Source organism: Yinghuangia sp. YIM S09857 (assembly GCF_051388915.1).
Classification (GTDB): Bacteria; Actinomycetota; Actinomycetes; order Streptomycetales; family Streptomycetaceae; genus Yinghuangia.
Genome location: NZ_JBPKBH010000003.1, coordinates 463679 through 507457, shown reverse-complemented (window position 1 = coordinate 507457; position 43779 = coordinate 463679). Strand labels below are relative to the sequence as shown.

Annotated in this window: 37 protein-coding genes and 1 pseudogene; 20 read left to right on the top strand and 18 right to left on the bottom strand. The window is 70.4% G+C overall.

Features of this window, described 5'->3' with window-relative positions; genetic code table 11:
• Positions 1-47 precede the first annotated feature (47 nt).
• The 4 genes from rplI to rpsF form a co-directional block, all read right to left on the bottom strand.
• On the bottom strand, positions 48-494 hold the full coding sequence (rplI, locus tag ACRX5S_RS08320; RefSeq protein ID WP_436772131.1) for a 50S ribosomal protein L9: 447 nt from the start codon (positions 492-494) through the stop codon (positions 48-50).
• A gap of 17 nt (positions 495-511) precedes the next feature.
• On the bottom strand, positions 512-748 hold the full coding sequence (gene rpsR, locus ACRX5S_RS08315; RefSeq protein WP_003978893.1) for a 30S ribosomal protein S18: 237 nt from the start codon (positions 746-748) through the stop codon (positions 512-514).
• A gap of 63 nt (positions 749-811) precedes the next feature.
• Positions 812-1390, bottom strand: coding sequence for a single-stranded DNA-binding protein (locus ACRX5S_RS08310; RefSeq protein ID WP_436772130.1), 579 nt, complete (start codon positions 1388-1390; stop codon positions 812-814).
• 68 nt (positions 1391-1458) lie between these two features.
• Entirely contained in the window at positions 1459-1749 is a 291-nt protein-coding gene (rpsF, locus tag ACRX5S_RS08305) for a 30S ribosomal protein S6 (protein WP_436772129.1), read from the bottom strand.
• 241 nt (positions 1750-1990) lie between these two features.
• On the opposite strand from rpsF, the gene ACRX5S_RS08300 reads away from it, so the two are divergent.
• Positions 1991-2308, top strand: a complete 318-nt coding sequence (locus tag ACRX5S_RS08300; RefSeq protein ID WP_436772128.1) for a hypothetical protein — start codon at positions 1991-1993, stop codon at positions 2306-2308.
• Positions 2309-2547: 239 nt separating this feature from the next.
• On the opposite strand, the gene urtE is transcribed toward ACRX5S_RS08300, so the two are convergent.
• The 5 genes from urtE to urtA form a co-directional block, all read right to left on the bottom strand.
• Positions 2548-3243 carry an urea ABC transporter ATP-binding subunit UrtE gene (gene urtE, locus ACRX5S_RS08295; protein ID WP_436772127.1) on the bottom strand — a complete coding sequence of 232 codons (696 nt, stop codon included), beginning with the start codon at positions 3241-3243 and terminating at the stop codon, positions 2548-2550.
• On the bottom strand, positions 3243-4058 hold the full coding sequence (gene urtD / locus ACRX5S_RS08290) for an urea ABC transporter ATP-binding protein UrtD (RefSeq protein WP_436772126.1): 816 nt from the start codon (positions 4056-4058) through the stop codon (positions 3243-3245). The genes urtE and urtD overlap by 1 nt, the downstream gene beginning before the upstream one ends.
• Entirely contained in the window at positions 4055-5338 is a 1284-nt protein-coding gene (urtC, locus tag ACRX5S_RS08285) for an urea ABC transporter permease subunit UrtC (protein WP_436772125.1), read from the bottom strand. Before urtC ends, urtD begins: the two co-directional genes overlap by 4 nt.
• Positions 5335-6213, bottom strand: a complete 879-nt coding sequence (gene urtB / locus ACRX5S_RS08280) for an urea ABC transporter permease subunit UrtB (RefSeq protein ID WP_436772124.1) — start codon at positions 6211-6213, stop codon at positions 5335-5337. Before urtB ends, urtC begins: the two co-directional genes overlap by 4 nt.
• Before the next feature lie 138 nt (positions 6214-6351).
• On the bottom strand, positions 6352-7596 hold the full coding sequence (urtA, locus tag ACRX5S_RS08275) for an urea ABC transporter substrate-binding protein (RefSeq protein WP_436772123.1): 1245 nt from the start codon (positions 7594-7596) through the stop codon (positions 6352-6354).
• A 205-nt stretch (positions 7597-7801) separates the two neighbouring features.
• Here urtA and ACRX5S_RS08270 point away from each other — a divergent pair, with 205 nt between their 5' ends.
• The 3 genes from ACRX5S_RS08270 to ACRX5S_RS08260 all read left to right on the top strand — a co-directional run bounded on the left by ACRX5S_RS08270 (position 7802) and on the right by ACRX5S_RS08260 (position 10588).
• The gene (locus ACRX5S_RS08270; protein WP_436772122.1) at positions 7802-8920 is read left to right on the top strand and encodes a lipid II:glycine glycyltransferase FemX; all 1119 of its coding nucleotides are present in this window, start codon (positions 7802-7804) and stop codon (positions 8918-8920) included.
• 85 nt (positions 8921-9005) lie between these two features.
• Positions 9006-10037, top strand: coding sequence for an alanine racemase (locus ACRX5S_RS08265; protein WP_436772121.1), 1032 nt, complete (start codon positions 9006-9008; stop codon positions 10035-10037).
• 47 nt (positions 10038-10084) lie between these two features.
• The gene (locus ACRX5S_RS08260; protein ID WP_436772120.1) at positions 10085-10588 is read left to right on the top strand and encodes a nitroreductase/quinone reductase family protein; all 504 of its coding nucleotides are present in this window, start codon (positions 10085-10087) and stop codon (positions 10586-10588) included.
• Here ACRX5S_RS08260 and ACRX5S_RS08255 read toward each other — a convergent pair.
• The 4 genes from ACRX5S_RS08255 to ACRX5S_RS08240 all read right to left on the bottom strand — a co-directional run bounded on the left by ACRX5S_RS08255 (position 10581) and on the right by ACRX5S_RS08240 (position 16660).
• Positions 10581-11213 carry an LppU/SCO3897 family protein gene (locus tag ACRX5S_RS08255; protein WP_436772119.1) on the bottom strand — a complete coding sequence of 211 codons (633 nt, stop codon included), beginning with the start codon at positions 11211-11213 and terminating at the stop codon, positions 10581-10583. The two genes, ACRX5S_RS08260 and ACRX5S_RS08255, sit on opposite strands and share 8 nt — an antisense overlap.
• A 78-nt stretch (positions 11214-11291) precedes the next feature.
• Positions 11292-12509 carry a glycosyltransferase family 39 protein gene (locus ACRX5S_RS08250; protein ID WP_436772118.1) on the bottom strand — a complete coding sequence of 406 codons (1218 nt, stop codon included), beginning with the start codon at positions 12507-12509 and terminating at the stop codon, positions 11292-11294.
• A gap of 47 nt (positions 12510-12556) precedes the next feature.
• Positions 12557-14104 carry a glycosyltransferase family 87 protein gene (locus ACRX5S_RS08245; RefSeq protein WP_436772117.1) on the bottom strand — a complete coding sequence of 516 codons (1548 nt, stop codon included), beginning with the start codon at positions 14102-14104 and terminating at the stop codon, positions 12557-12559.
• Between the two features lie 114 nt (positions 14105-14218).
• On the bottom strand, positions 14219-16660 hold the full coding sequence (locus ACRX5S_RS08240) for a transglycosylase domain-containing protein (RefSeq protein WP_436772116.1): 2442 nt from the start codon (positions 16658-16660) through the stop codon (positions 14219-14221).
• Between the two features lie 756 nt (positions 16661-17416).
• On the opposite strand from ACRX5S_RS08240, the gene ACRX5S_RS08235 reads away from it, so the two are divergent.
• The 5 genes from ACRX5S_RS08235 to ACRX5S_RS08215 all read left to right on the top strand — a co-directional run bounded on the left by ACRX5S_RS08235 (position 17417) and on the right by ACRX5S_RS08215 (position 22050).
• Positions 17417-18070, top strand: coding sequence for a PadR family transcriptional regulator (locus ACRX5S_RS08235; protein WP_436772115.1), 654 nt, complete (start codon positions 17417-17419; stop codon positions 18068-18070).
• Positions 18071-18117: 47 nt separating this feature from the next.
• Entirely contained in the window at positions 18118-19197 is a 1080-nt protein-coding gene (locus tag ACRX5S_RS08230; RefSeq protein WP_436772114.1) for an inositol-3-phosphate synthase, read from the top strand.
• A 200-nt stretch (positions 19198-19397) separates the two neighbouring features.
• A complete protein-coding gene (locus tag ACRX5S_RS08225) occupies positions 19398-20720 on the top strand; it encodes an MFS transporter (RefSeq protein WP_436772113.1) in 1323 nt (440 codons plus the stop codon).
• Between the two features lie 155 nt (positions 20721-20875).
• Complete coding sequence (locus tag ACRX5S_RS08220) at positions 20876-21364, top strand: LppU/SCO3897 family protein (protein ID WP_436772112.1); 489 nt, start codon at positions 20876-20878, stop codon at positions 21362-21364.
• A 98-nt stretch (positions 21365-21462) separates the two neighbouring features.
• Positions 21463-22050, top strand: a complete 588-nt coding sequence (locus ACRX5S_RS08215) for an LppU/SCO3897 family protein (protein ID WP_436772111.1) — start codon at positions 21463-21465, stop codon at positions 22048-22050.
• Positions 22051-22129: 79 nt separating this feature from the next.
• On the opposite strand, the gene ACRX5S_RS08210 is transcribed toward ACRX5S_RS08215, so the two are convergent.
• A complete protein-coding gene (locus ACRX5S_RS08210; RefSeq protein ID WP_436772241.1) occupies positions 22130-23578 on the bottom strand; it encodes a CCA tRNA nucleotidyltransferase in 1449 nt (482 codons plus the stop codon).
• A 178-nt stretch (positions 23579-23756) separates the two neighbouring features.
• Between ACRX5S_RS08210 and ACRX5S_RS08205 the strand changes: the two genes are divergently transcribed.
• The 9 genes from ACRX5S_RS08205 to ACRX5S_RS08165 all read left to right on the top strand — a co-directional run bounded on the left by ACRX5S_RS08205 (position 23757) and on the right by ACRX5S_RS08165 (position 36811).
• Positions 23757-24218, top strand: a complete 462-nt coding sequence (locus tag ACRX5S_RS08205; protein WP_436772110.1) for an NUDIX hydrolase — start codon at positions 23757-23759, stop codon at positions 24216-24218.
• The gene (locus ACRX5S_RS08200; RefSeq protein ID WP_436772109.1) at positions 24215-26575 is read left to right on the top strand and encodes a DUF6049 family protein; all 2361 of its coding nucleotides are present in this window, start codon (positions 24215-24217) and stop codon (positions 26573-26575) included. The genes ACRX5S_RS08205 and ACRX5S_RS08200 overlap by 4 nt, the downstream gene beginning before the upstream one ends.
• A gap of 136 nt (positions 26576-26711) precedes the next feature.
• Entirely contained in the window at positions 26712-29456 is a 2745-nt protein-coding gene (murJ, locus tag ACRX5S_RS08195) for a murein biosynthesis integral membrane protein MurJ (protein WP_436772108.1), read from the top strand.
• Positions 29457-29764: 308 nt separating this feature from the next.
• Entirely contained in the window at positions 29765-31891 is a 2127-nt protein-coding gene (locus tag ACRX5S_RS08190) for a protein kinase family protein (RefSeq protein WP_436772107.1), read from the top strand.
• A 155-nt stretch (positions 31892-32046) separates the two neighbouring features.
• Entirely contained in the window at positions 32047-32733 is a 687-nt protein-coding gene (sigM, locus tag ACRX5S_RS08185) for an RNA polymerase sigma factor SigM (RefSeq protein WP_436772106.1), read from the top strand.
• Positions 32730-33866, top strand: coding sequence for a zf-HC2 domain-containing protein (locus tag ACRX5S_RS08180; RefSeq protein WP_436772105.1), 1137 nt, complete (start codon positions 32730-32732; stop codon positions 33864-33866). The genes sigM and ACRX5S_RS08180 overlap by 4 nt, the downstream gene beginning before the upstream one ends.
• 168 nt (positions 33867-34034) lie before the next feature.
• On the top strand, positions 34035-34985 hold the full coding sequence (gene trxB, locus ACRX5S_RS08175; RefSeq protein WP_436772104.1) for a thioredoxin-disulfide reductase: 951 nt from the start codon (positions 34035-34037) through the stop codon (positions 34983-34985).
• 165 nt (positions 34986-35150) lie between these two features.
• Positions 35151-35477 carry a thioredoxin gene (gene trxA, locus ACRX5S_RS08170; RefSeq protein ID WP_436772103.1) on the top strand — a complete coding sequence of 109 codons (327 nt, stop codon included), beginning with the start codon at positions 35151-35153 and terminating at the stop codon, positions 35475-35477.
• 215 nt (positions 35478-35692) lie between these two features.
• Positions 35693-36811, top strand: a complete 1119-nt coding sequence (locus ACRX5S_RS08165; protein ID WP_436772102.1) for an N-acetylmuramoyl-L-alanine amidase — start codon at positions 35693-35695, stop codon at positions 36809-36811.
• 194 nt (positions 36812-37005) lie between these two features.
• Here ACRX5S_RS08165 and ACRX5S_RS08160 read toward each other — a convergent pair whose 3' ends face one another.
• Positions 37006-37230, bottom strand: coding sequence for a hypothetical protein (locus ACRX5S_RS08160; RefSeq protein WP_436772101.1), 225 nt, complete (start codon positions 37228-37230; stop codon positions 37006-37008).
• Positions 37231-37438: 208 nt separating this feature from the next.
• Between ACRX5S_RS08160 and ACRX5S_RS08155 the strand changes: the two genes are divergently transcribed.
• Complete coding sequence (locus tag ACRX5S_RS08155; RefSeq protein ID WP_436772100.1) at positions 37439-38764, top strand: PLP-dependent aminotransferase family protein; 1326 nt, start codon at positions 37439-37441, stop codon at positions 38762-38764.
• A gap of 230 nt (positions 38765-38994) precedes the next feature.
• On the top strand, positions 38995-39948 hold the full coding sequence (locus tag ACRX5S_RS08150; protein ID WP_436772099.1) for a D-alanine--D-alanine ligase family protein: 954 nt from the start codon (positions 38995-38997) through the stop codon (positions 39946-39948).
• A 287-nt stretch (positions 39949-40235) separates the two neighbouring features.
• On the opposite strand, the gene ACRX5S_RS08145 is transcribed toward ACRX5S_RS08150, so the two are convergent.
• The 3 genes and pseudogenes from ACRX5S_RS08145 to rsmG all read right to left on the bottom strand — a co-directional run.
• Entirely contained in the window at positions 40236-41387 is a 1152-nt protein-coding gene (locus ACRX5S_RS08145) for a ParB/RepB/Spo0J family partition protein (RefSeq protein WP_436772098.1), read from the bottom strand.
• Positions 41384-42391, bottom strand: coding sequence for a ParA family protein (locus ACRX5S_RS08140; protein WP_436772240.1), 1008 nt, complete (start codon positions 42389-42391; stop codon positions 41384-41386). Before ACRX5S_RS08140 ends, ACRX5S_RS08145 begins: the two co-directional genes overlap by 4 nt.
• Before the next feature lie 365 nt (positions 42392-42756).
• Positions 42757-43494: pseudogene (gene rsmG, locus ACRX5S_RS08135) on the bottom strand (16S rRNA (guanine(527)-N(7))-methyltransferase RsmG); the annotation flags it as partial.
• Between the last annotated feature and the right edge of the window lie 285 nt (positions 43495-43779).

The following is a 43779-nucleotide window of genomic DNA, read 5'->3' as shown; positions in this document are numbered from 1 at the left end:
CCCGCGGCTCCTGTAGGAGCCGCGCCCCTTCAGGGGGTGCGGTCAGGTCAGGCCGAAACGACGTCGAGGTCGAGAGCGGCGGAGACCTCCGGGTGGAGGCGGACCGTGACCCGGTGCGTGCCGAGGGTCTTGATCGGCGCACCGAGCTCGACGCGGCGCTTGTCCAGCTCCGGACCACCGGCCGCCTTGATCGCGGACGCGACGTCGGCGACGGTGACGGATCCGAACAGACGCCCGCTTTCGCCGGCACGGGTCGCGAGCTTCACCTTGAGACCGGTGAGCTGCGCCTTGACCTCGTTCGCCTGGTCCAGGTTCTTGATCTCGCGGACCTTGCGGGCACGGCGGATGGAGGCGACCTCCTTCTCACCACCCTTGGACCAGCGGATCGCGAAACCGCGCGGGATGAGGTAGTTGCGGCCGTAGCCGTCCTTGACCTCGATGATGTCGCCGGGCTCGCCGAGCCCGGTGACCTCGTGGGTGAGGATGAGCTTCATATCAAGTCCACCCTCTCTCAGCGCGCCGTGCTGGTGTACGGCAGCAGCGCCATCTCACGGCTGTTCTTGACGGCCGTGGCGACGTCACGCTGGTGCTGCGTGCAGTTGCCGGTCACGCGACGGGCACGGATCTTGCCGCGGTCGGAAATGAACTTCCGCAGCAGGTTCGTGTCCTTGTAGTCGACGTAGGAGATCTTCTCCTTGCAGAACACGCAAACCTTCTTCTTCGGCTTGCGCGCAGGCGGCTTCGCCATGCTCTTTCTCCAGATCAAGAAGTATTCGTCCGGACGCGCGCGACGCGGAGTCGCGCGGGCGTCCTAGAACGGGGGTTCGTCCGTGTATCCGCCGGGCTGGGATCCCCAGCCGCCGCCCCCGCCGCCGGTGTTGCCACCGCCGGGGGACGACCACGGGTCGTCGGCCGGACCGGAGTTGCCCGACGGAGGACCGCCGTAGCCACCCTGCTGGCCGCCGCCCTGCGGACCGCCGTAACCACCGCCGCGGTTGTACTGACCACCACCGCCGCCGCCACCCCGGCCGGCCTTCGTGACCTTCGCGGTCGCGAACTTGAGCGAGGGGCCGATCTCGTCGACCTCCAGCTCGTAGACCGTCCGGTTCTCGCCTTCCTTGGTCTGGTACGACCGCTGCTTCAGGCGCCCCTGGACGATGACCTGCATGCCCTTCTGGAGGGACTCGGCCACGTTCTCGGCCGCCTGCCGCCAAACCGAGCAGCGGAGGAACAGCGCTTCGCCGTCCTTCCACTCGTTGGTCTGCCGGTCGAACGTCCGCGGCGTGGAGGCCACGGTGAAGTTCGCGACGGCCGCACCGCTGGGGGTGAAGCGCAGTTCAGGGTCGGCGGTCAGATTCCCGACCACGGTGATGACGGTGTCGCCTGCCATGCCTTGCCTTCCCCTGCGCGTTGGTGACGGTGTCGGATGACGGTGTCGTCGGTATCCGGTGCGACTGGTTACCGCTGGTCGGGACGCAGCACCTTGGTGCGCATGACCGACTCGTTGAGGTTCATCTGGCGGTCGAGTTCCTTGATGACCGCGGGCTCCGCGGCCAGGTCCACGACGGCGTAGATGCCCTCGGACTTCTTCTTGATCTCGTACGAGAGCCGGCGACGGCCCCACGTGTCGACCTTCTCGACCTTGCCGCCGCCGTTGCGGACGACGTTCAGGAACTGCTCGATCAGCGGCGAGACGGCACGCTCTTCGAGGTCCGGGTCGAGGATGACCATGAGCTCGTAGTTACGCATGAGAACACCCACCTCCTATGGACTGATACGGCCACGGAATCTCCGTGACAGGAGGGCTTTGCGTAGACCGCGGCAGCCCGGCACACCGCCCGACGAGGGCGGCGACCATGGCGCTGCGGACGGTACAGCGTACCTGGCGGCGCGCTATCTGTTGAAATCCGCCGCGCGCCGGATGCACCCTGTGGTAGGGAGATCACGGACAAATCGTCCGTACCCCCGTGTCCACCCCCGGAGGTGCGAGATGGGTCAGACCATGCGCCGCGGCCCGATGGCCGTGCTCAACCTCAGCTCGATCAACCGCGTCCACGACGACAAGCCGCACACCAAGGAGAACGCCCTCGCGGCGGCGACCGTGGTGTTCGGAATCGTGGCCATCGTGTGCGCGTTTTTCCCCAGCCTGCACATCCTCGGGGCCTGGAGCGGCCTCGCGGGCGTGATCGTGGGCCTCGGCGGCCAGATGATCTCGGCGACGACGCTGGAGCGGTTCGTGCTGGTCATCGGGCTCGGCGGGGCGGCCGTCGGCCTCTTCATCAACATGGCCAACGGCGGCTTGTACTGACGCTCCGCAACTCCACGCAACCCCCTGTGAGCACTTGAGGTGGCCGCGCCCGGACATCCGGGCGCGGCCACCACGCGCTGAAACGGTCGCCACCCGCTGAACTGCCGGCACCCGCTAGACGGCCAGCAGCCGCTGCACCTGCTCGTCCTCCANGCTTGCTGGTCCCCCCCCCCCCCCCCCCCCCCCCCCCCCCCACCACGCGCTGAAACGGTCGCCACCCGCTGAACTGCCGGCACCCGCTAGACGGCCAGCAGCCGCTGCACCTGCTCGTCCTCCAGCTCGGCCCCCGCCCCCTCGTGCACCACGACCCCCGCGTCCAGCACGGTGAAGCGGTCCGCGAGCCGCATCGCGAAGTCGAGGTACTGCTCGACGAGCAGCACCGCGAGCCCGCGCTCCTTGTGCAGCTGCTCGATCACGTCCTCGATCTCGGCGACGATCGACGGCTGGATGCCCTCGGTCGGCTCGTCGAGGATCAGCATGCGCGGCCGTGTCACCAGCGCCCGCGCGATCGCGAGTTGCTGCTGCTGCCCGCCGGACAGGAATCCGGCCCGCCGCTTGAGCAGCGGGCGCAGCCGCGGGAAGACGTCCAGCGCCTCGTCGATGACGCCGCGGTCGTTGGCACCACTCGCCTCCCACGTCACACGGAGGTTCTCCGCCACCGTGAGTTGCGCGAACGTCTCGTGCCCCTGCGGCACATAGCCCATGCCCAGGCGTACGCGCTGGTGTGTGGACAACTTGGTGATGTCACGGCCGTCGAACACGACCGTGCCGCCGCGCGTGGGGAGTACGCCCATCACCGCGTTCAGCAGCGTCGTCTTGCCCACTCCGTTGCGGCCCATCACACACGTCAGCGATCCGGCGGCCACCGCGAGGTCGACGCCGAAGAGCACCTGCGCGCGCCCGTACGCCACTTCGAGCCCGGTCACCTCCAGCATCAGGCCACCCCCTCCCGTACGCCGCCCTCGGCATCCCCCGCGCCCACCGGCACCGGCTCGGCCGCCCTGGTGTCGCGGGAGCGGCCCAAGTAGACCTCCTGCACCTTGGGGTCGGCCTGCACCTGCGCCATGTCGCCCTCGGTGAGGACGCGGCCCTCGTGCAGCACGGTCACCGCGGACGCGTACGTCCGCACGAACTCCATGTCGTGCTCGATCACCACGACCGTCCGGTCGCGTGCGATCTCGGCGAGCAATTCGCCGGTACGCTCCCGCTCCTCGCGCGACATCCCGGCCACCGGCTCGTCGAGCAGCAGCAGGCGCGGCTCCTGGGCCAGCAGCATGGCGATCTCCAGCCACTGGCGCTGTCCGTGGGACAGCACCGCGGCCGGGCGTTCGGCGAGGTCGAGGAGCCCCGCCCGGTCGAGCACCGAGGCCACCGCGTCGGTACGCCCCTTGCGCCGCCGCAGCAGCGCCGGGAAGCGCATGCGGAAGCCGGCCGCCAGGTCCACGTTCTCCTCGACGGTCAACTCCTCGAACACCACGGCGGTTTGGAACGTACGCCCGACACCGAGCCGGACCACCTGGTGCTCGCGCTTGCCGACGAGTTCCTTCCCGGCGAACACGACGCTGCCCTCGGTGGGTCTGGTCAGCCCGGTGACGACGTCGATCAGCGTGGTCTTCCCGGCACCGTTGGGGCCGATCAGGAAACGCAGTTCGCCCTCGGCCACCGACAGGTCGATGCCGTCGATGGCACGGAACCCGTCGAACACCACGGACAATCCGCTGATTCTCAGCAGCGGTTCGGTGCCGGTCATGCCACCACCTCCGACGTCTCTCCCGACCCCTTTGACACCTGGGGCACCTCCGCCACCTCGCGCGCCGGAGGGACGCGGCGTCCCGGTCCCGGCCTCCGCGGATCGTCCGAGCGGCCTCGGCCCAGGCGCCGGGCCTGCTCGGCGGTGAAGTCGCGTATCTGGCCCGCGACCCCGACGACTCCCTTGGGCGCGTACGCCATCACCGCGATGAACAGCGCGCCCTGGAGATAGAGCCAGCCGCCCGCCCAGTTCTCCGAGAACGTGGTCTTGGCGTAGTTGAGCAGCACCGCGCCGAGGACCGCCCCGGCCAGCACGTACCGCCCGCCGACCGCGACCGCGAAGACCAGTTCGAGGGACGGCACGACACCCAGCAGCGCCGGCGAGATGATGCCGACGACCGGGACGAACAGCGCCCCGGCGATGCCCGCCGAGATCGCGGACAGCGTGAACGCGACCGTCTTGACCACCGCCGGGTCGTAGCCGAGGAACCGCACCCGGTCCTCGCCGTCCCGCACCGCGATCAGCAGCCGTCCGAAGCGGCTGGCGACCAACTGCCGGAATCCCAGGTAGAGAAGCCCCAGCACGGTCGCGACCGCGAAGTACAGCACGCGCTTGTCCGCGTCGCTCGCGAGGTCGAGTCCGAAGAAGGAGGTGAAGTTGGTGAGCCCGTTCGTGCCGCCGGTCAGGCCCTGCTCGCCGACCAGCCAGATGACGAAGGCCGCGGCGAGCGCCTGCGTGAGGATCGCGAAGTACGCGCCGCGCACCCGCCGTCCGAACACCAGCATGCCCAGCAGCGCCGCGACCGTCCCCGGCAGCAGCACCACCATGAGGATCGCGAACCACGGCTGCCGGAACGGCTCCCACAGCATGGGCAGTTCCTCGACGCCGCTCCACACCATGAAGTCGGGCAGCTCGCCCGGCCCGGCCTCGGCGAGCTTGAGGTGCATGGCCATCGCGTAGCCGCCCAGGCCGAAGAACACGCCCTGGCCGAGGGTGAGCATGCCGCCCTTGCCCCACGCGAGGCCGATGCCCAACGCGGCGATGGCGAAGCACAGGTATTTTGCGAGGAGTTCGAGGCGGAACGGCGAGAGGGTCGCCGGCGCGACGGCGAAGACCAGCAGCGCGACGGCGAGGAACCCGATGGGCCCGTGCCACTTCGCGGTGCCGGAACGCAGCCGCCGCAGGAACGGCTCGCGTGGACCCGAACCGCCGCCTCCCGTCCCGTTCTTGGCCGTGGTGTCGTCGGGACCGCCGACCGCGGGCCGCGTGCCGCCCGTCATGTCAGCTTCCTGGAGCGCAGCACGAACAGCCCCTGAGGCCGCAGTTGCAGGAACGCGATGATCACGGCGAAGACCACCACCTTGGCGAGTGAGGCGTCGGACCAGAACTCGACGTAGCTGTTGACGAGTCCGAGGAAGAACGCGGCGATGACCGCGCCCTGGAGCCGTCCGAGACCGCCCGCGACGACCACGAGGAAGGCGTCGACGATGTAGTAGGTCCCGAGGGCCGGGCCGACGGGGCCGATGAGGGTGAGGGCGACGCCGGCGACCCCGGCGAGGCCGGAGCCGATGAAGAACGTGCGCTGGTCGACCCGCGAGGTGGCGATGCCGCTGCACGCCGCGAGCTGGCGGTTCTGCATGACCGCCTGCATACGGCGGCCCTGCTTGGTGCGGGCCAGGTAGAACCAGATGGCCACGACGCACACCACGGCCAGGGTGAAGATGAAGACGCGGGCGTACGGCAGCCGGATACCCAGCCATTCGCCGCCGCCGACGAGCCAAGTGGGCGCCTTGACCTGCACGTTCGGGGCGCCGAAGAGGTCGCGCGCCACCTGCTGGAGGATCAGGCTCACACCCCAGGTCAGCAGCAGCGTGTCGAGCGGACGGCCGTAGAAGCGGCGGATGAGCGTGCGTTCCAGGACGAGCCCCATCAGCCCCGCGACGGCGAACGCGACGGGCAGGGCGACCAGGACGGCCTGGCGGCCCGCCCAGTCCTGGAGCATGTAGGCGGTGTACGCACCGGCCATGATGAATTCGCCGTGCGCCATGTTGATGACGCCCATCTGCCCGAACGTGAACGTCAGGCCGAGGGCGATGAGAAGCAGGACCGCGCCGATGGAAAGCCCGATCGGCAACTGGTTCATGAAGGCGTTCAACGGATCTCCCTTTCCTCCGGATCCCTCCGAATCCCCGGTATCCGGGGACGGCGGAATCCGCCGGCGCCCGGCCGGACTCCGCCCCGCGGAACGGGGCCGAGCGGAGTCCGGCGGGCGCTGCGGTGGATCAGCGGGCGGTCAGGACAGGTCCTTGGCCCACGGGTATTCCTTGAGGTACGGGTCCGGCTTGATGGGCTGCCCGGAACTCCACACTTCCTTGATGAGTCCGTCGTCCTGGACGACGCCGATGCGGGCCGTCTTGTAGACGTGCTGCGTCGCGCCGTCGATGGTGACCTTGCCTTCCGGGGCGTCGATCGATACGCCGTCGCAGGCTTTCCTGACGGCCTCCGGATCGAAACTCCCGGCCTTCTCGACCGCGGCCTTCCACAGGTAGACCGAGTTGTAGCCGGCCTCCATCGGGTCGGAGGTCACCTTGTCCGCGCCGTACTTCGCCTTGTACGCGGCGACGAATTCGGTGTTCCGCGCGCCCTCGGTGGTCTGGTAGTAGTTCCAGGCCACCGGCTGGCCCTTGAGGTAGTCCGGGCCGATGCCGCGGACCTCTTCCTCGGCCACGCTCACCGACAGGACCGGCATCTGGTCGGCGCCGATGCCGGTGCTGCGGAGCTGCTTGAAGAAGGCCACGTTGCTGTCGCCGTTGAGGGTGTTGAACACGGCGTCCGGCTTGGCCTGGGTGACCTTGTTGATGACGGTGCTGTACTCGGTGTGGCCGAGCGGCGTGTACTCCTCGCCGACGACCTCCATGCCGTTCGCCTCGGCGTACGCCTTGATGATCTTGTTGGCGGTGCGCGGGAAGACGTAATCGCTGCCGACCAGGAAGATTTTCTTCTTGCCCTGCGACTTCAGGTAGTCGAGGCCGGGCACGATCTGCTGGTTGGTGGTGGCACCGGTGTAGAAGATGTACGGCGAGGATTCCAGGCCCTCGTACTGCACCGGGTAGAACAGGAGCTGCTTGTTCTTCTCGAAGACCGGCAGCATCGCCTTGCGGCTCGCCGAGGTCCAGCCGCCGAACGTGACCGCGACCTTGTCCTTCGAGATGAGCTTCTCCGCCTTCTCGGCGAAGGTCGGCCAGTCGGAGGCGCCGTCCTCGGTGACCGCGGAGATCTTCTTGCCGAGGACGCCGCCCCTGGCGTTGATCTCCTCGATCGCGAGCAGCACCGAGTCCTTCACGGTGACCTCGGAAATGGCCATCGTGCCGCTGAGGGAATGCAGCACGCCGACCTTCACGGTGTCGCCGCTGGTGTCCGCTCCGGCCGATCCCTTCGACGTACTCTCGTCGGACGCACAGGCGGTGGTGGCGAGGGCCACGGCGAGGGAAACGGCCGCCAGTCTGGCCGCACGTCTGCCCAGGGATATTCTTCGCACGCGTCAGGGCTCCTTATTCCAGGGGTTGACGCCCACGAGTGTTGCGACGCGCGGTTTCTTTGCTGATTCGCGATTGTTAATCGCTGATTGCCAAACGCGCACGGCCGATTACCGACTGTTTGCCCGGTTCTGCTCGCCGCTGCACCCGCAGGGCCCGCGGCCGAGTAACCTCTGACTCGGCCGAACCGATCCGAGGAGCCTGTCGATGACCCTGCGCCTGAGGTCGCTCACCCGGGATGAACACCTCACCTTCATCAAGGGCAAGCCCTCCGTGAGCTTCCTCCAATGCCCGTCGTGGGGCGATGTGAAGAGCGAGTGGCGGAGCGAGAGCATCGGATGGATCGACGAGACCGGCTCGGTCGTCGGCGCCGCCGAGGTGCTGTACCGCCAACTGCCCAAGATCAAGCGGTACCTCGCGTACATGCCCGAGGGCCCGGTGATCGACTGGTTCGACGGCGACCTGCGCCGCTGGCTCGATCCGATGCTCGCGCACCTGAAGTCGCAGGGCGCCTTCTCGGTGAAGATGGGCCCGCCGGTCGTCGTGAACCGCTGGGAGTCGGAGACCATCAAGAAGGCGATCGCGGCCAAGTCCGCGCGGCGCCTGCGCGACCTCCCGCCCGACTGGACCGACGAGCGCGCCGCCGACGTCAACCGCCAGTTGCGGCGGCTCGGCTGGCTCCAGGACCAGACCGCGGGCGCCGGCTTCGGCGACGTTCAGCCGCGGTACGTCTTCCAGGTGCCGCTGATGCGCCGCTCGCTCGACGACGTGCACTCCGGCTTCAACCAGCTCTGGCGCCGCAACATCAAGAAGGCCGCGAAGGCCGGGGTCGAGGTGGTCCAGGGCGGCCGCGAGGACCTCCGGACCTTCCACGAGGTCTACAAGGTCACCGCGGTGCGCGACCACTTCACGCCGCGGCCGCTCCCGTACTTCGAGCGCATGTGGGACGTCCTCAACGCCGAGGACCCCGAGCGCATGCGGCTCTACCTCGCCAAGCACGAGGGCGAGGTGCTCGCGTCCACCACGATGGTGACCGTGGGGGACCACGTCTGGTATTCGTACGGTGCGTCCGCCAACCACAAGCGCGAGGTGCGGCCGTCGAACGCGATCCAGTGGCGCATGCTGCGGGACGCGTACGCCTTGGGCGCCTCGGTCTACGACCTGCGCGGCATCAGCGACACGCTCGACGAGAACGACCACCTGTTCGGCCTCATCCAGTTCAAGCTGGGCACCGGCGGGCAGGCGGTCGAATACCTCGGCGAGTGGGACTTCCCGCTCAACAAGGTGCTGCACAAGGCGCTCGACCTGTACATGTCGCGCCGCTGACCCCGGTCGGCACTCCGCAAGGCACCGCACGAGCACGGGATCGAGCACCGGTCGCAGCACCGGTCCGAGCAAGGAAGGCCCATCGATGTCGCTTTCGCTGTACGTCGACGCCGCGCGCTGGCGCAAGCACATCGACCACGTGCGCGACACCCACCCCGGCATAGTCCCGGTCATGAAGGGCAACGGCTACGGCTTCGACAACGCGCGCCTCGCCGACGAGGCCTCGCGGATGGGCGTCGACACCGTCGCGGTCGGCACCACGTACGAGGCGGCCCGCCTGAAGGACCACTTCGACGGCCGCGTGATGGTGCTGACGCCGTACCTGCGCGGCGAGGACGCGGTGCCGCTGCCGGACCGCGTGATCCGCACGGTCGCCTCCGTCCAGGGCACCCGCGACCTGGTCGGCAGCCGCGTCGTCATCAGTTGCATGACCAGCATGAAGCGCGACGGCGTGACCGAGGAGGACCTGGTCGCGCTGCGCGGTTCGCTGGACGGGGTGCGCCTGGAGGGCTTCTCGGTGCACCTGCCGCTCGACCACCCGGACGGCACCGACCCGGCGGCCGAGGTGGTCGCCTGGGTCGAACGACTGCGCGCCGCGCGCCTTCCGGTGCACACGATGTTCGTCAGCCACGTCTCGGCGGCCGGCCTCGCCGCGGTGCAGCAGCGGTTCCCCGACACGGCGTTCCGGCCACGCATCGGCACCGACCTGTGGCTCGGCGACCACGACGCGCTGGTCGCCCGCGGCACGGTGCTGGACGTCGTCCCGATCGCGCGCGGCGAACGCTACGGCTACCGCCAGCGCAAGGCTCCCGCCGACGGCCACCTGCTGGTGGTCAGCGGCGGCACCGCGCACGGCGTCGGCCTGGAGGCGCCGAAGACGGTCCGCGGCGTGATGCCGCGCGCGAAGGGCGTCGCCCGCGCGGGCCTGGCGACCGTGAACCGCACGCTGTCGCCGTTCAGTTGGGCGGGCAAGCAGCGCTGGTTCGCCGAGCCGCCGCACATGCAGGTGAGCCTGCTGTTCCTGGCGAGCGAGGTGCAGCCGCCGCGCCCCGGCGAGGAGCTGGACGCGGAACTGCGTCACACCACAACGCACTTCGACCGCGTGGTCCTGCACTAGCAAGGCACGTTCGGGTAGTTCGCGGAACGTCTTGGGGAGGCGGACCGATGGGGTTGTACGCACGCGGGCTCAGGCGACTGGGCCACACCCGGTGGCTGGCGGCCTTGGGGCCGTACATGGTCGCCGCCGACCGCAAAGTGCAGCGGCGCACCCGCGGGCGCTTGTCCGTGATGGGCCGCGGCTTCACCCAGCTCCTGCTGACCACGAAGGGGCGCCGCAGCGGTCAGCCGCGCGTGTCACCGCTCATCTACGCCGCGGCCGACGGCGGATTCGTGGTCGCCGGAACGAACTTCGGGCGGGGCCACCACCCGGCATGGACCGGCAACCTGCTCGCCGACCCGGCCGCGACGGTGTCGGTCGACGGCCGGGAAACCGCCGTGCGGGCCCGGCTCGTCGACGACAGCGGGCCTGAGCGCGAGCGCCTGTGGGCGGCGATGCTGCGGGTCTGGCCGGCGTACGACACCTACGCGCGCCGTGCGGGCCGTCCCATCCGGCTGTTCCTGCTCGAACCCGCGGAGCAGGCGAACGGGACGGCCTCGCCGACTACTTGACGCCTTCGATACCGGCCTCGGCGAGCGCCTCGCGGACATCGTCCAGGCGGCTCTGGGACATGGTCGCCTGGAAGGCGCTGAAGTCCGCCGACGTGGTGTTCTTCGTGATCGTCAGGCACAGGACGCCGTCGGCCCCGCCCTTCCACTTCACCGAGAGCACCGCGCCCTTCTCCACGATCTCCGGGGCGTCGCACTTGCTGCGGTCGCTGGAGTCCTCGAAGTTCTCGATCACCCGGAACGCGGCGTTGGCGTTGCCGCAGTCGGTGATCTTCGGCTCCTTCGACTTCGCGGTGATGCAGTCGCCCGGCTTGGCGTTGGTCGCGCTGTCCTTGCCGACGATGTAGCCGATGACGCCCAGGACCACGACGAGGCCGACGATGCCGCCCACGATCCACGGCCACTTCTTGCGGCGGCGAGGCTCCACGTAGCCCATCGGCGCGCCCGGGTACGGCTGCTGCGGGTACGGCTGCTGCTGGGGGTAGGGCTGCTGGCCCGGCTGCTGCGGGTACGGCGGCTGTCCGCCGTACGGCTGCTGCGGCGGGTAGGGCTGCTGGCCGCCGTACTGCGGCGGGACCTGGTCGCTGGGACCGCTGGGCTGACCGGGGTCGCCGAAGGGGTTGGACATGCATGGCTCCGTTGGATGCGCCGTGGGACTTCGGTGGGGGACTTCGGTGTGCGCGGCCAGACTAAATGATCGGAAAATCTACCCGGCCCAGCGTCCCGCACCGAACAGCAGTGCGAAAACCGCAGCAAACGGCGCAATAAGTGCCAAATAGCCGGTGAATGCCGCCTTGTGACGCAGCGTCACCTGCGCCAGGACGATCCACAGCGGCCACCAAAGCAGCGTCGCCCGCGGCACCGAGAAGTACGCGCTCGAAATGCCCAGCGACGCCACCGTCAGGCCGATGTACGTCGCCTCCGACCAACGCCGCTTGCGCAGCAGGTACCCGGTCAGCACCACGCCCACCGCCACCGCCAGCATCTCCCAGCGGTACATCCACGTGAACCCGAGAATCGTGCCCTGCCCGGTGGTGAAGGCCCGGTCCCAGGTGTTGGTGAACGCGTCGATCGGCCCGACCAGGTGCCGGTCCCACCCGGTCGCCTGCGCGCTGTTCCACGCCGTCCAGTCGCCGGTTCGGCGGTACAGGAAGCCCATGTAGATGAGCACCGGCAGCCCGCCGACGACCAGCCACGGCGCGTCCTTCCACCGCCGCCGCCCGTCCTTCGCGGTCAGGAACTCCACCGCCAGCGCCACCAGCAGGAACGCGCCGTTCACCCGCACGAACAACGAGCCCGCCGCCAGGATCCCCGCCCAGTGCCACACCCCGCGCTTGGCGCACAGCCACGCGCCGAGCGCCAGCATGAGGAACAGCGCCTCGGTGTAGCCCGCCGCCAGGAAGACCGCCGACGGCGACAACAGCAGGAGCAGCACCGCGCGTTCGCCCGTCCCCGACGGGTTCTCCAGCCCCGCGATGCGCGACAACAGCACCATCGCGACGCCGCCACACACGAACGAGATGAGCAGGCCCGCCACGACCCAGTTCCCCACGACCAGGTGAACGGCCTTGAGGAGATAGGGGAACCCGGGGAAGAACGCCTCCAGCGGCACCGGAGGCCCGGCCTTCGGGTTCCCGTCGTAACCGAACTCCCCGATGGTCCGGAAATGCCGGAAGTCCCAGCGGTCCCACGTGTCGAGGTAACCCGTCGGCTGCGTCGCGCCCTCCGCCGCGAAGATCCAGCTGGACGCCCCGACCAGCAGGAACATCGCGGGCCGCGTCACCAGCCACACCGCGAGCGCGGCGCGGTCGTCGCGCGACGGCATGCGCAGCCATCGCAGCACCGCCGCCCCGAGGCGGCCCCCGGTCACGGCGGCCGACGGCTTCGCGGTGTCGGTGCTCGGCTCGGCGTCCGTACTGGTCACGCGCCCCGTTCTCCCTGTCGTCGCTCGCTGTCCTGCCGTCGTCCGGGCTACGCGGAGATCTTGCCGGGCATGTCGCCGGGCGCGCCGCGCGGCCCGACCGGAACGCCCTGGCGGGCGTTGTCGAGGCTGTCCGCGTCGTCCTCGTAGCCGCGCCCGGACCACGCGACGCGCCTGCCGGGGACGAACGCCAGGACGTCCGGGGCGCGGTCGAGCACCCCGCCCGACGGGTCGTCGCTGCCGTCACGGCGCACCGGGTCGCGGTCGGGCCACAGGATGTCGCGCACCACGAGCGCGGAGATGTACAGGATGCCGAGCAGGTGGATCAGGATCACCACGTGGTACGCGTTCTGCGACAGACCCTTCGAGCCCTCGCCGCCCGCGTACGACTCGATGTAGAGCCACACGCCCAGGAAGTAGATGACCTCGCACGCCTGCCAGATCAGCACGTCGCGCCAGCGCGGCCGGGCCAGCACCACCAGCGGCAGCAGCCACAGCACGTACTGCGGCGAGTAGACCTTGTTGGTGAACAGGAATGCCGCGACGATCAGGAACGCGAGTTGCGCGAAGCGCGGCCTGCGCGGCGCGCACAGCGCCAGCGCGCCGATGCCGATCGCCATCGCGATGAGCAGCCCGGACACCCACGCGTTGAGCGTGTCGATGTCCATGGCCTGACCGCGCTGTTGCAGGATCAGCCACAGCGAGCCGAAGTCGGCGCCGCGTTCCTGGCTGAAGGTGTAGAAGAGCTTCCACCCGGCCCGGATCTTCCAGTCGCCGTCGGGTGTGCGCTGGAGCATGATCGGCAGGTTCACGGCGAGCCACGCGGCCAGCGCCGCCCCGGTGACCTTGGCGAAGTCGACGAGTTTCCCGGCGCGCAGGCACAGCAGGAACAGCGGGCCCAGCAGCAGGACCGGATAGAGCTTCGCGGCCGTCGCCAAACCGATCAGAATGCCCGCGAGCACCACGTTCTTTCGGGCCCAGGCCATCATCGCCACCGCCGTGATGGCGACCGCGAACAGGTCCCAGTTGATGATGCCGTTGAGCGCGAGGACCGGGGCCGTCGCGACGATCGCCGCGTCCCAGAATCTGCGCCCGGATGTTCGCGCGACCGCCACCACGACCACGACCGCGCAGGCCATCATGATCAACGCGTTGACCATGACGAACCACTTCTTCTCCGCCTCCAGGTCGTCGCCCAGCTCGCGCGCGACCACCCCGGCGAAGTACATGACGCCGCCGGTGAGGACCGGGTACTCCAGGTACTCCATGTTCTCGTCGGGCGTCTTCTCGAAGTACGGCACCGCGCCGTCCGCGAAGCCGCGCCCCTGGTACAGGTGCGGCATGTCGCTGTAGCAGACCTTCGAGTACTGGGAGCCGACCCCGAACCAGGCGCCGTCGTAGCACGGCTTCTTCTGCACCAGCCCCAGCGCGAAGGTCATCACGGCGAGCAGGATCAGCACGCGCGTGGCGTTCCACCACGCGCTGCTCGGCCCGAACCGGATCCGCTTGCCGGCGGGTCCGCCCACGACCTCGCTGCCCGTACGCATGACCGGGTCGTCATGCGTGGGCAGGACGGGCTCGGTCGGATTCGGCATCATGCCGCCAATCCTCTCGCAGGGGCACGGGTGCTCTGGCACATCGGCTTACGCGTGTGCCCCACCGCGCGGGCGGCGGGGCACAGCGATCGTACGGGGCGGCGCACGGCCCGGCGGTCAGCCGTCGCCGAAGATCGGCGGCCGCGTTCTGGTGTTGGTCGGCTTCGTCCCGGTGCTCGGCGGACCCGTCGTCCCGGGCGGCCCGGTGGTGTCGTCCGGGTCCGGCGTGTTCGAGGTCGGCGGTGCCGTGCTGGTGCTCGGCGGCGGCTCGGACGTCGGACCGGTCGGCGGCGGCGGCCCCGTCGGCGGGGCGGAGGTGGGCGGTGCGGACGACGACGGCGGTGCCGTGGTCGCGGGCGCGGTCGGCGTCGCCGACTGCTTGGGCGCCGGGTTGGCCGGCTTGATGAAGTCCGGCGCGGGCATGCCCTGCATCGCGGCCTTCATGTACGCCGTCCAGATCTCCGTCGGCACCGCGCCACCGTGCGTCTCGTCCTCCCCGAGCAGGCCCTTCAGGTCGCGGCGCTTGGTGGACTCGTCCTCGCGGAACAGCGCCACCGAGGTCGCCAGGTTCGGCGTGTACCCGACGAACCACGCGGAGAAGTTCCCGTCCGTGGTACCCGTCTTGCCGGCCGCGGGCCGTCCCAGCGCCTTCGCCTTGTCGCCGGTTCCGTCCTTGTCCTGGATGACGCCGATCAGCATGTCGTTGATGGTGTCGGCGACTTCCTCGTCGAAGACCTGCTTGACCTCGGGCTTCGGGACGTCGATCTTCTTGTCGTTCTTGGCGAGGTCCTTGATGACGTACGGGTCCGCGTGCTTGCCGCGGGCCGCGAACGTCGCGTACGCGCTCGCCATGTCGAGCGGCGAAGGCTCACTGGTGCCGAGGGCCATGGCCGGGGTCAGCTTGTCGAGGCCCGGGGTGTCCGGCGGCAGCCCCGCGTCGATCGCCGCCTGTTTCACCTTGTCGAAGCCGACGTCGGCGGCGAGCTGGGTGAACACCGGGTTCAGGGATCTCTCCATGGACTCGCGGATGCTCATCTTCCCGTAGTCCCTGCCGTTTTCGTTCGGCACCAGGTAGACGCCCTGCTTGTCCTCCCACTTCTTGCCGTTCGGCATGATCACCGGGATCTTGTTGTCCGCGTTGTACAGGTCCTCGACGGTGATCGGCTTCCCGTCGTACTTGCCGTCCCTCAGCGCCGCGGCGACCACGAAGGGCTTGAACGTCGAGCCGACCTGGATGTCGTCGCGGGTGGCGTCGTTGAACTCCTGCTTGAAGAAGTCCGGCCCGCCGTACAGCGCGACCACCGCGCCGTCCCCCGGCAGCACCGACGCGACACCGGTTCTCAGGTACTTGTCCGCCTCGCGCTGGTCCGGCTTGAGGCGCGCGGTGAGCTGCTGCTCGACGGCCGCGACCGCGGCGTCCTGCTTCGCCTTGTCGAACGTCGTGACGATCTTGTAGCCGCCGAGCGCCAGTTCCTCCGCGCTGACCAGCTTGTGGTCGATCAGGTAGTCGTTGGCGACCTGCATCAGGTAGCCGGCCTGGCCCTTCTTGCCGGCCGCGGGCTGCGGCTTGATCGGCATCGGGAACTGCTGGGCGTCGGCGGTGGCCTGGTCGATCCACTTCATCTCGACCATGCCGTTGAGAATCCACTTCCAGCGGCCCTGCACGCGGTTCAGCCGGCTCTCGCTGACCTCGCCGTTGACCCACACGTCGTTGATGCTCGGCGCGTTGAGCAGCGTCGAGATGTACGCGCCCTCGCCGACCGTGAGGTCGTTGACGTTCTTGTTGTAGTAGGCCTGCGCGGCCGCCTGGATGCCGTACGCGTTGCGCCCGTAGAACGACGTGTTCAGGTACCCGGCCAGGATCTCGTCCTTGGTCATCTGCCGGTCGACCTTTATCGCGATGAACATCTCCTTGAACTTGCGTTCGAAGGACTGCTCCTGCGACAGGAACGCGTTCTTGACGTACTGCTGGGTGATCGTCGAGCCGCCCTGCGTCGGGCCGCCCTTGGCCATCGCGACCGCGGCGCGCGTGAGGCCCTTCGGCGAGACGCCGGAGTCGGAGTAGAAGGTGCGGTTCTCCGCCGCGAGCACCGCGTGCTGGACGTCCTTGGGCACCTGGTCGAGCTTGACGTTCTGCCGGTTGTACTTGCCGGACTGCCCGATCTCGGTGGTGCCGTCGGAGTAGTAGTAGATGTTCGACTGGATCTGCGTCGCCGCGTTGACGTCCGGGATCTCGACCAGCGAGTAGGCGAGGCCGGCCAGGCCGATCAGCGAGCCGATGAAGAAGAGGAACATCGCGAGGATCTGCTTGAAGGACGGCAGCCAGCGCCGCACGCCCTTCTTGCCGTACCGCGGGTAGTCGATGAAGCGGCGCTTCTTCTTGCCGTCCTTCCCGACCGGGCCCTTGCCCCTGCCGCGGCCGCCCGGCGCGGTGCCGGCCCCCTCGTCGTCGCGCCCGGGGCCGGACGGACCGCCGCCGCCCCCGCGTCCGCCGCCCTTGCCCCGCCCGCCGCCGCGACCGCCGGACCGGGCCGCCTGCCGGGCCTCCATCCGCGTCATCGGCCGCTCACCGGACTCCGGCGCCGACCCCCCGGATCCCGACGGGGAGGCCGTCGGGGTGCTCTGCGCCGGATTCCGCCCCGGCTCCCGCGGCGCGGCCCCGGGCGACGCACCCGCCGCCCGCCGCGGACCGGCCGGGCCCGCGGCACCGGCACCCGCGGCACCCGCGGACGGCATGCTCCCCCGAACATGCGAAGCGCCGCGCCCCTCGGGACGCGGCTGTGACGACCTGCGACGGTGTTCACTCATGCGTATTCGCTGCTCCTCGGCCGCACGACGGGGGTCGGCCGTACGGGTCGTGGCTGTCCGTTCCCCAGGACGCGCCCCGGCCGCGGAAGGTTGCGCGCGCGTCCGGACCGGCCGGTGGCGGCGATGTCCGGATCGACGGCCTTGCACGGGAGCGGGAGCGCTCGGAGGTACCACACGGCGGACCAGACTACGCGCGGACGCAACGCCCAAAAGACGGACTCCTCGGGGCATACCCGCCCGAGTGAACGGCCCGGGAACTGCATTCCCCGGCGTGTTGCCGCGCTCCGCGACCCTTCCGCGCCCCGGCGTCCGTCCGGGTGAATCCCCCGAACGACCGGCGAATGTCCGCGAGGTGACCGGGGCGAGACCGCCGCGTGACCTGCCTGTGACTTCCGTCACCGGACCCCTCCTTGCACGCCGGGAGCAAGAGACCTATCGTTCCGATGTATCGACTCGATACATCGAGCCGATACGACAGCCGGAACCGCTCAGGTTGGAGGGAAGCGGATGAGCAGGCGCGGAGGCGTCCTCGAGTTCGCCACTCTCGGCCTTTTGCACGACACACCCATGCACGGGTACGAGCTGCGCAAGCGGCTCAACACCGTGCTCGGCCCCTTCCGCGCCATCGCGTACGGCACCCTCTACCCGTGTCTGAAGTCCCTGCTCGAACGGGGATGGATCACCGAGGAGGAGCCCGAGCAGGTCGCCGCGGCACTGGCCGGGGGCAAGCGGGCCCGCATCGTGTACAAACTGACGGCGCAGGGCAAGGAGCACTTCCAGGAGTTGCTCTCCGAATCCGGGTCCACGACCTGGGAGGACGAGAACTTCGGGGTGCACTTCGCCTTCTTCGGGCGCACCGACCGCGAGGTGCGCATGCGCATCCTCGAAGGCCGCCGCAGCAAGCTCGAAGAGCGCCTGGAGCGGGTGCGCAACTCGCTGTCGAGCACGCGGGAGCGGCTCGACGGATACACGCTCGAACTCCAGCGCCACGGTCTGGAGTCGGTCGAGCGTGAGGTGCGTTGGCTGAACGAGCTCATCACCGCCGAACGCGTCGCCGGGGAGACCCCGGAGGCCGACGGCGCCGATGACACCGACGCCGGGGATGAGCCCCGGCAGACCAAGCAGGACGCGGCCTCGGACCCGTCCGCAGCAACCAGTTGAAGTCCGCCTTCGGGCTGGCCTCATTGAGAACACAGGGAGCAACCGGAATGGGTTCGGTTCGCGTAGCCATCGTCGGCGTGGGCAACTGCGCCGCTTCGCTGGTGCAGGGCGTCGAGTACTACAAGGACGCCGACCCCAACAGCCGCGTACCCGGCCTCATGCACGTGCAGTTCGGCGACTACCACGTGCGTGACGTCAAGTTCGTTGCCGCGTTCGACGTGGACGCGAAGAAGGTCGGGTTCGATCTGGCGGACGCCATCGGCGCCAGCGAGAACAACACCATCAAGATCTGCGACGTGCCTCCGACCGGCGTGACCGTGCAGCGCGGTCACACCCTGGACGGCCTCGGCAAGTACTACCTCCAGACGATCGAGGAGTCCCCCGAGGCCCCCGTCGACATCGTCAAGACGCTCAAGGACGCCGAGGTCGACGTCCTGGTCTGCTACCTGCCGGTCGGTTCGGAAGAGGCCGCGAAGTTCTACGCCCAGTGCGCGATCGACGCGGGCGTCGCCTTCGTCAACGCGCTCCCGGTGTTCATCGCGGGCACCAAGGAGTGGGCGGACAAGTTCACCGAGGCCGGCGTGCCGATCGTCGGCGACGACATCAAGTCGCAGGTGGGCGCGACCATCACGCACCGCGTGATGGCAAAGCTGTTCGAGGACCGCGGTGTCATCCTCGAACGCACCATGCAGCTCAACGTCGGCGGCAACATGGACTTCATGAACATGTTGGAGCGCGACCGCCTGGAGTCGAAGAAGATCTCCAAGACGCAGGCCGTCACCTCGCAGGTCGACCGCGACCTGGGCGCGAAGAACGTGCACATCGGCCCGTCGGACTACGTCGCGTGGCTCGACGACCGCAAGTGGGCGTACGTCCGCCTCGAAGGCCGCGCGTTCGGCGACGTCCCGCTGAACCTGGAGTACAAGCTGGAGGTCTGGGACTCCCCGAACTCGGCCGGTGTCATCATCGACGCGGTGCGCGCCGCGAAGATCGCCAAGGACCGCGGCATCGGCGGCCCGATTCTGTCCGCTTCGTCGTACTTCATGAAGTCGCCGCCCGTGCAGTACTTCGACGACGAGGCCCGCGACGCCGTCGAGAAGTTCATCGCCGGTGAGGTCGAGCGCTGACGCGCTGACACCTCCCCGGTTCCCGGGCCGACCCACGCGGCCCGGAGCGACCGGTGATCGACTTGTGGTCGACCTGTGAGAGGCCCGGTGGAACCCGAGGGGTTCCGCCGGGCCTCTTGCCGTGGACCCGCCCCCTCGACGTGCGGTGATGTGCGGTGCTGACCGGGCCCGGCGTCGGGGGCACCGGTACGTTTGCGTCCGTGACCCTGCTGCGCGATCTCGCGTCCCTGCTGCGCCTGCGCGACTTCCGCAGGTTGTTCGGGACGCGGCTGACCTCGCAGTTGTCGGACGGCGTGTTCCAGGTCGCGCTGGCCGGGCACGTGTTCTTCTCGCCGGAGAAGCAGACGTCGGCGAGCGACGTCGCGGCGGCGTTCGCGGTGCTGCTGCTGCCGTACTCGCTGGTCGGCCCGTTCACCGGGGTGCTGTTGGACCGGTGGCGGCGGCGGCAGGTGCTGGTGCGCTGCAATCTGCTGCGTGCGGTGCTGGCCGCGCTGACTGCCGCGCTGGTGCTCGGGGACGTGCCGGACCCGGTCTTCTACGCCGCGTGCCTGCTCGTGCTCTCGGTGAACCGGTTCGTGCTCGCGGGCCTTTCGGCCGCGCTGCCGCGCGTCGTCCCCGAGGACCGGCTGGTGATCGCCAACGCGGTGTCGCCGACGGCGGGCACGGTGGCGGCGTCGGCGGGTGCGGGTGCGGCGTTCGTGGTGCACCTGTTCGTCGAGGAGGGGTCCGGGGCGACCGCGCTGGTGATTCTCATCTCCGGTGCGCTGTACCTGTGTTCGGCGGCGGTCGCGGCGACGATGGCGGTCGGGCTGCTGGGCCCGGACCCGGACCGCGTGGTGCCGGGCGTACGCGAGGCGCTGGCGGGGGTCGCGCGCGGACTCGGAGCGGGTGCCGCGCATGTGTGGCGGCGCCGCGCTCCCGCGCACGCGCTGGCCGCGATCACCGCGATGCGGTTCTGCTTCGGTGTGCTCACCGTCATGACGCTGCTGCTGTGCCGCAACCTGTTCAACGACCCGGACGACACGGACGCCGGACTGGCGACCCTCGGGCTGACGGTCGGGGTCACGGCGGCGGGGTTCTTCGCGGCGGCGGTGCTCACCCCGGTTGTCACGCCGCGGATCGGGGTGCCGCGGTGGATCGTGCTGTGCGCGTTCGCCGGCGCGCTGACGCAGGTGGCGCTCGGCCTGCCGTTCGCGCTGGGGCCGATGCTGGTGGCGGGCTTCGTGCTGGGGCTGGTGTCGCAGGGCGCGAAGATCGGGGTGGACACGATCGTCCAGACGACGGTCGACGACGCGTACCGGGGCCGGGTGTTCTCGGTCTACGACGTGTTGTTCAACGTCGCCTTCGTGGGCGCGGCGGCGGTCTCGGCGGTCGCGCTGCCGTCGGACGGCCGGTCCCCGGTCGTGCTGGCCGCGGTCGCCGCGGGGTACGCGGTCACCGGGCTGTTGTATGCCGTCGCGGTGCGGCGCCATCCGCCGCGGCCTATCAACACGGTTGATTCGCCCGGTTTTACCGGTATTTAGGTGCCATCTCCGCTGTGCGGAGCGTAACTTGGCCACCGTCTTCGTATCGACTTAGCGTCAAGTAGTGCGGAACGGCGCGGGACCCTCTAATCTGCCTCAGCGATCGATCGCTCAGTTACGCCTTCCGCCCTATACCTGCCCATCGGAGACCGAAGATGAGCAACTACCCGAGTGCGTCGGATCCGGACGAGGTGCCCTACGTGCCCGTGTGGTTGGACTCCACCCCGGCACAGGGCAGTTCGCTCCCGGTTCGGTCGAGCGCGTCCGCGCATTCGTCCGGGCCCGCGTCCGCGCCGGACGGGGGACGCCGCGGTCGGCGCGGGGCGGCGCGCGAGCGCAGTGTGTTGCTGAGCCCGCTTGTGATGGGCCTCACATTGCTGCTGCTGGTGGTCGTGGGCGGGGGTGCGTACCTCTACTTCCAGGAGGGCGAGAAGCGGGCGTACAGCGAGGGTTCGTGCCTCGACGATCTGGCCGGCAGTACGCCGCACGTCGCGGAGTGTGGAACTCCGGAAGCGAAATACAAGATTATTTCCATCATTCCGGACACCATCGACGGCACCCAGTGCGGCTCCGTGACGGGTGCGAACATCCCGATCGTGGTCGACCGCAAGGACCTTTTGTGCATCATGGACATCGGCCGGTAGCCCGTTTGTAGCGCATCTATGGGGATGCGGTTCGTCGGTCGGAACCCCTAGGGTTTCGGCGCTCGACCTCCCCCTCGTTCCCACAGACCGGAGCTTCCGTGTCCAACCCGTTCGCGAACGGTCCGCAGGGCCAGCCGCAACAGCCCCAGCCCTACGGCCAGCAGCAGCCGTACCCCGGCCAGGTCCCCCCGCAGCAGCCGTACCCCGGCCAGCAGCCGCCGCCGAACTACTACGGCGCCCCGCCGCAGCAGCCGCAGGGCCGCAAGCCGTGGATGAAGTACCTGCGCATAGCCGTGCCGGTCGTGGTGATCGTGGTCGCAATCGTCGCGTACTTCGCGGGCAAGAAGGACGACCCGCAGAGCGCCGGGGTCAACGACTGCCTCACGAGCGCGAAGAGCGCGAACGACATGAAGAAGACCGACTGCACATCGGCCAACGCGGCCTTCCGCGTCGTGGAGAAGTTCAGCGACACGAACGACACGGACAAATGCGACACCGAGGAGCTCATGAACAAGGGCTCGCTGGCCTCTTACTACTGGTCCGGCGGCGGCAAGGGCGTCCTCTGCCTCACGCTCACCAAGCAGACCACGCTGGAGCAGGCCCGCAAGATCGGGATCTCCACGCAGGACCAGCTCGACGCGGTGCGCGAGAAGTTGGTCGAGCTGAATGTCCCGGGTGTGCAGTAAGCAGGCCGGCAAGTCGGACAACTGTGGGCCCTACGGTGCATCCGTGGGGCCCACAGCGTTGTGCGGTGTGTCCGGATCGTCAGGCGTCGCTCTGGGCGTCCCACCACTTGCGTAGTTCGGTCACCGCTGTCTCGTGGTCCATCGGGCCGTTCTCCAGGCGCATTTCGAGCATGTGCTTGTAGGCCTTGCCGACCAGCGGGCCCGGGGGGACGTCGAGGATGCGCATGATCTCGTTGCCGTCGAGGTCCGGGCGGATCGCGTCGAGCTGCTCCTGCTCCTGGAGCTTGGCGATGCGCTCTTCCAGCGAGTCGTACGCGCGCGCGAGCGCGGCCGCGCGGCGGCGGTTGCGCGTCGTGCAGTCGGAGCGCGTCAGCTTGTGCAGGCGGTCGAGCAGCGGGCCCGCGTCCCGTACGTAGCGGCGGACCGCGGAGTCCGTCCACTCCCCCGTGCCGTAGCCGTGGAAGCGCAGGTGCAGTTCGACCAGGCGCGTCACGTCGTCGGTGACGTCCTTCGGATACTTCAGCGCCTTCATGCGCTTCTTCGTCATGTGCGCGCCGACCACCTCGTGGTGGTGGAAGGACACGCGCCCGTCGTCCTCGAAGCGGCGGGTGCGCGGCTTGCCGATGTCGTGCAGGAGCGCGGCGAGGCGCAGCACGAGGTCCGGTTCGCCCGGGGCCTCCAGGTCCATCGCCTGTTCGAGCACGGTCAGGGTGTGCTCGTAGACGTCCTTGTGCCGGTGGTGCTCGTCCAGTTCCAGCCGCAGCATGGGGAGTTCCGGGACCACCCGGGCCGCGATGCCGGTCTCCACCAGGAGCAGGAGCCCCTTGCGCGGGTGCGGCGACAGCACGAGCTTGTTGAACTCGTCGCGCACCCGCTCGGACGACACGATGTCGATACGGTCGGCCATCGCCGTCATCGCCGCGACGACCTCGGGAGCGACGTCGAAGTCGAGCTGCGCGGCGAACCGGGCGGCGCGCATCATGCGCAGCGGGTCGTCGCCGAACGACGCCTCCGGGGTGCCGGGGGTACGCAGCACGCGATCGGCGAGGTCGTCGAGGCCGCCGTGCGGGTCGACGAACTCGACGTCGGGCAGGTCGACCGCCATCGCGTTGACCGTGAAGTCGCGGCGCACCAGGTCGTCCTCGATGGAGTCGCCGTAGCTGACCTCGGGCTTGCGCGACGTGCGGTCGTACGCCTCCGAGCGGTACGTGGTGATCTCGATCAGGTAGTCGCGGCCGTTGGGGGCCTGTTTGCGGCAGCCCACCGTGCCGAAGGCGATGCCGACCTCCCAGACGGCGTCCGCCCACGGGCGCACGATGGCGAGCACCTGTTCGGGCCGCGCGTCGGTGGTGAAGTCGAGGTCGTTGCCGAGCCTGCCGAGCAGCGCGTCGCGCACCGAGCCGCCGACCAGGGCCAGCCGGTGCCCGGCCGCCGCGAATCTGCGGGCGAGGTCGTCCGCGACCGGGGCGACGCGCAGCAGTTCGGTGACGGCGCTGCGCTGGACGAGGCTCAGCCGGCCGGTCGGCACGGCGGCGTCCGCCGCGGGAAGGTCCTGTTCGGCGGCGTGCGGTGAGTTCTTCGCGTTGGGCACGACGTACAAGGGTACGGGGACCGCGCGGGCGGATCGTCACCTTTATCGGAGCCCGGGGCTGCGATGGGGTGATCTTGTCACCCAACTCCGCGGCGCGGCGCACTAGGATTTCAGGATGCCCTCTGAGACCACCCCGCCGCGGCGGAGGCTCAAGGCGGTCGAGGAACACTCGGCCGGTGGCCTCGTTGTGGACAGGGACACACTGCGAGCCGCGTTGATCGCCCGTCGCGATCGCCGCGGCCGTCTGCTGTGGTCGCTGCCCAAAGGGCACATCGAAGACGGTGAGAGCGCGGTGCAGGCCGCGTTGCGCGAAGTCGAGGAGGAGACCGGCATCGTGGGCCGCGTCCTCGCGCCGCTGGGCGTCATCGACTACTGGTTCACAGCTCCGGACCGCCGGGTGCACAAGACCGTCCACCATTATCTGATGGAGGCGGCCGGCGGGGATTTGTCCGACGACGACATCGAGGTCGAGGCGGTCGCGTGGGTTCCGTTGGGCGCGCTTTCGGCGAGGCTCGCGTATCCGGACGAGCGCCGGCTCGCCGTGCGGGCGCCGGAGCTGTTGGCGGACAGCGCGTGATCCGGGTCCGCGACGGCGCCGGGCGCGCGGTCGGCTGCCTGCTGCTCGTCCTGATGCTGACGGCGGCCTCCGTCGTGACGGGGCTGTCGCGTCCGGCGCGGGCCGCGGACGGTACGCCCGTCCAGGTGGTTCTCGCCGCGGTGACGCCGTCGGTCCTCCAGCCCAGGGGCACGTTGACGGTCCGGTTCGACGTGGTCAACAACTCGGGGCGCGATCTGGACCAGGTTTCGGTCAAGCTGCGCGTCAGCCGGGAGTTGACGCTCCGCGGCGACCTCGCCGCACCCGATTCTTGGTCGAACCGGGACATCAGGGACGGCACGGCGACGAAGCAGTTCCCCCGCATCCCCGCCGGGACCACGCAGTCCGAGACGTTCACGGTCCCGGTGGACAAGATGGGGCTCGGCACGGACCCCGCCGTGTACGCGGTGACCGCGCAGGCCGTCGACGGCGGCTCCGAGGTCGGGTCGTCGCACGTGCTGATGCCGTGGGTCCCCAAGGACGCCCTCAAGAACCTGAATCTGAAGAAGACCCAGGTCGGCGTGCTGTGGCCGCTGATCGACCAGCCGCGCCGGGACGGCACCACGCTCGGTGACGCGGAACAGACGCCGGTGTTCACGAACGACGGTCTGACCGACGAACTGGCCCGGGACGGAAGGCTGTCCCAGCTCGTCCAGTCCGGGCAGCAGATCCCCGGCGTGACCTGGGTGGTCGACCCGGACCTGCTGGACACCGTGCGGGCGATGGAGCAGCCGTACCGCGTGGCCCCGCCGGACCGCGACCCGGCCGTTGAAAAGGACTCCGGCGAGGGCGACTCCGGGCGCGAGTCGGACACCGCGACCGCGAAGGCGGCGCCGCGTACCGAGGAGGAGACCGAGCCGGGCAGGGGTGGTCCGGCCGCGACCGACTGGCTCCAGCAACTGCGGGCCGCGGTCGCCGACGACACCGTGGTCGCGCTGCCGTACGCCGACACCGACGTGGCCACCGTCGCGCACGCCGCGCGGACCGGGTCGAAGACCGACCTGATGCCGCAACTGAACGCGGCCGTCGAGCGCGGCAGGTCGACCGCCGGCGAGGTGTTGCAAAAGCAGGTCCGCACAGACGTCACGTGGCCGATCGCGGGCGCGGTGGACACGCCGGTCCTCGACACCGCGAAGGCCACCGGCTCGTCGGTCGTGGTGGCCTCGGGGGCGAGCATGCCGCCGCGCAACAGCAAGCTGGACCACACCAGTTCCGCGCGCTTCCAGGTCGGCCCGAGCACCACGGCGCTGGTCACCGACCCGCGCATCGACGTGCTGCTGGACGAGGGCGCGCGCGGCCCGGACGGCCAGCTGCGCCTCCAGCAGGCGCTGGTGGCCGAGCTGTTCACCATCGCGATGGAGCAACCCGCCCTGCAACGCGCGCTGTTCATCGTGCCGCCCCGAAACTTCGACGCGGCCGTGGGACGCGCGCTCGCCGGGGCGGTCTCGGTCGCCACCGGCGCCGAGGGGTGGGCCGAGGTGGCCTCGCTCGACGAGCTCGCGGAGACCGAGGTGGGCGAGGAGCGGACGATGCGGGCGTACCCCTCGGGGCTCACCCGCACCGAGTTCTCCGACCGCTACCTCAAGACGGTCCCCGAGTTGCAGCGCCGCGTGGACGCCTTCGCGGCGATCCTGAGCGAGCGGCAGCGCATCGAGGAACCGTACGACCCGGCGGTCCTGCGCACGCTGTCGGTCGCGTGGCGCGGCGAGACGATGGACGCCGACACCTACCGGCTCGACGTGACGCGCAGTCTGCGGGTGCTGGAGCAACTCGTGCGCATCGCACCCAAGAGCAGCGTGACCCTGTCCGGCGACAGCGGCACGATCCCGGTCACGATCATCAACGGGCTGCAACAGCCCATCACGATCCGCCTGGACGTGGTCTCCCGGCAGCCCAACCGGCTCAGCCTGACACAGCCGCACGAGGTGCGGATCCCCGGCGGACGCACCTTGGCCATCCCGGTCGAAGCACGGTCGGCGGCCAACGGCAAGGTGCTCGTCGACGTGCGCATCCTCACGCCGGACGGCAAGGACACCTTCGGCCCCACGCAGACGTTCTTCGTCAACACGACCAGCATCGACGGCATCACGTTGGGCATCATTGGGGTGATCGCGGCGCTGCTCGCGCTGTTCTCGCTCCGCGCCTACATCAAGCGGCGCAAGGGGCCTTCGGACGGCGAGGACAGCGCCGAGCGCACGGGCGGCGGGGACGACGAGGGCGAGGCGCACGGTCCGGGCGGCCCGGTGGCGGGCGGTCCGGGGGGACACGCGAGGATCGAGGGGGGCACCAGGCGGCACGCGTCCAGGGACAGACCGGAGGACCATCACGCACCGGCTTGACCCTATTTGCGCCTCTTGTCGATATATCGGCGGACACTTGGCGCGGGGGACCGCCTCAGCAGGCCCCGGATGAGAAAGTAGGCACTTGGAGCCGACCACCACGACGATCTGAAGCGGAAGACGAGGACCTGCCCGCATGAGTGACCGGAGAGACGAGCGGCAGCCGTACGACGGCGGCACGGACGACCCGGCCGACGGGCACGATCCCTATTCCCCGCGTCGCGACCAGGGCTCGGTCGACCCCTACCTCGGCCAGTACGGACAGCAGTACTCCGATCCGGCGCAGGAGTACTCGCCTTACCCGCCGCCTCCCGAGGCCGGCAGTTGGCAGTCCCCGCCGCCGCAGCAGAGCGGCGACGCCTGGTTCCGCGACGACCCCGCGGGCCAGGGCGGCGGCCTCGACGGCGTGTTCGCCCCGACGCCGCAGAGCCCCGGTTCCGCACCGGGCCATCAGCCGGGCTACGACCAGGGCCAGGGCTACGGGCAGCAGCCCTACGACGCGGCCTACGGCGGGCAGCAGCCGTACTCGGGCCGGCAGTACCCCGAGCAGCAATATCCCGAGCAGCAGTACCAGGACCCGCAGTATCAGAACCCGCAGTACCAGGACCCGCAGCAGTACGCGGGCGACCCGTACGCGGCACAGGCGCAGCAGTACCAGGCCCCGCAGGTCCCGCAGCAGTACGACCAGCCGCAGCAGTACGGCCACGACTCAGGGCACGGCTCGGGGCACGGCTCCGGCCACGACGGCGGTTACGGCCAGGGACAGGACGGCCAGGGCGGGCACGGCGGGCACGGCGGCCAGGGCGGCGGCTACGGCTCGGGCGGCGGGGGCCAGTACGAGCCCGATCCTCCCCCCGAGCGGCGGCGCTCGCGGCGCCCGGCCGCGCAGGCGGCCCACGAGTCGTCCGGTGCGGGATCCGGCGGTTCGGGCGGAGGCGGCGGGTACGGCGCGGGCGGCGGCTGGGGCGACTACGACCGCCCCGGCGGCTGGCTGATGGACCAGACGCTCACCGGCATCCACCTCGGCCTGACCGGCGAGATCGGCATGCCGACGTACACCGAGGCGTATCAGCGCTACGAGACGCGGCAGCGCGCCGAAGCCGCGGCCGCCGCGCCCCTCACCGTCACCGAGCCCGACCTCGTCGAGCCCCTGCCCGGACCGTCCCAATCGCCCGTCTACCGGCTTCCCGGCAGCGGCGCCGAAGAGCGGATGGCCGGCATTCCGGTCGGCGGCAAGAAGGGCAGCAAGCTCTCCGGCATGATGCGGTCCAGCGCCCTCATGGCGTCGGGCACCATCGTCTCGCGCATCACCGGGTTCATCCGCAGCCTCGTCATCGCCGCGGCGCTCGGCACCGCGGTGTTCGCGAACACGTACAACGTCGCGAACACCATGCCGACCCTGCTCTACATCCTGGTCGGCGGCGGCGCGCTGAACGCGGTCTTCGTGCCGCAGCTCGTGCGGGCCATGCGCAACGACGACGACGGCGGCGAGGCGTACGCCAACCGGCTGCTCACGCTGGTCATGACGCTGCTGCTGGCGCTCACCGCGCTCGCGGTCTTCGCGGCGCCCTGGCTGATCCGGATAATGGCCAACTCGCTCGCGGAGCAGGAGGCCGAGTTCGAGCTGGCCACCACGTTCGCGCGATACTGCCTGCCGATCATATTCTTCATGGGCCTGCACGTGATGTTCGGGCAGATCCTGAACGCCCGCGAGCGCTACGGCCCGATGATGTGGACCCCGGTCCTCAACAACCTGGTCATCATCGCGACGTTCGGCCTCTACATCTGGGTGGCCGGGACGCAGCACAGCAGCGGCATGACCGCGGCGCGCATCACGCCCGACGAGGCGCGGCTGCTCGGCATCGGCACGCTGATGGGCATGGTCGTGCAGGCGCTCGCGATGGTGCCGTACCTGCGTGCGGCCAGGTTCCACTTCCGGCCCAGGTTCGACTGGCGCGGGCACGGGCTGGGCAAGGCGGCCGGGCTCGCGAAGTGGACGTTCCTCTTCGTGCTCGCGAACCAGCTCGGCTACCTGGTGACCACGCAGCTCGCGAACGCGATCGACAGCGACGCGCAGACGGACGGCATCACCTGGGGTGTCGGCTTCTCGGCGTACACGAACGCCCTTCTGGTCTGGCAGTTCCCGCAGGCGGTCATCACCGTCTCGGTCATGGCCGCGATGCTGCCGCGCATGTCGCGCGCCGCCGCCGACAACGACAAGACGTCGGTACGCGACGACATCTCGGCGGGCCTGCGCATGTCGGCGGTCGCGATCGTGCCGTGCGCGGTCGTGTTCGTCGCGCTCGGCCGCGACATCGGCGGCCTGATCTTCGCGCCGACCGGGGTCAACAGCGCCCACTGGATCGGGTACATGCTGATGGCGCTCGGCCTCGGCCTCATCCCGTTCTCCGCGCAATACGTGCTGCTGCGCGGCTTCTACGCGTACGAGGACACACGCACGCCGTTCCTCAACACGGTGTGGGTGGCCGCCACGACGGCGGCGCTGTCCGGGCTCGCGTACCTGGTGCTGCCCACGAAGTGGGCCGGTGTCGGAATGGCCGGGGCGTACGGGGCGGCCTACCTCGTCGGTGTGTTGCTCGCCGCGCGGCGCCTCAAGACCTACCTGCCGGACCTCGACGGGCGGCGTGTCACACGCACGTACACCCGTTTGATCGTGGCGTCGACGTTCGGCGGCGTGGCCGCGTTCGCGGTCGCACGCATGTGCACCAACGCGCTCGGCGACGGCTTCGGCGGATCGCTCGCCGCCGTGCTGGCCGGACTCGTGGCGATGGCCGTGGTGTTCCTCGTCGCGGCGAGCCGCATGCGCATCGAGGAACTGTCGGCGATGACCGGCATGGTGAAGGGCCGTCTGGGACGCTGACCCGGCGTGGCCGGGTTCCGGCCGACGTCGGCCGGAACCTCACCCACGTCGCATGCGTCGGATGAGACGATGGGTGTCACAGCAGTGTCCGACGAGCGAATTCACGCGGGATGGATCACGATGGGGCATACACGCGGTGCCCCACGGCGATTCGGGGTAGTAGTGCCCGGGACGAACTCGGTTTGCCGGAAACATCGCGGGGCAACCTGTTTGCCCCCCGAGGCAGTCGTACGAACGAGCAGGCGGGTGACGCGTCGTGCCGCCGCGCTCGTACGATGGGGCGGGGCTACGAGGAGGGTGAGTATACGGTGACGGACCGAACCGCAGGCTCCGTCCACCTGATGGCGGACGGCCCTTCCGGCTCCAGCACCCTCGACACCGGCAAGACCGATACCGTCGACACCGATACCACCGCCAACGGCACCGCAGACAGCACCACCGGAACCAACGACGCGAAGCAGGCCGACGTCACGGCCGAGACCGTCGCACTCGACCCCGCCGCGGACCCCGCGGACACGCTCGTGGAGCACGAAGTCCCGGAGGCCGCTTCGGTGGACGGCAAGTCGGCAGAGGCCACCGCGGAGACGACCGTCGTTCCCGCAACCGACACGATCGACACCGAGGCGGCCGATTCGGCCGGGGCGGCCCGCAGTTCGGCCTCCGGTTCCGCCCCTGTCTCCGCCTCCGGTGCGGCCCGCGGTTCGGTCGGCGCCCCCACCGACAAGCCCGCCGACGACCGGGCCGACAGCCCGGACACCGAGGACACCCCGCGGCACGACCGGCCCGCCGACGTCCCCGAGGTCGCCTCGGAGACCCGGGAGTTCGAGGCCGTCGAGGCCGAACCCCCGCGCAGGGTCGCGGATGTCACGCGCGGAACCCGCTTCGCCGGACGCTACCGGCTTGAGGACAAGCTGAGTTCCCACGGCAAAAGCGCCACATGGCGCGCGGTCGACGAGAAGCTGCGCCGCGCGGTGGGCATCCACCTCGTGGCGGCCGGGAGCGAGCACGCGCGCAGCGTGATGGCCGCGGCCCGGGCGGCGGCCCTGGTCGGCGACCCGCGCTTCGTCCAGGTGCTCGACGCGGCCGAAGAGGACGGCCTCGTCTACGTGGTGAAGGAATGGCTGCCGGACGCCGACAACCTCGCGTCGCTGCTGGCCACCAACCCGCTGCCGCCGCACGAGGCGTACGAGATGGCCCGTTCGGTCTCCGACGCCATGGCCGTCGCGCACCGCGCCGGGCTGTCGCACCTGCGCCTCGACCCCGAGAACGTCCTGCGCATGCACACCGGGCAGTACAAGATCGTCGGCCTGTCCGTCGAGGCGGCGCTGTACGGCCACGACACCACCGATGCGGCACGTGACGACACGCGTGCGATCGGCTCGCTGCTGTACGCCTGCCTGGCACGCCGCTGGCCGGACGCGGCGGCGTACGGCCTGCCGGAGGCGCCGCGCAACGGCGAGAAGCTGTGCACGCCGGGCCAGGTGAAGGCGCACGTGCACATGCCCCTTGAGGCGGTCGCGATGCGGGCGCTCGGGCACGAGTACAAGCACCAGGCGGCGTTCGAGGCGCCCGAGGACGTCGTCGCCGCCCTCGCGGCGATACCCCCGGTACTGCCCCCGGAGCCGGAGCCGCCGGTGAGCGCGGCCGGTGCCGAGTTCGACGACGAGTACACCCCGACGGCGCTGCTGTCGCGCGGCAGCAGCGGCTACAACGGCGGCCCGCCCCGGGCGGTTCCGACCCGCACCCCCGCGGGGCCGCCGCCGGCGCTGGGCGGCGGCTTCGGCCGGTTCGTGAAGAGCATCGTGGCGATCATCGTGCTCGTCGCGATCATCCTCGCGACCTGGCAGATCGCCGTCCACGTCAACAAGGACCGCGACGAACAGCCGAGCCCCACCCCGAGCGTGAACACCGACCCGCCGACGTCGGAGCCTCCCGCGGTCGCGGCCCCGCCGACCGGGCAGCCGCTCGCGATCAGCGGCGCAAGGCAGTTCAGCCTCACCGAGAACGGCGGCGCCGCCTCCGACTACCCGGAGAACATCGGCCTGTCCCACGACGGAAAGACGACCACGTCGTGGCGCACCAAGAGCTACGTCGACGGCCCGGAGGCGAAGATACGGACCGGGGTGGGGATCATCTACGATCTCGGCTCCGAGGTCGACCTGAGGACCGCGAAGATCCAGCTGGCGGGCGACGGCGACCACACCACCCTCGCCATCTACGCCGCTCCCGGAGCCACCGAGTTCCCGCGCAGCCTCGACGATTTCACCAAGGTCCAGGAGCAGCAGACGCAGGGCAGCGAGGCCGCCTTCCAGTTCGAGACCAAGACGCGCTATGTGCTCGTCTGGATGACCGCGATGCCGATGCAACGCTCCGGCGGCGCGTTCGACACCAGCGGCTACCAGAACGGCTATGCCGAGGTCTCGTTCACCAGCTGACGCGGATCCCCGCCGAAGGGTCCGGTGGTGCCGGTCTGAAGAACGGCGTCACCGAGATCCACTTCGCGAGGTGGCGCCGTTCCACCGGCTGACATCTCGTGCGCCGATCCGTGCCAGGATGACCCCCGGTACTTTCCAGCCGCCGGGGGGTGAGCTTGAGCGCGGAGTCCGCGTACGTCGACGTGACCGACGTCGATCTCCTCGCGCTGCACTCCTCCGGAGACCCGGACGCCTTCGGCGAGTTGGTGCGTCGGCACCGGGACCGGCTGTGGGCGGTGGCCCTCCGCACGCTCGGGGACCGCGAGGAGGCCGCTGACGCCCTCCAGGACGCCCTCGTGTCGGCCTACCGTGCGGCGGGACGCTTCGAGGGCCGTGCGGCCGTCACGACGTGGCTGCACCGCATCGTCGTCAACGCCTGCCTCGACCGCGCGCGGCGCAAGGCCTCGCGGCCCGCCGTACCGCTGCCCGACGACCTCGACCAGCGCATTCCCGCACCGGCCGGTGAGGACCCCGCGGTGCGCGGCGAGACGCGGGACGTCCTGCTGGCCGCGCTGGCGACGCTGCCGACCGAGCAGCGCGCGGCGCTCGTACTGGTGGACATGGAGGGCTACCCCGTCGACGAGGCCGCGAAGGTCCTCGACGTGGCGCCCGGAACGATCAAGAGCCGCTGCGCGCGCGGGCGAGCGAAGCTGCTCCCGCTCGTCCGGCATCTGCGGGAAGGGAACCGGGGCGCCGGGGCGTCCGTCAGACCGTCGGACGACGGCACCGCCGCCGGGCGTCCCCGGCCGCGGGTGAACGGCGGAGGAACGGACGGGCATCGGGACGGAGGTGTGACGCGATGACCGCTGGGAACCACGTGGTCGGCCCGGACGGGCATGTGGACGTCGACGTTCTCTCCGACCTCGTCGAAGGCCTGCTCTCCGACGCCGAGGCCGCCGAGGCCGAGGCGCACGCCGCCGGCTGCGCCGAGTGCCGCGAGACCCGCGACGCCCTCGCCGAGGTACGCGACCTGTTGGTCGGGCAGCCGCCCGAGCCGATGCCCGACGACGTCTTCGCGCGGATCCGGTCGGCACTGGCCGACGCCGCGGTCGGGACGGCGTCGGACGGAGTCCACGACGACGGATCGCCGGGCGACCTGCCGGAGAACGACGGCACGGACGGTTCGGGCCACGGCGCCGAGCGACGTGGCGGGGCCGAGGTGCCGCCGCCGCGCCTGTCCGCGGTGCCCGATCTGGGGTCACTGCCCCCGCCTCGGCCGCACCAGGCCCCCGAGGCGTCGGACCGCGTCGTCCACCTGCACGCCCGTCGGCGCAAGGCCAACCCCGGCCTGCTCGTCGCGGCCGCGGCGGTCGCCGCCGTGCTGCTCCTCGTCGGGGTGATCGTCGGCGGCGGACTCACGTCGTCCGACTCCGACAACAACGCCGACAGCAAGGGCGCCAGCGCGCCGATGTCCGAAGAAGACCTCGCCTCCTCCCGGAAGCCCGGCGGGTCCGCGGGCGCCGCTCCGCCGAACGCCGCCGCGCCGTCGGCGTCCTCGGCCGCGGCTCTGCCGGAATACCGCGAGGAGACCCTGCCCACGCAGGTCGGCGCCCTGCTCGCGCGGCAGGCCCCGCCCGGGTTCGAGACCGGCTCGGCAGAGTCCACGGCGAAGTCCCCGGCGGACTCCTCGGCGGAATCCTCGAAGAGCGGCGCGACGGTCCCGGAGGTCCCGAGCGCGAGCGGCGCGAAGCAGGTCGTCCCGGCGTGCGTCACCCAGGGGGCGGCGGGCAAGGCACTCGGCCGCCAGCCGGTCGCCGCCGAGCGGGCGCGCTACCAGGGGCAGGTCGCGTACGTCCTCGTGTACGCGGCCTCGGACCGGACCGTCGACGTGGTCATCGTCGCGGCCGGGTGCGACGGGCTGGCCCAGCAGCAGTCCGCGACCCGGTCCGCGGCCGCCCCGGAGGTGCTTCTCAGCCGCAACCTCCCCGCGCGCTGAGGCCTGCGCCGTGCTCCCGCCCGACCGTGGTCGAGACGGGAATGGCGCGGACCTAGGATCGGTTGAGCGGAACGTGCCGCACCTCGCAATTCAGGGGTGGCCCCGCAACCACCGGCATCGCCGTCCGAAGACCCGGTCGGCTCGACGAGAAGCAGGGATGGGCCCAGCGTGAGCGACGTCCGTAACGTGATCATCATCGGTTCCGGCCCGGCCGGATACACGGCCGCCGTCTACGCCGCACGCGCCGACCTCAAGCCGCTCGTCTTCGAGGGCGCGGTCACGGCGGGCGGCGCGCTCATGAACACCACCGACGTGGAGAACTTCCCCGGCTGGCCCGAGGGCATCATGGGCCCGGACCTCATGGACAACCTGCGCAAGCAGGCCGAGCGCTTCGGCGCCGAGCTGGTCGCCGACGACATCGTCGAGGCGGAGCTCGAAGGCGACATCAAGGTGGTCAAGGACGGCTCGGGCAACGTGCACCGCGCGAAGGCCGTGATCCTCGCGACCGGTTCCGCTTACCGCGAGCTGGGCCTGCCCAACGAGAAGGAGCTGTCCGGGCACGGCGTGTCGTGGTGCGCCACGTGCGACGGCTTCTTCTTCCGCAACCAGCACATCGCGGTGGTCGGCGGCGGCGACTCGGCGATCGAGGAGGCGACCTTCCTGTCCCGCTTCGCGGAGACGGTCACGGTCATCCACCGCCGTGAGGAGCTGCGCGCCTCGAAGATCATGCAGGACCGCGCATTCGCCAACGACAAGATCAAGTTCGCCTGGAACAGCGAGGTCGCGGAGATCCTCGGTGACGGCAAGCTGACCGGCGTCAAGCTGCGCGACACCGTCACCGGCGAACTGCGCGACCTGGACGTCACCGGGCTGTTCATCGCGATCGGCCACGAACCGCGCACCGAGCTGCTCAAGGACCAGATCGATCTGGACGAGGAAGGGTACGTGAAGGTCACGCACCCGACCCAGCACACCAACCTCACCGGCGTCTTCGCGTGCGGCGACGTGGTGGACCACATCTACCGCCAGGCCATCACCGCGGCCGGCAGCGGCTGCGCGGCGGCCCTGGACGCCGAGCGGTACCTGGAGGACCTCAAGCACCAAGAGGTCGCGGTCTGATCCGCCGCCACCGGGCACCGTGACCCACAGCGCATCCTGACGACCGCGCGACCCGGCCACCGCCCGGCGCGCACCCGCGTACCTCTCGCAGCTTCTCGTCACGCCCGGTTGGCCGAGCACCGGCCGGGCACCCGCCGACCGAGCCCTACCACCGAAGGAGCCACCATGGCCGAGGGCATCATCAAGACGACCGACAAGACCTTCGACGCCGAAGTGCTCCAGAGCGACAAGCCGGTGCTGGTCGACTTCTGGGCCGAGTGGTGCGGCCCGTGCCGCCAGATCGCCCCCGCGCTGGAGCAGATCGCGGCGGAGCACGGCGACAAGCTCGGCATCGCCAAGCTGAACATCGACGAGAACCCCGAGATCACCACCCGCTACGGCGTCATGTCGATCCCGACCCTGCATGTCTACCAGGGCGGCCAGATCGTCAAGACCATCGTCGGCGCCAAGCCGAAGTCGCTGCTTCTCAAGGAGCTCGCGGACTTCATCTGACGGACCTGCCGGGCTTGCTCCGGCTGCCGCGCGACGGAAGGCGTCCCCCGGAACCGGGGGGCGCCTTTCCGACGTGTTGAGGCCCGGAGCACGGGGCCGAGGGCGGCTCGCGTGCGGTCGGGCGCGCGTACGATCGAGTGTCGCGTCACATCTCGGGAGGGTTCCGTTCCATGACCTTGCAGCGGCAGTACCGACGCGGAGACACCGGCCCTGCCGTGGCCGAGATCAGATCCAAATTGGTGCTGCTGGGCCTGCTCGCCGCCGACGCACGGGTCGACCAGGACCCCGACCGGGGCGACGACGCACTCTTCGACGACGCGGTGGACCGCGCGGTACGGCACTTCCAGCAGCAGCGGGCACTCACCATCGACGGCATCGTGGGCGTGGAGACCTACCGCCAGCTCGACGAGGCCCGCTGGCGGCTCGGGGACCGCGTCCTTTCGTACTCGGTGAGCCACATGATGGTCGGCGACGACGTCGCCACGCTCCAGCAGCGGCTGCTCGACATGGGCTTCGACTGCGGACGCGTCGACGGCCTGCTCGGGCCGGGCACCGAGCGCGCGCTGCGCGACTTCCAACGCAACTACGGGCTGCGCGCGGACGGCACCTGCGGCCCCTCGACCTTCCGCGCGCTCGACCGGCTCGCGCGCACGGTGGTCGGCGGGCATCCGCACGCGATGCGCGAGTCGGAGCTAATCCACCGCTCGGGACCGGCGCTGTCCGGCAAGGTCCTCGTGGTCGACCCCGGACACGGCGGCACCGACCCGGGTGTGGTCGCACACGGGCTGAGCGAGGCCGACGTGGTGTGGGACCTCGCCCGGCGCCTGGAGGGCCGGCTGTCCGCGCTCGGCGTCCAGGCGTACCTGACCCGCGGGCTGGACGGCGACGGCGTGGTGGCCGAGGAGCAGCGCGCCGCCTTCGCCAACGAGACCAACGCGGACCTCGTCATCTCGCTGCACTCCGACCGCAACGACAACGCGCAGGCGCGCGGCGTCGCAACCTTCTACTACGGCAGCGGCGGCGACGCGCACGGGCTGCGCTCCCCCACCGGCGAACGCTTCGCCGGGCTCGTGCAGCGCGAACTGGTCGCCCGGACCGGCATGGTCGACTGCCGGACGCACGGCAAGGCGTGGCCGCTGCTACGCAGCACCCGGATGCCGGCGGTACGCGTCGAGCTCGGCTACCTGACGAACGCCGAGGACGCGGCGCTGCTGACCCAGGCGTCGTTCCGTGACATGGCCGCCGAGTCGATCGTCGTCGCCTTGCAGCGCCTCTACCTGCCGCCGGACCAGGACGAGCCGACGGGCATGCTGCGGCTCCCGGCCTTCATCTGACGAGGCACGGTCCTACGCGGTCCGAGCAGACGCGCGGTCCACAGGCCGAGGGCGGTCCGGGGAGTCCCGGACCCCCCTCGCCGTTCCCGCGTCGATCGCATGGTGGCACACGCGAACCCTTGCCTCGTCTTGCCACGGTCGCGCGACGCACGGTTCCACGCGCCATGTTTCACGTGAAACGCGTGCCGCTCCGCTCAGTCGCTGTACTCCGGGACGGGCTGACCCACCAGCACCGGCTGCGGGTTGCCCGGCAGCAGACGGTCCTCGGCGGGGAGTTCGCGCACCGGGACCGCGGGGCCGTCCGGCAACCACGCGCGCGGGCCGCGCGTCTCCGGACGAGACGAGCTGAGCAGGCCGCCCACGAAGCCGCCGACGACGCCGACTCCGAGGCCGGTGATAACCCATCGCACCGAGCGCATGGGGCCCTCCAGAATGGGTGGTTACGCCAAGACGCATGGTAATCGCCCCCGTCCGCCCGACCCAATGAAGCTGTACGACGCAGCCGGTTGACCGCCGAAGACCACTCCTATGGCGGCAATCACAGCGCGCCGAGACGTGCGATTTCGCATACTCGGTGGATACACGCAGCAGGTTCGACCATCCGCATCGCCTCAAGGAGGCCGGTACGTGAACGTCCCGCAGAGCTCCCCCGGATCCCGTCTCGACAACTATGTCGACCGCTACGCCGCCCGCACGGCCGGCATGACGGCTTCCGAGGTACGAGCTCTGTTCGCCGTGGCATCGCGGCCCGAGGTCGTCTCACTCGCCGGCGGCATGCCCAACATCAACGCCCTCCCCCTCGACGCGGTCGCGGACACCGTCGCCCGCCTGGTCGCCGAGCGCGGCACCGTCGCCCTGCAATACGGCTCGGGCCAGGGCGACGAGACCCTGCGCGGACAGATCTGCGACGTCATGCGCCTCGAAGGCATCGACGCGCACCCGGACGACATCACCGTGACGGTCGGCTCGCAGCAGGCCCTCGACCTGGTGACGCGCGTCTTCATCGACCCGGGCGACGTGATCCTCGCCGAGGCGCCCAGCTACGTGGGCGCGCTGTCGACCTTCGCCTCGTACCAGGCCAACGTCGTGCACGTGGGCATGGACGACGACGGGCTGATCCCCGAGCACCTGGAGAACGCGATCGCCGCGGTGCGCGCCTCCGGCAAGCGGGCCAAGTTCCTCTACACGATCCCGAACTTCCACAACCCGATGGGCGTGTGCCTGTCGGCGGAGCGACGGGCCCGGATCCTGGAGATCTGCCGGGCCGCGGATCTGCTGATCATCGAGGACAACCCGTACGGGCTCCTGGGCTTCGACGGCGACCCGATGCGTGCGCTGCGCGCCGACGACGCCGAGGGGGTCATCTACCTCGGCTCGTTCTCCAAGACCTTCGCGCCGGGCCTCCGCGTCGGCTGGGCGGTGGCCCCGCACGCGGTACGCGAGAAGCTGGTGCTGGCGGCGGAGGCCTCCGTCCTGAGCCCTCCGGTCTTCTCCCAGATGACGGTCTCGGCGTATCTGGAGACCCAGCCGTGGCGGGCGCAGATCAAGACGTACCGCGAGATGTACCGCGAGCGGCGCGACGCGATGCTCGACGCGCTGCGCACCTACATGCCGCCCGGCGCCACGTGGACGAACCCCGCCGGCGGCTTCTTCGTCTGGGTGACCCTGCCGGAGGGCCTGGATGCCAAGGCGATGCTGCCGCGTGCCGTGACCGCCCGTGTCGCGTACGTCCCCGGCACCGCCTTCTACGCGGACGGCTTCGGGGCGTCGTCGATGCGCCTGTCCTTCTGCTATCCGACGCCGGACCGGATCCGCGAGGGGGTGCGGCGCCTCGCCGCGGTCATCACCCAGGAGTTGGAGCTGCGCTCGATGTTCGGTGGCAGCGGTCCGGCCCTGCCGGGCGGTGCGGCGCCGTCGCCGACCTCTCAGGCGCCAGGCCCGGATCTCGCGTGAGCCGCGGCGGGTCCGCGGAGTTTCACGTGAAACGATGCCCGGGTCGGAGCCCGTCGACCTGGCGTCGCCCGCGTTTCACGTGAAACCCTCGGGCCCGCGCCCGCCTTCGCGGCCGGCACGCCGACCGCTTCGGGACGGCTCCCGGCGCGGGTCTCGTCCTCGTCACCCGTCTTCTCCCCAAGGGGTATCCGACCACCATGCCCCCGAACTCCCTCCCGAAAGGACCACCGATGAGCGACCTCGGCCGCGTCGTCGTACTCGCCGGCGGGCTGTCGCACGAGCGCGACGTCTCGCTGCGCTCCGGCCGCCGGATCGCGGACGCCCTGCGGGCGATCGACGTCGACGTCGAGGTCCTGGATGTCGACGGACGCCTGCTCTCCGCGCTGGCCGCCGACCGGCCGGACGTCGTCTTCCCGGCGCTGCACGGCTCCTACGGCGAGGACGGGGCGGTGCGCGACGTACTCGAACTGCTCGGCATTCCGTACGTGGGTTCCACCCCGGACGCCTGCCGGACCGCGTTCGACAAGCCGATGGCGAAGGCCGCGCTGCGCGCCGCGGGCGTGCGGACCCCCGACTCGGTGGCCCTCCCCCACGACACCTTCCGCGACCTCGGCGCGTCGGCGGTACTCGATGCGATCGTCGCGCGGCTCGGGCTCCCGCTGTTCGTGAAGCCGACCCGCGGCGGTTCTGCCCTCGGCGCCTCGGTCGCGCGGACGGTCGAGGAGCTGTCCTCGGCGATGGTGGGGGCGTTCGCCTACGGCGACGCGGCGTTGGTGGAGACCTACCTTGAGGGCACCGAGGTCGCGGTGTCGGTCGTCGACACCGGGGCGGGTCCGGAGGCGCTGCCCATCGTCGAGATCGTGCCGGACTCCGGGGTGTACGACTACACGGCCCGCTACACGGCCGGGACGACGGAGTTCTTCGTCCCCTCCAGGCTGACCCCGGAAGCCGCTCAGACGGCCGCCCAGACGGCCCTGACCGCCCACCGCATCCTGCGCCTGAGGGACGTCTCACGCACCGACCTCATCGTGGACGCCGAGGGCACCGCGTGGTTCCTGGAGTCCAACGTCGCCCCGGGAATGACCGAGACAAGCCTGCTCCCCCAGGCCGTCACCGCAGCAGGCCTCGATGCAGGCGTCCTCTACCGAGAGTTGCTCCACCGCGCCGCATCCCGTTCCACGTGAAACCCCGCGGCCGCCAAGGGCCGTGTTTCACGTGAAACCCCCCGGGAGTGAATCGCATTGCAGGCGGCGGCGTTTCACGTGAAACGCGCCCCCGACACGGCGTGTCCCGAGCGCGGTCGACGGCGACGCCATATGCGGGGGCCGGGCCGAGTGCGGGAACCCATCGCGTCGGCTGCGGCGCGACGGCCCGTGTTCCACGTGACACACGCGGCATCGGCACCCACCACACGGCGAGGGGCCCCGAGACATTGTCCTGGGGCCCCTCGTGGCGTTGCGCGCGGTGTCGGCTAACCCGCGGCTGCACCCCCACCGTTCGCGGCGCGGCGGCGCAGGCTCGCGAGCACGCGCTCCTCCCCCGGCGCCATCACCGACAGGATGCGCTCCAGGTCCTCCAGCGTCGCGAACTCGACGACGACCTTGCCCTTCTTCTGGCCGATCGCCACGCTCACGCTCGTCTCGAAGCGGTCCTTGAGGCGCGTCTCCAGGTCGTCGATCTCGGCCGCCCGCCGCTTCCCCGCCCGCGGCCGACTCGGCTTCACCTTCGCCGAGCCGTTCTGCTCCTCGTCGAACTTTCGCATGTGCACGATCTCTTCGACCGAGCGCACCGACAGCCCCTCGGCGATCGCCCGCTTCGCGAGTTCGATCTGCCCGTCCGGGTCCTGGAGGCCGAGCAGCGCCCGGGCGTGCCCGGCGGACAGCGTGCCCGCCTGGATCTTCACCTGCACCTCGGGCGGCAGCTTCAGCAGGCGCAGCGTGTTGGTCACCTGCGGCCGCGACCGTCCGATGCGCTCGGCCAGCTCGTCCTGCGTGCAGTCGAAGTCGCGGAGCAGTTGGTCGTAGGCTGCGGCCTCCTCGATCGCGTTGAGCTCCGAACGGTGCAGGTTCTCCAGCAGGGCGTCCAGCAGGAGCTTGTCGTCGTCGGTCGCCCGCACGATCGCCGGGATCGCGGTGAGCCCTGCCTTCTTGGACGCGCGCAGGCGGCGCTCGCCCATGATGAGCTCGTATGCGTCGTCGCCCGTCTGCCGGACGACGATCGGCTGGAGAAGGCCCACCTCGCGGATGGAGTGGACCAGCTCCTCCATCGCCTCCTCGGTGAAGACGTCACGCGGCTGGCGCGGGTTCGGCGTGATCGCGTCGACCGGCAGCTCGGCGAAGAACGCCCCGTTCACCGTGGCGGGTTCGGCCGGGACCACCGGCTCGACGGGTTCCACGGGCGGCGGGGTCGGCTCCGCCGGGACCACGCTGCCCGGCACCACCGACCGCACCGGCTCGACGACGGCGGGGGCCGACGGGTCCGGAATCACCACCGGCCAGGACGTGGGCGACGTCTTGGGCTCCGGGAGCGTCGTGGCGAGTGCCGTCTCGACCGCGGCGGGCTGTTCCGACGAAGGGATCAGCGATGCGAGCCCTCGTCCCAGACCCCTGCGCTTCTCGTTCACTGTGCCCCCTTCGTTTCTGCGGCGATCCCGCGAAGCGCGATCTCGCGTGCCGCCTCAAGATACGACAAGGCACCGCTGGATCCCGGATCGTAGGTCATCACCGTCTGCCCGTAACTGGGCGCCTCGGAGATCCGCACGGAACGCGGGATCGACGTGTTCAACACCTCGGCGGCGAAGTGGTCACGCACCTCCTGGGCGACCTGCGAGGCCAACCGGGTGCGGGCGTCGTACATCGTCAACAGGATGGTGGAGACGTGCAGTTGCGGGTTCAGGTGCCCCCGCACCAGCTCGACGTTGCGGAGCAACTGGCCCAGTCCCTCCAGCGCGTAGTACTCGCACTGGATCGGGATGACCACCTCGCGACCGGCCACCAGCGCGTTCACGGTGAGCAGGCCGAGGGACGGCGGGCAGTCGATGAGGATGTAGTCCAGGGGCTGTTCGTACGCCTCGATGGCCCGTTGCAGACGGCTCTCCCGGGCCACCAGCGACACCAGTTCGATCTCCGCGCCGGCCAGGTCGATGGTCGCCGGGGCGCAGAACAGCCCCTCCACGTCCACTACCGGCTGTACGACCTCGGCGAGGTCCTTGCCCTCCACCAGGACGTCGTAGATCGACGGCACGCTGGCGTGGTGGTCTATCCCCAGCGCGGTGGAGGCGTTGCCCTGCGGGTCGAGGTCGACGACCAGCACACGGGCACCGTGCAGGGCGAGCGCGGCCGCGAGGTTCACGGTCGACGTGGTCTTGCCGACCCCGCCCTTCTGGTTCGCGACCACCATGACGCGCGTCTCGGCGGGCCTCGGCAGACCTTCCGCGGCCGCCCTGCTCGTCTCCACGGCCTGGCGCGCGGCCCGGGCGATGGGGGTGTCGTCCACCAACTCCGGTTCCGTTTCACGTGAAACGTCGTCGGCGGCGGGGCCGGGAGCACCCGGTGGATAGGGGTCGCGAGGCCCCGGCACGGGGTCCGTCGGCGAGTCGTGGAATCCCCCGTGCGGCTGAGTGGGCAGGGCAGTTCCCCCTGCCGGCCCGCCCTGCCCGGGGGCGGTGACGTCGGACGACAACGGTCCACTCTCCTCTGCTGCCAGAACCCCGGCGGAGCCACGCGCTCCGTCGGCATTCTCAGAGACTGCCATGTTCGGCGGCCGTTGCGGGCGGGTGGAGCGAACCTGCTGGATCTTTGAAGCCTCCGGGACGCCGAGCTGAGCGGCCCATTTGCGCTTCCACGGAAGTCGTTTCACGTGAAACACGATGCCCGGCGCGATCGCGAAGCAGCTTCACGACACACCGGGCACTTGCAACATGAGTCACATATCCGACGGATTGGATCAATCCCCGAATAATCGGTTCACGGTCCGCGCGGGACGGAACGGCCTCAGCCGCGACGCCCCGGACGGCCACCGCGGGACGAACCCTTGGTGCCGGTACGGCCGTTCCTCGCGGCCTTGCGGGTGCCGCGGGCGGGGGGACGGACGACTTCACCCATCCGGACGCGTACGACCGTGGTCAGCGGATCGACGATGCCCTCCCCCACCTGCACGACATCCCATCCGACGGCGCCGAGCCTGCGCAGGTCGGCCTCGGACTCCTGGAGCTCCGCCGCCGCGGAATCGCCCTTCAGCGCCAGCATTTCGCCGCCGGAGCGCAGCAACGGCAGGCCCCAGCCCGCGAGTCGGGACAACGGGGCGACGGCCCGGGCGGTCACGACGTCGGACGCGATGCTGCCGCGTACCTCCTCGGCACGACCGCGCAGCACCTCGACGTGGCCCAGGCCCAGTTCGCGCACCACCTCGTCGAGGAAGGTGGTACGCCGCAGGAGAGGCTCCACCAGAGTGATCCGCAGATCGGGGCGGACGAGCGCGAGCGGAATGCCGGGGAGCCCGCCGCCGGATCCGACGTCGTGCACCACGGCGCCCTCGGGCACCAATTCGGCCAGTACACCGCAGTTGAGCAGGTGCCGCTCCCACAGTCGCGCGACCTCGCGCGGCCCGATCAGCCCGCGACGCACCCCGGCGTCGGCCAGGATGTCGGCGTACCGCACCGCGCGCCCGAGGTTGTCCCCGAAGAGCCGCGCGGCGGCGTCAGGAGCCTCAGGCGCCCGCTCGGCGGCGTCGTCGCCCCCGGACTTCCGCGTGGCCTCCGGAGGCGAGGGGCGGTCCGCGGAGGGCCGGGATGTGGCATCCGGCTTGTCGCGGTCCACGGGACTGCCTGGGGAGCGGCCGTCGCCGACCGGGCCCGCGTCGTCCGCCGCCTCCGGCTCCACGTGGCCGTCCGGGGAGCGCTCTTCGGGAGACCGGCCCGTCTCACCCGCTGTCTCGTGTTCCACGTGGCTGTGCCTGCCCGGGGGGCGACCCCCGGACCCCCGGCCCATCTCACCCGCTGTCTCGTGTTCCACGTG

Excerpts from the sequence above, each read along its gene's own strand:
- ACRX5S_RS08235 (WP_436772115.1), top strand. The coding sequence starts at position 17,417 with ATGAGCAGGCGCGGAGGCGTCCTCGAGTTCGCCACTCTCGGCCTTTTG.
- ACRX5S_RS08230 (WP_436772114.1), top strand. The coding sequence starts at position 18,118 with ATGGGTTCGGTTCGCGTAGCCATCGTCGGCGTGGGCAACTGCGCCGCT.
- ACRX5S_RS08220 (WP_436772112.1), top strand. The coding sequence starts at position 20,876 with ATGAGCAACTACCCGAGTGCGTCGGATCCGGACGAGGTGCCCTACGTG.
- ACRX5S_RS08265 (WP_436772121.1), top strand. The coding sequence starts at position 9,006 with ATGTCGCTTTCGCTGTACGTCGACGCCGCGCGCTGGCGCAAGCACATC.
- urtD (WP_436772126.1), bottom strand. The coding sequence starts at position 4,058 with ATGACCGGCACCGAACCGCTGCTGAGAATCAGCGGATTGTCCGTGGTG.
- ACRX5S_RS08160 (WP_436772101.1), bottom strand. The coding sequence starts at position 37,230 with ATGCGCTCGGTGCGATGGGTTATCACCGGCCTCGGAGTCGGCGTCGTC.
- urtC (WP_436772125.1), bottom strand. The coding sequence starts at position 5,338 with ATGACGGGCGGCACGCGGCCCGCGGTCGGCGGTCCCGACGACACCACG.
- urtE (WP_436772127.1), bottom strand. The coding sequence starts at position 3,243 with ATGCTGGAGGTGACCGGGCTCGAAGTGGCGTACGGGCGCGCGCAGGTG.
- rplI (WP_436772131.1), bottom strand. The coding sequence starts at position 494 with ATGAAGCTCATCCTCACCCACGAGGTCACCGGGCTCGGCGAGCCCGGC.
- ACRX5S_RS08180 (WP_436772105.1), top strand. The coding sequence starts at position 32,730 with ATGACCGCTGGGAACCACGTGGTCGGCCCGGACGGGCATGTGGACGTC.
- ACRX5S_RS08150 (WP_436772099.1), top strand. The coding sequence starts at position 38,995 with ATGAGCGACCTCGGCCGCGTCGTCGTACTCGCCGGCGGGCTGTCGCAC.
- rpsR (WP_003978893.1), bottom strand. The coding sequence starts at position 748 with ATGGCGAAGCCGCCTGCGCGCAAGCCGAAGAAGAAGGTTTGCGTGTTC.
- ACRX5S_RS08300 (WP_436772128.1), top strand. The coding sequence starts at position 1,991 with ATGGGTCAGACCATGCGCCGCGGCCCGATGGCCGTGCTCAACCTCAGC.
- ACRX5S_RS08310 (WP_436772130.1), bottom strand. The coding sequence starts at position 1,390 with ATGGCAGGCGACACCGTCATCACCGTGGTCGGGAATCTGACCGCCGAC.
- ACRX5S_RS08205 (WP_436772110.1), top strand. The coding sequence starts at position 23,757 with ATGCCCTCTGAGACCACCCCGCCGCGGCGGAGGCTCAAGGCGGTCGAG.
- rpsF (WP_436772129.1), bottom strand. The coding sequence starts at position 1,749 with ATGCGTAACTACGAGCTCATGGTCATCCTCGACCCGGACCTCGAAGAG.
- trxA (WP_436772103.1), top strand. The coding sequence starts at position 35,151 with ATGGCCGAGGGCATCATCAAGACGACCGACAAGACCTTCGACGCCGAA.
- ACRX5S_RS08270 (WP_436772122.1), top strand. The coding sequence starts at position 7,802 with ATGACCCTGCGCCTGAGGTCGCTCACCCGGGATGAACACCTCACCTTC.
- ACRX5S_RS08240 (WP_436772116.1), bottom strand. The coding sequence starts at position 16,660 with ATGACGCGGATGGAGGCCCGGCAGGCGGCCCGGTCCGGCGGTCGCGGC.
- ACRX5S_RS08245 (WP_436772117.1), bottom strand. The coding sequence starts at position 14,104 with ATGATGCCGAATCCGACCGAGCCCGTCCTGCCCACGCATGACGACCCG.
- ACRX5S_RS08260 (WP_436772120.1), top strand. The coding sequence starts at position 10,085 with ATGGGGTTGTACGCACGCGGGCTCAGGCGACTGGGCCACACCCGGTGG.
- murJ (WP_436772108.1), top strand. The coding sequence starts at position 26,712 with ATGAGTGACCGGAGAGACGAGCGGCAGCCGTACGACGGCGGCACGGAC.
- ACRX5S_RS08255 (WP_436772119.1), bottom strand. The coding sequence starts at position 11,213 with ATGTCCAACCCCTTCGGCGACCCCGGTCAGCCCAGCGGTCCCAGCGAC.